The following is a 57,671-nucleotide window of genomic DNA, read 5'->3' as shown; positions in this document are numbered from 1 at the left end:
GCTTACATGGATCAAACGCCATAGTCCACTTCTAGTTAAAATAGGTGGCTATATCATGATTTTTATGGGTATAGCATTATTTTTTGATTGGATGACTAAACTTACATCTTTCTTAGCGAGCTGGTTTGGGTTCCAGGGCTTTTAGTTTAAGGCAGTTACATTAGATTTTTTAAAACTTTTGTATTAATATATTTAGTAAACAAATCGAAAAAGGGGAACACATTTACATGTACAAACCAAATGACCTGATTCTGCGGACAACAACATCACTGATTGCCTTTATATTGCTGGGGTTTGCTATTTATTTGCTGATGGCCGGACATAACTCGCCAGGTGGAGGGTTTGTAGGCGGTTTAATGACTGCTTCGGCTTTTGTATTAATGTATATGTCTTATGGAATAGAAACTGTTAAAAAAATATTGCCTATTAACTTTCGGACATTAATACCAATTGGGTTGCTCATAGCAGTAGGAACGGGTGCAGGTTCGTTTATTTTTGACGTCCCATTTTTATCACATACGTTCGGCTATTTCACATTACCTATCTTTGGTGAAATTGAACTAGCAACTGCAATGCTTTTTGATATTGGTGTATATGTAACAGTTTTGGGTGTAACGATGACGATCATTTTATCCATTGCGAATGATCAGTAACTATTATTGGGGGAAATAATAGAATGGCGAAGATACTTGTAGTCGATGATGCTAAATTCATGAGGGTTACATTAGCTTCAATACTAAAAAGAGAAAACCATGAAATTATTGGGGAAGCAAAAGATGGGGCAGAAGCTGCAGAACTTTATCAACAAGTAAAACCGGATTTAGTAACGATGGATATTACCATGCCAGTCATGAATGGTATTGATGCGATTAAGGAGATTATGAAGTATGATGAAAAAGCGACAATTGTTGTGTGTTCGGCTATGGGACAGCAGAAAGTTGTTGTAGAAGCGATTGAGCTTGGTGCAAAAGATTTTATCGTTAAACCTTTTGATGAAAATCGAGTATTAGAAACAATAAATCGAGTATTACATAAAATAGAACATTCAGGTACAAAGCTTTAGCTTCTTAGAAAGAGTTGATATAGCATGTTTTGGGTAATAGCAAGTACAATTGGTGCTGCTTGTATGGCTATCTTAATGATTTTCGTACGGTTAAAGGCGGCTAAAAAACCCGCAACTGTAAAGAAAATTATATTACCGCCTATATTTATGAGTACTGGTGCACTTATGTTTTTATTTCCGCAGTTCCGTTTAAATGGCCAGGAGATAATCGAGGCATTAGTTGTAGGAGTTGTGTTCTCATTTTTTCTTATTAGAACATCTAAGTTCGAAATAAAAGAGCAAGACATCTATTTAATTCCGTCGAAGTCATTTGTGTTTATCTTATTTGGTTTGTTATTAATAAGAATTCTGATTAAGTTAGCAATTGGTAACACGATTTCCTTAGGTGAAACAAGCGGAATGTTTTTCTTGCTCGCGTTTGGGATGATTGTTACATGGAGAGTTGCGATGTTATTTAAATTTAAAAAGCTAGAGAAGCAATTAACGTAAACTGCTCGAATTTAAAAAAGCAATCACTTTACTGTGATCGCTTTTTTAAATTTCTGTAGGTATCAGGTGAGAGCTCGAATAAGGACTCATATGGCGTTACATCAATTTCCTTTTCACGTAACTTCTTTCTTAAAAACTTGTGATCGCGTTTTGGTGTCGCAATTATATAACCTTCTATCAGTATATCTTGTGTAATCGTCCTTTGTTTTTTATTTAAAGCGACCTCACCTATTTTACTAGCGATTTTTTGTCTCGCCACATCTCTAAACAATTCAGGTACAGGGGATACAAGCTCTTCCAATAATTTTTTTTCATCATCTTTCCACATGTGTCTCGTTTTCTCCATGTAATATTCTTCCCAATCAAGTGTTGACTTTCCATCTTCCTTGGGCAAGCGTTTTAGAAACTTGCGAAACATAAAGAATCCGCCAATTGACATTAAACTAATTAGCAAAATTCCCCATAATACGATTAAGTAATCGACAATTGCTGACATATAATCACCTTTTTCCCTAATGAAACGATTAAAATTGATAGAATATTTCATGTAAACAGTACAAAAGATTTATTTTTATCGTCGTTTATAGTAACATTACAAATAATTGGATAAGATTTATTAATTATTTTCACGATAATACAATTATAATGGGAGCTATTGTTAGATACAAGCGTCATATTATACTAACTTAGTGCATATAAGTATTAAAAGCAATATTTAAGCAATGTTTTTGTTGTTTTTTGCGATAGGGGGCAATGTGATGAAGCGTGAATTAAACGAGATTGACAGTAAAAAAGTTGGTACAAAAGATAAGAAAATCACAGAACAGTTTTTCGAAAACGTTACAGGGTTACCGAAGTTCATGCTTGATTGGATTGAAAAGAACAGCAATGATTTAATCACAGTATGGGATGAAAATGGAAAAGTTTGTTTTATTTCAAAGTCAATTGAACGATTGTTTGGATACAGTACTACTGATTTACGTGGGTCTTTATGGTATGAAAAAATATCACCTGATGATGTCTCCTACATAAAGTCACATTTTGATAATCATACAAGTATAGGTCAAACATTCAACATAAACATCCGTAATAAAAGTGGAAAGTACATATGGACAGAGTGTATTATCGCTAAAATAAAAGATGAAAATAGTGATGACAGTTATTTTATCTCGACGATAAAAGATATCTCAGATAAAAAAGAGGCAGAAGAAATGATGATTAGATCTGAAAAGATGTCGATTGCAGGTCAGTTGGCGGCAGGTATTGCACATGAGATACGCAATCCATTAACATCCATTAAAGGTTTTTTGCAGTTATTACAAGCTGGAGTTAATAGAAAAGAAGAATATTATAAGATTATGATTGACGAGATTGAAAAAATGGAAACCATTACATCTGAATTGCTGTTTGTCTCGAAACCTATGACAGATAATAAACGAGTTGAGCGAGTAGACGATATGATTCATGATGTAATTGCTTTATTAAACCCACAAGCAAGACTCAAGAATATAGACATCGAATGGAAACAGAAGGTCTATCCATCCATATATTGCGATCGTTCGCAAATAAAACAGGTTTTTATTAATTTGTTAAAAAATGCAACAGAAGCAATGGATGAGGGGGGAAAGATTGAATTAAAAGTGCACCAAAATGCTGCACAAGTAATCATTGATTTCATTGATGAAGGCCCAGGTATACCAGAGGAGATAATACATAAGCTTGGCGAACCTTTCTTTACAACAAAACAAAATGGAACTGGGTTGGGGCTTATGATCACGAATCAAATCTTGGAGAAACATGAAGCAAAGCTTGAAATCATCAAAAACGAAATCAAGGGAAGTACCTTTAGAATAAGAGTTAAGGAACATACGGAATAATAATCTTTATAATATTTTATTTTATATTCTTGATAGATTCAAAGGATTTCAGGGCACTGACCATAGATAAATAAATATGGAGTGTCCTTTTTGTTTTATGCCGGGATCAGGACCCTATGCTTGGGTTATTCTATGTATAACCTCCATTTTTTTGATTTGGTTTTATGTATAAGTAATAGTTATCGCTTTAAATAAGTTTTTAATATAGGTTGACAGGTCCTTAAATAATTGTTTTATAGATTGATTTCCTTTAAGATAAATAGGTAAAGGGAAATTTTATGTCTAAATTTCGAACTTTTTGGGAAGGTCGAAGTATAGACCATATCAGTATGACTGAAAGGGGTAAGACTTACATGGCAACTAATACGTTTGATGCGAAAAAGCAATTTGAACTAAATGGCAAGACGTATAATTATTATCAATTAAAAAAGCTTGAAGAAAATGGCCAGGGCAATGTATCGCGTTTACCATTTTCCATCCGTGTTTTGCTTGAATCACTAATTCGCCAACACGATGGTCGAGTAATTAAAGATGAACATGTAAAAGGATTGACGAACTGGGGAACAAAAGACGGTGAAGGTGTAGACGTACCTTTTAAGCCTTCTCGCGTAATTTTGCAAGATTTCACAGGTGTTCCTGCAGTTGTTGACCTGGCTTCATTACGGAAGGCTATGGTTGATATGGGAGGAGAACCAGACAAAATCAATCCTGAAGTTCCAGTTGACCTAGTAATAGACCACTCTGTTCAGGTTGATCAATATGGAAGTCCAAACGCGCTTAAAGCAAATATGGAACTGGAATTTGAAAGAAATGCGGAGCGTTATGAATTTCTTAATTGGGCGCAAAAAGCATTTGAAAATTACCGTGCAGTTCCACCTGCAACTGGTATCGTTCACCAGGTAAACTTAGAATACATTGCAAACGTTGTTCACGGTTTAGAAAATGAAGACGGAAGCTATGATGCATTCCCGGACACATTAGTAGGTACTGACTCACATACAACGATGATTAATGGTCTAGGTGTACTTGGATGGGGCGTTGGTGGTATTGAAGCTGAGGCAGGAATGCTAGGACAGCCATCATATTTCCCTGCACCAGAAGTAATCGGTGTTAAATTTACTGGAAGCTTTCCACAAGGAACTACCGCTACAGATTTAGCATTAAAGGTTACACAAGTTCTTCGTGAACAAAACGTGGTTGGTAAATTTGTTGAGTACTTCGGTCCAGGGCTAAAAGATATGCCACTTGCGGATCGTGCGACAATATCAAACATGGCTCCAGAATATGGTGCAACATGTGGGTTCTTCCCAGTAGATAATGAATCACTTAACTACTTGCGTCTAACTGGACGCAGTGAAGATCATATTGCTTTAGTAGAAAAATATTGTAAAGAGAATGATCTATGGTATTCATCAGATCAAGCGGATCCTGAATATACACAGTTAGTTGAAATTAATCTTTCAGAATTGGAACCAAACCTATCAGGTCCTAAGCGTCCACAAGATTTAATTGCTTTATCAAATATGAAAAAAGAGTTTAATAAAGCTGTTACAGCACCAGCAGGAAACCAAGGTTTAGGATTGGATAAATCTGAGTTTAATAAAGAAGTTACTATTGAACATACAAATGGTAAAACCTCTGTAATGAAGACAGGTGCACTTGCAATTGCGGCAATTACATCTTGTACAAATACATCAAACCCATACGTAATGCTTGGTGCAGGATTAGTTGCTAAAAAAGCTGTTGAAAAAGGATTGGTAGTACCTGAGTATGTTAAGACATCATTAGCGCCAGGTTCTAAAGTTGTAACACGTTATCTAAGCGATTCCGGATTACAGCAATACCTTGATCAATTAGGCTTCAATTTAGTTGGCTATGGTTGTACAACATGTATCGGTAACTCTGGTCCATTACGTGAAGAAATAGAAGAAGCAATATCCAAAAATGATTTAACTGTTTCTTCCGTTCTATCTGGTAACCGTAACTTTGAAGGTCGTATTCACCCACTTGTTAAGGCTAACTATCTAGCATCTCCACCATTGGTTGTTGCATATGCGTTAGCAGGAACAGTAGATATCGACTTAACGACTGAGGCTCTTGGTAAAGATAAAGACGGAAATGCGATTTATATGAAAGATATCTGGCCAACAATGGATGAAATTAAAGAACAAGTACAACGTGTTGTTACTCCAGAAATTTTCCGTAAAGAGTATGAAAATGTATTTAACTCAAATGAAAAATGGAACGAAATCGATACAACAGATGAACCACTATTTAAATGGGATGATGAATCGACTTATATTCAAAATCCTCCATTCTTTGAAGGATTATCTAAAGAAGCAGGCACTGTAACACCATTAAATAACCTGCGTGCAATCGGTAAATTTGGTGATTCTGTTACGACCGACCATATTTCTCCAGCTGGAGCAATAGCAAAAGATATGCCGGCAGGACAATATTTACAGGCTAAAAATGTGTCACCGAGAAACTTCAACTCATATGGTTCACGTCGTGGTAACCATGAAGTGATGATGCGTGGTACTTTTGCAAACATTCGTATCCGTAACCTTCTAGCACCTGGAACAGAAGGTGGCTATACAACTTACTGGCCAACTGATGAAGTTATGCCAATCTATGATGCAGCAATGAAATATCAGCAAGATGGTACTGGTTTAATTGTTATGGGTGGTAAAGATTACGGAATGGGTTCTTCTCGTGACTGGGCCGCTAAAGGTACAAACCTGCTAGGAATTAAAACAGTTATTGCTGAAAGCTTTGAACGTATTCACCGTTCTAATTTAGTAATGATGGGTGTTTTACCATTACAATTTGAAAAAGGTGAAAATGCTGAAAAACTTGGATTAACTGGTAAAGAATCGTTTAACATAGAAATTGACGAAAGTGTTAAACCACATGACCTTGTAAAAGTTACAGCTGTAGACGAGGAAGGAAAAACTACAGAATTCAAAGCTATTGCACGTTTTGATAGTGAAGTAGAGATCGATTATTATCGCCATGGTGGTATCTTACAAATGGTATTGCGTAATAAGCTTGAAGCATAATTACATGAAAATCTCTACTTTAAAGACCTTACATTATCTAATGTAAGGTCTTTAATTTTGTTAAAATGACTAATTTTTGAATTTAAACGGATTTACTTTACAAATATTGTGATCATGCATACTATAAAATTAAGCCTAATATCATTTGATTCTCGCTAAATATATGTAATATTATTCTTGTGTAATACATTTTGTTATAAACTGGAATTATTCGTAGCATATTTTTAATAAAATTAATATGAATTAACATGCTGACATAGAATAGTTTGTATTGTCTTTAAATGGACAAGCTAATTTTGCAATATATTTAAAAATAAAACGAATTTTTAATTAAGGAGAGTCACAATGGCTAAAAGAATTCTTGGTATAGCAGTTATTGTTGTTTTGGCAGGGGCTGTTATCATTAACTTAATTGATTTAAATAAGGAAAAATCAGCTGAAGAGGAAGAATCAAAATCGGTAAATGTCAGTGGAGATACTGGTGCTGAAGGTGCTGCTATAGTTCCCCCTGGTAAATCTGGAATTGAACCAGGGAATTTGGCTCCGGATTTTGAGCTTGAAACACTCGCTGGTGATACAGTGAAATTGTCTGATTTACAGGGGAAAAAAGTTATATTGAATTTTTGGGCAACGTGGTGTCCGCCATGTAAAGTTGAAATGCCTGAAATGCAAAGGTTCTATGAAGAATATAAAGATGAAGTTGAAATTCTTGCAGTTAATTTAACGGGATCTGAAAAAAATGAAAAAAATGTTTCAAGTTTTATTGAACAGTACGATTATACGTACCCGATTTTATTAGACAAAGATTCTGAGGTTAGCGATGCGTATGAAATTGCACCTATTCCAACAACATATTTTATAGGCACTAATGGTAAAATACAACAACCTCGGAAAGTTGGGCCAATGACATACGATTATATGGTCGAGATGATGCATTCTTTAAATTAGATTTATAAAATTTAGAAGATATGGTAATACTGCTTTTAAAAAGGAGTGGATTACTATTTCTTTAAAACGCAGGCTTTCATTTGATGAATTAGTTAGGGAAAATCGTAAGCAAATATTGCAGGATCAAACACTATTAGATAAGATTGAGCAAAATTTAGAATCAAAACGAAATCAAACATTAAAAAAGACCAGCAGATAATCTAATGATTTAGGGCTTTTTCGTCTAAATATCGTACGGACGGAAGGGGCTCTTTTTTTGTTTGGCTTACGTATAGGATGTTTACTTCTGTAAAAAATAGTGATGACTAATATAGAAAGGAGTATATATATGACAGAGAATTATCCAAATAAACCAAAACCGGATGACCGAAGTGATAATGTTGAAAAGCTTCAGAACATGGTACAGGACACAGCTCAAAATATAGAAAAGGCACATGATACGATGCAATTTTCTTCCGGTGAAGATAAGGAAAAAATTGAAGCAAAAAACACACGGCGTGAGGAAGCAATTGAAGGTATGCGACAGGAAATTAAAGACGAATCAAATCATAATGGATAAATTATAGTTAATGTTCCGATTGCCTCAAATCCCAAGATTTGAGGCTTTTCGTTATACTTAGGCAAAGTACCTTATAACATATGTCGCTTATGATAAAATAGATACGATAGGTACGTGTTAAGAGGAGGAATACAATTGGATAAGGTTCGTACACCAATAGAAGTAAGATATCAGGAAACAGATCAGATGGGTGTTGTCTATCATGCAAATTATTTAGTGTGGTTTGAGATAGGAAGAACGAAACTCATTGAACATCTTGGTTTCAAATACGCAGACATGGAAAAGTTTGATGTGGTTTCACCGGTTGTTGATGCGCAAATTTCATTTAAAAAGCCAATTCATTATGGAGAAAAAGCATTTGTAGAAACGTGGATAGAAAAGTATGATGGCATACGGACAAACTATGGTTATACGATTACAAATGAAGCAGGGGAAATGGCAGTCAGCGGATCTACACAGCATGTGATTGTAAAAAAGGATAGTTTCCGGCCATTATCATTGCGGCGAACTTTTCCGGATTGGCATGAAGCATATATGAATCAGATTAACGGGGAAGCATAATGGCATTTGGGATAACACGCCAAGAACTAAGGAGATGGAAGCAAGACGTTAATTTAGGAAATATAGCATTTCTTACACATTACTGGATTGATCCGAGATTTCCTGACTGCAATACTGTTACAAAGGTAGGCTGTCAGAACGTTGATAAATTGGCTGCATGGGGCAAACAATATGGCTTAAAAAAAGAATGGATTGATCATTACCCAAACTATCCGCATTACGATTTATTTGGTGAAACTCAGAAACGAATATTGGTAAATGAGCAAAAATGGGATCAAATAAAGCATTTTAAATTATAAAAAAGGCGTTAAAACAACGCCTTTTTTAATGATTAAATATAGGTAAATACGGGTTCATTCAGTTTTTTATCAACTTCTACTTTTAAGTCTTTACCCTCAAAATACCAAGCGTCTTTTGCTTCTACATAAAATGTCATATTTTCGGTTTCGTAAGCAGTATGAATTTCATGTGGCGAATCAAGGGAAACTCCCAATGAAAAGCCAGGTACTAATCCGCCAAAACCGCCGTATCTTACGTAGAAACGTATGTGTGCAGTTTTTTGGATATCCAGTTCTTCTTTGTACCATCTTGCAGCTTCTTCGGTTACATAAATGTTCAAAACATGTCATCTCCTTTTTTCTACCTATGTTTTTTCTCTTTCTTTTCAGGGACTAGGTCGATACCGCCGGGATGAAGCGGGTGACACTTTGCAATACGTTTTATGGTCAAATAAGCTCCCTTAATAGCACCAAAACGTTTGAATGCTTCTAAGCCATATTCCGAACAAGTTGGATAAAACCGGCACATTGGCGGTTTGAAAGGGCTTATTGCTTTACGGTAAAATGTAATAACTGCAATGAACAGATATTTCATACGTATTTTCCTCTTTTAAAGTGTATTATCATTGGTTTTATCATACGTAACAGAAGCTATTGCATCATGCATATGAATGGATTCTTCATTTCGGCATGTCACTTTAAATTTTTCTGCAAAGGGCATTTCATACAAATCAGCTGCAACAAGACGAACCATATCTTCTACAAAACGAGGATTTTCATAGGCTTGTTCAGTTACCATTTTTTCATCGGGACGTTTTAGTACAGGATGAATTCTAGCACTGGCGTTACTCTCAGCAGCTTCCAGTAAAGATTCTTTCCAATCTGCTTTTTCTTCATCAAAATCATCTGTGAGTTTAATTTCCATCGAAACATTTCCACGTTGATTGTGTGCACTATATTCGCTGATTTCTTTTGAACAAGGGCACAGTGTTGTAATTAAAGCAGATAGTGATGCAGTTACGTTATAACCTTTTAATTGATCATAAGAAACTGTGATTGACGCGTCAGCATGATTCATTCCCGCAAGCCCTGATTGTGGACCTCGTCGTTCAAAGAACCAGGGGAATGAAACAGTTAATTTTGCATCCTTTTGTTTTAAGCGATCAGCTAATTCCTTTGTAAATTCTTTAAGTGTTTTAATATCTGCTGTAAAACCTGTTTCGTGATACAAAGTCAATTGCTCCGTAAAACGGCTCATATTTGTGCCTTTGCTTGCTTTCTCAATGCTTGAAGAAAATTGGAATGTACCGATGCTCGTTTGTGTAGCAGGAATCAGGTTGCTTTTAACACTGATTGGGTGTTTTACATTAGCAATTCCAACGGCATCGAGATCGAATAAAAAGTCTTTTCTTGTGTTTTGCAGATCAGCCATTTTACTTTTTTCACTTGGTTTTGTTTTTGGCCCCGGCTCCACTGATCCAAATAATTTATGTCGTTGTGCTTTGTTTGGTAATTGTTTTTTTGGGAATGTTTTAATCTTATCCATAACGGTGTCCCCTCTCTGCTCATGACTACTTCAAAGTATACTGAAATCGGTCTTATTATTCAATTGATTGGTTTTATGATCACAGCAAAAAAACCTAGTAACTAGGTTTTTTGTAATTAATTATATATTATTCGAAAAGGTTATACACGACTATGACTTTAGGGGGTTCTAATTGTAACAATGGGAACTTGGAACACTTTACCCATGTTTATTTGATCTTATTCACCAGAACACCCGCTTCCAATAATGACATTACATCCATTTTATTTTCGGTTCTGTGCCATTTTTAATACGTTTTATGTTTTCTTTATGACGATAGAAAACGAAAATGGTTAATACGGATATAACAATTATAAGGCCGGTATCTTTAAAAAGAATCGCTACAATCGCAGAAACAACACCCGTAATCATAGATGAAAGCGAGACATATTTTGATAGATACAATGATAGGATAAATGTGGCAATCATAATGACAAATAATAATGGATTGACACCTAAAATAATTCCTCCTGAAGTTGCAACAGCTTTGCCGCCTTTAAATTTTGCAAAAAGCGGATATGTATGTCCTAAAACAGCAAATAGACCAATGATTAGCCGATAAACATCTGCGTCAAATAACGAAGGCAGAAGTGTTGCGATAGTTCCTTTTAATATATCTGCCACCGTTACGATAATACCTGCTTTAATTCCTAATACCCGAAACGTGTTTGTTGCACCTAGATTCCCGCTCCCATGTTCGCGAATGTCTATTTTAAAGCCTATTTTTCCAACTATCAGAGCTGATGGTATAGAACCTAGTACATATGCAATAATAGCAAATAAAATATAATCCATTTAATTTCCTTCTTTCCTATTGGGTGTTAAACTTTTGATATATGTATAATCAATTGTATATTTGGTGGCTGGAAAATAGCCCTCTGATTTATTTTATCACGAAGTTCTAGTAGAAAGAACCTAAATATCAATGTTTTTAATTCGCGTTATACGGGTAATTCTATTTATGTTATAACAGGTATACCCATAATTGGGAATCTACTACGAAGGAAGAGGTCAATGATTGAATTTAAGAATGTTCGAAAGGTTTATTCAGATGGAACCGAGGCGTTACATAATTTTTCTCTTAAAATAAATAAGGGAGAACTTGTAACATTAATTGGGCCAAGTGGCTGCGGAAAAACTACCACAATGAAAATGATTAACCGACTAATTGAACCTTCTGAAGGGTCAATATACATAAATAACAAAGACATAAATAGTTTTAATATTCATGAATTGCGTTGGAATATTGGGTATGTATTACAGGAAATAGCGTTATTTCCACACATGACAATTGAAGAAAATATTGCCATTGTACCAGAAATGAAAAAATGGAATCGGAAAAAAATAAGAGAAAGGAGCAATGAATTACTCGATATGGTTGGGCTTGACCCTTCAACATACAAAAAACGAATGCCTAATGAATTATCAGGCGGACAGCAGCAGCGGATTGGAGTCATACGTGCTCTTGCTTCAGATCCTGATTTTATCTTAATGGACGAACCGTTTAGTGCTCTTGATCCAATAAGCAGGGAACAACTTCAACATGATATTCGGTCATTACAAAAGGAGATTAAAAAAACAATCGTCTTTGTAACGCATGATATGGATGAAGCAATGGCAATAGGTGACAGAGTATGCCTAATGAAGGCCGGGGAAATCGTTCAAATTGATTCACCGCAGCAATTAATTCTGCATCCGGCAAACCAATTTGTTAGGGACTTTATTGGTGAAAGAAAATCTCCGTGGCAAACGGCAGTAGACGTAATTGCAAATCAATCGTTTAAAAATATCATTACTAAAAAACAATTCGATCATAACGAGTACCTTGAAACTGAAGTATACGTTGTTAAAGAGGAAAATGATCTTTTTGCAGGCTTTGTAAAAAACGGTGAGCTATATAGTGTCAAAACGCTTCAGAATGATATGCCATTATATAAAGCTACAGAATTAATCCAATCGAGTGACCAAGAAATCTTTCCTGTATTAAAGGACGGAAAACTATTGGGAATACTAACATATAAAGACATTGTTGCCTATTTAAAAAGCAGGACAAAAGTAGAAAACGGGGTGATTCAATGATGGGCGAATTTATCTCCGTTTTTCAAAAACGACAGGATGTATTATTTGAAACGATTTGGGAACATTTACAGGTATCATTAATTTCATTAATTATTGCAATAGTGATTGCTGTCCCATTGGGGATAATTTTAACAAGATATAAGCGAGTTGCGGAACCGATAATTGGACTATCAGCTATTATGCAGACAATTCCAAGTCTTGCGGTATTGGCGTTCCTTATACCATTTTTTGGTATTGGAACTACACCAGCAATAATTGCACTTACCGCTTACGGTTTATTGCCTATTTTAAGAAATACCTATACAAGTATTAAAGAGGTAGATCCGGCACTAAAAGAGGCGGCAACTGGAATGGGAATGAATTCGTTTAAGCGGTTAACAAAAGTTGAATTGCCAATTGCTATGCCAGTAATTATGGCTGGAATACGCACATCGATGGTTTTAATTGTAGGTACGACAACAATAGCCGCTCTCATTGGCGCTGGCGGTTTAGGTGAACTAATTTTATTGGGACTTGACCGTGGTGCGGATTTAAACTTAATTCTGTTAGGAGCGATTCCTGCCGCGTTGCTGGCAATTATTTTGGATATGATTTTACGTGGTTTTGAACGAATTTCCAAGCGTGCTGGATTTAAATCATTTATTGCCATGATGGTCATTGCTGTCCTAATTGTTGCGTCGCCTTTATTATTTAATTCCGATAAAAAAGCTGACTTAGTTATTGGAGCAAAGCTTGGCTCTGAACCAGCAATATTAATTAATATGTACAAGTTATTAATTGAGGAACAAACAGATTTGGAAGTGACATTAAAACCGGGCTTAGGAAAGACTGCGTTTGTATTTTCAGCCCTACAAAATGGCAGTATTGATATTTACCCGGAATTTACCGGAACCGCAATTGTTACGCACATGGAACAAAAGGCACAAAGTAATGATTCTGCCGAGGTATACAAACAGGCAAAAAAAGGAATGCAGGAAAAATATAATATGGCATTTTTATCACCTATGAAATTTAATAACACATACGCTGTTGCTACAACGAAGGAATTTGCGGACAAGTATAAGTTAAAAACTATTAATGACTTAAATAGTGTAGAGGACGCAATAACTGCTGGCTTTACGCTTGAATTCAATGATCGTTATGATGGCTATGTTGGAATGCAGGAAATATATAATTTAGATTTCAAAAATGTTAAAACAATGGAACCGGGAATTCGTCAAGGGGCAATAGCAAATGGCGATGTTGATATCATTGACGCTTATGCTACTGATAGTTATATGATAGAATTAGATTTAGTCACTTTAGACGATCCGAAAAACTTATTTCCTCCTTATCAGGGGGCACCACTAATGAGAGAGGAAACATTGGTAAAGTATCCTGAAATTGAGGATATTTTAAATCAGCTAGGTGGTAAAATAACAGATGATCAAATGAGGTACATGAATTATCAAGTCGATTATAAAGATCAATCACCAGAAAGAGTTGCTAGAGATTATTTAGTTGAACAAGGATTACTCGATAAATAGTGAAGGGGTGTTTAAAATAACTATAGAAAATCCATCAAATAAAACAATAAAAGAAATATTACAAAATGCTAAGTCCATTGCTGTTGTCGGCTTATCAGATGATCCAGAGCGGACATCTTATCAAGTTTCAAAAGCAATGCAAGAAGCTGGATATAAGATTATTCCTGTAAATCCAAAGCTGAAGGGTGAGGTATTGGGAGAGAAGGTCTATGCTTCACTTGCAAATATAAAAGAGAATATTGATATAATCAATATTTTTAGACGTTCAGAATTTTTACCAGGAATTGCACGGGAAGCAGTGGAAATAGATGCGAAGGTCTTCTGGGCTCAGCAAGGTGTAGCAAATCAGGAAGCATTTGAATACCTTAAGGAGCGGGAATTTACTGTGATAATGGATATGTGTATTAAAGTAGCTCATTCAGTGTTAATAGGAAAATAATTTGAAAAAGGGTGGCTATTACAGTCATCCTTTTTCATGGAGTGATTATGGCAAATTAATATGTTGGCTATACAAGCAGAAATTACTTGTAGTATACTAATAATCATGTTAAATGATAAGAGGCAAATTGGTTATTCCAGAGGGCAATATTTTACAAATTCAAACAAGTGTTCTATTATCATAAAAAGAGAATATGTAATGTGAAAGGAGAAGATGGCGGATTGACTAAACAATCGCTGCAATATACCGATGATTCGATTCAAGTTTTAGAAGGCCTTGACGCTGTTAGGAAAAGACCTGGTATGTATATCGGAAGTACTGACTTAAGAGGATTGCACCATTTAGTTTTTGAAATTGTCGATAATGCCGTCGATGAAGCCTTAGCAGGTTATGGCGATTTTATTAAAGTGACAATACATAAAGATAATAGTATCTCCGTTGAAGATAGTGGTCGTGGTTTACCAGCTGGAATGCACAGCACAGGAAGACCAACAATTGAAGTTATTTTTACTGTATTGCACGCTGGTGGAAAATTCGGACAGGGTGGCTATAAAACAAGTGGTGGCCTGCACGGTGTGGGTGCCTCTGTAGTTAATGCATTATCTGAATGGTTAGAAGTAACAACTTTTCGAGATGGGCATACATATTATCAGCGCTTTGAGAATGGCGGAAAGCCTGTTGGAATGCTGGAGAAAAGAGGTTCTACTAGAAAAAGTGGATCGGTCATTCATTTTAAACCAGATGAAACAATCTTTACAGCAACCGTTTTTAATTTCGAAACACTGTCAGAACGTCTGCGCGAGGCAGCATTTCTGCTAAAAGGGTTAAAAATCGAGCTTGTAGATGTACGGGAGAATTTAAAGGAAGTTTATCAATTTCCTGATGGCTTGGAATCATTTGTGTCTTACTTGAATGAAGAAAAGGATACATTGCATCCCGTAGTGTCATTTGAAGGTCAACAACAGAACATTGAGGTTGATTTTGCTTTTCAATTTAATGATGGTTATGCAGAAAGTATGCTCTCGTTCGTTAACCATGTTCGCACACGTGATGGGGGAACCCATGAATCGGGAGCCAGAACAGCAATAACTCGAATAATAAACGAGTATGCACGAAAAACCGCACTTTTAAAAGAAAAAGACAAAAATTTAGAAGGGACAGATATTAGAGAAGGCTTTACGTCAATCGTATCTGTTCGAATACCTGAAGAAATATTACAGTTTGAAGGGCAAACAAAGGGCAAATTAGGTACTTCAGAAGCGAGATCAGCTGTTGATTCAGTTGTCTCCGAAAAGCTTTCATACTTTTTAGAGGAGAACCCTGATATTTCCAGCTTGTTAATTCGGAAAGCAATCAAAGCTAAAGAGGCCAGAGAGGCAGCTAGAAAAGCACGGGAAGATGCAAGGTCCGGCAAGAAAAAACGTCGGAAAGATACGTTATTAAGCGGTAAACTTACACCAGCACAGTCTAAAAACCCGCAGAAGAACGAATTATATTTAGTTGAGGGTGATTCAGCAGGAGGATCAGCTAAGCAAGGCCGTGACCGTAAATTTCAGGCTGTTCTGCCGCTGCGGGGAAAAGTTATTAATACCGAAAAAGCAAAGCTTGAGGATGTATTCAAAAATGAAGAAATTTCAACTATTATTCACACTATTGGCGCTGGAGTTGGTGGTGATTTCGATTTAGATGATGTGCAATACGATAAAATTATTATAATGACGGATGCTGATACAGATGGAGCCCATATTCAAGTGCTTTTACTAACATTCTTCTATCGTTATATGCGTTCGCTAGTTGAAGCAGGTAAAGTTTATATTGCATTGCCTCCTTTATATAAAATCTCTAAGGGAAAAGGGAAAAATGAAAAGATTGTGTATGCTTGGGAAGACAGTGAAATGAAAGAAGCATTGAAAGAATTTAAAAACGGCTATACAATCCAGCGCTATAAAGGTCTTGGTGAAATGAATGCGGATCAGCTGTGGGAAACAACAATGAATCCAGATACAAGAACATTGATTCGTGTAACACTGGAGGATCTTGCTCGTGCAGAGCGACGTGTTACAACGTTAATGGGTGATAAGGTTGAACCAAGAAGAAAATGGATAGAGGGTAATGTCCAGTTCAGTATGGATGATGATGCTAGTATTCTAGAAAATGATAAAATTCATACCTAAGTTCCATAACGGCAGCCACTTTTAATTTGGCTATTGGAATGCTCTCTTTTTTCACGGGATAAAAGAAAGCCCCTCCATGGCATTAGGGCTATCAGAATAGAGTAAAAGTAGTCTATACGCCGCTAGGACATTGGAGAGATGCTACTGAAACAAAATTTGACAGAAAAACAGTTGTATAATAAACCACTATACTAAAAAGGAAATTAAGGGGGGGTTGTTTTGTCACAACCGGAGAAATATTTGGACCTTCCATTAGAAGAAGTAATTGGTGACAGATTTGGAAGGTACAGTAAATATATAATTCAGGATCGTGCATTACCAGATGCAAGGGATGGGCTAAAACCAGTTCAAAGAAGAATTTTATATGCAATGCACGAAGAAAAGAATACACATGACAAAAATTTTCGTAAATCAGCAAAAACAGTGGGTACCGTTATCGGAAACTTTCATCCGCATGGTGATTCGTCTGTATATGAGGCAATGGTACGCCTTAGTCAGGATTGGAAGGTGCGTAACGTATTAGTCGAAATGCACGGTAATAACGGTAGTATTGATGGAGATCCACCTGCTGCTATGCGTTATACGGAAGCAAGATTGTCAAGCATTGCTTCCGAATTGCTTCGAGATATCGATAAACAAACAGTCGATTTTATTCCTAATTTTGATGATACAATTTCTGAACCGGTAGTTTTGCCTGCGAAGTTCCCTAATCTATTGGTCAATGGATCTACCGGTATATCGTCTGGATACGCTACGGACATTCCTCCGCATAACTTAGCCGAGGTTATAGATGCCGTAATTAAGAAAATTGATAAGCCATCTGTTTCGGTGGATGAACTAATGGAGGTTATCAAGGGACCAGATTTTCCTACAGGAGGAATTATACAAGGTGTAGAAGGCATTAAAAAAGCGTATGAGACTGGAAAAGGGAAAGTTATTGTTCGTGGAAAGGCAACCGTTGAATCCGTAAGAGGCAATCGCGAACAAATTGTTATCGACGAAATACCATACGAAGTTAATAAAGCAAATATGGTAAAAAAAATTGATGAATTAAGGCTTGACCGAAAAGTAGAAGGAATTGCCGAAGTCAGAGACGAAACAGATCGAACAGGATTAAGAATTGTAATTGAATTAAAAAAGGATGCCAACAGTGATGGTGTTTTAAACTATTTGTACAAGAATACTGACTTGCAGATAACCTATCATTTTAATATGGTAGCTATTCAAGGCAAAACACCTAAACTTTTATCATTGCCTCAAATGCTTGATGCGTACATCTTACATCAAAAGGATGTTGTAACAAGACAAACTGCTTTTGAATTGAAAAAAGCAAATGAACGAGCACATATTGTTGAAGGTCTAATCAAAGCAATTTCAATTTTAGATGAACTTATTGCCACGATTCGCGCTTCTAAAGATAAACAGGATGCTAAGAGACGTATTATTGCTGCTTATGGTTTTTCAGAGGCACAAGCGGAGGCAATCGTAACGCTTCAACTATATCGGTTAACAAATACGGATATTACCTCATTAGAAAAAGAAGCTGATGCGTTACGAAAGAAAATAAGTGAGTTAGAGGCAATTTTAGCCAGTGAAAAAAAATTGCTGCAATCAATTAAACGTGATCTTAAACATTTGAAAAAAACATATGCAGATAAGCGAAGAACCGTGATAGAAGATAAAATTGAAGAATTGAAAATTAATATTGAGGTTATGGTAGCTAGTGAAGATGTACTAGTTACAGTAACGAGGGATGGTTATCTTAAACGTACCAGCCTTCGTTCATATGCTGCCTCAAATGGAGAAGATTTAGCCATCAAGGAAGAGGATCATCTTGTTGGACAGATAGAATTGAATACAACTGATAAGATGCTCATTTTCACATCTAAGGGAAAATATATCTATATCCCAATTCATGAGATCCCAGATATACGTTGGAAAGATATTGGTCAGCATATATCCAATATTGTCCCGATAGACAAAGATGAACGTATTATCCAATGTGTACCTGTCCGGGAATTCTCTAATGATAACTTTCTTGTGTTTTTCACGAAAAACGGGATGGTAAAACGCAGCGAATTAAAGCTATATGAAGCACAGCGATATTCGAAGGCGCTTGTAGCATTGAACTTAAAAGGCAATGACGAGTTAGTAAATGTTTATCAGACAAATGGCCATTCAGATATTTTCATTGCTACTAATAAAGGGTATGGGCTATGGTATCATGAATCCGAAGTATCCCCGGTTGGTCAGCGGGCTGCAGGAGTTAAAGCAATACAATTAAAAGAAAAAGAGTACGTTGCAAATGGTCAAGTTTTTGATGATTTGTCACAGCCATCACTTGTTTTAGTAACGCAGCGTGGCGCTTGTAAACGAATGAAGTTAAATGAATTTGAGAAAACAACTCGCGCCAAGCGTGGATTGTTAATGCTGCGGGAATTAAAAAGCAAGCCGCATCGTGTTAAGGGGTTTTATGTTGTTAATGAAAATGACACGATTTGTTTTAAGACAGGAAAAGGTGAATTGCATAGTATTTTCCCATTAGAACTATCAACTAGTGATCGCTACAGTAATGGATCATTTGTTATTGATTCCGATAATCAAGGTGAAGTTGCAGAAGTATGGAAAAATGCAAATTATGAGAAGCCATTTAATGACTCGGAATGATCGAAATAAATAAGCACCTGTTTAGGAAGATTCCTAAACAGGTGTTTATTTACTATTTCAATACAAGTAAAATTCCTATACAAACCGAAATGAAAACCCTTTCAAAAATTACTGAAAACCCCTTCATATAATCAGAAATATATGATAAAGTTAAATTAAATTTCAGAAAGGAGGGTTTATAACGGATTTACGGCAAAAAATTATACAGACTTCCTTACTGCTGTTTGAAAAAGATGGGTTTCACGGTGTAACAGTTAATCAAATTGTAGAAAAGGTAGGAACCTCTAAAGGCGGATTTTATCATCACTTTAAATCAAAGGATGAACTTTTATTTGTAATACACGATACGTTTATTTCGTATGTATTGGAAAAAGCAATTATTGCTAATGAAACCTATGATTCTCCTACAATGAAATTACAAGCAATAATTAAAGATTTTGTAAAGGTTTTTGATTTGTACAAACCGCATATTTCAGTATTTTATCAGGAGACCATTTATTTAAAGCCTCAATATGAACAATTAGTAAAGAAGAAGCGTGAAAAATTTAAACTGCTGATCTTAGATTCAATAAGAGAAGGAAAAGCAAGTGGTGAGTTTCGTCAGGACATGTCTGTTGACATTACAGGAATGGCTATTTTAGGAATGGTAAACTGGACATATAAGTGGTATAAGCAGAATGGAGCAAAATCAATTGAAGAAATTGGTGATATCTTCGTTGACTTGATCTTGAGGTCTGTATTAAGTGAAGAAATGCTTCGGAAAGATAGTGTAAGAACATAAATTGTTTCTTCATAAGTAAAATTATTGCATTTTTAGGAAATGAACAGACCAACCAGTCGGTCTTTTCGCTAACTTATAGGGGGATATAACATGGACTTTGAATTATCAAAAGAGCAGGTTATGATTAAAAATATGGTTCAGGATTTTGCAAAAAATGTTATTAGGCCGCGAGCGATTGAAATTGATGCAGAAGCAAAATTTCCTGAAGATATTTTTAAACAGATGGGTGAACTTGGATTAATGGGAATTCCGTTTCCAGAGCAATATGGCGGTTCCGGAGGGGATACACTTTCCTACGCGTTAGCTGTTGAGGAAATCGGCAAAGTATGCGGTAGTACTGGATTAAGCTATGCAGCTACTGTATCATTGGGCGCCAGCCCTATTTATTACTTTGGTACAGAAGAGCAAAAGGAAAAATTTTTAGTGCCAATTGCCCAAGGTAAGACGCTTGGGGCATTTGGATTAACGGAGCCAAATGCAGGATCTGATGCTGGGGGTACTAGAACAACTGCAGTTGAAGATGGAGAAAGCTACATAATCAATGGTGAAAAATGTTTCATCACAAATGCCAATTATTCAAATACAATTACGGTTACAGCCGTTACAGGGAAAGATGATCGCGGTAAAAACAAAATAAGTGCGATCATTGTCCCAACCGATGCTGAAGGTGTAACTATAAATAGTAACTACGATAAAATGGGCGTCCGCGGATCTGACACCTGTGAAATTGTTTTGGATAATGTTCGTGTACCAAAGAAAAATTTACTTGGAGATCCCAATAAAGGCTTCAAACAATTCCTGCATACACTTGATGGCGGACGAATTTCAATTGCTGCATTAGGTTTAGGAATCGCACAAGCATCATTGGATAAAGCGTTAAACTATGCTAAAGAAAGAACACAATTTGGAACTGCTATTTCTAAATTTCAAGCCATTCAATTTAAATTGGCTGATATGGCTATGGAAGTAGAGTTAGCAAGAAACATTGTACACAAAGCTGCATGGCTTAAAGATCAGGGCAAACCATTTACAAAAGAAGCTGCATATGCGAAGCTTTTTGCTACTGAGACTTCATTTCGCTCCGCAAACCAAGCAATCCAAATCCATGGTGGATACGGTTACATGCGTGAGTATGAAGTAGAACGATATTTAAGAGATGCAAAGTTATTGGAGATTGGTGAGGGAACCTCTGAAGTACAGCGTCTTGTAATTGCTAGACAATTAGGATGTTAATTGCAAATATTGGAATCAGTAAGTGATGCCGTAGTTTGTAAAAAATTAGCTAACTATTTTCCAAAGCAATGAATGAGGGGAGAAAATTCATGACTTTATTAAATTTAACCATTGGAGAGTTATTGGAGAAGCAAGTGAATTTACATCCAGATCATGAAGCTGTTGTTTATCCAGAATTGAATTTAAGAAAAACCTACAAAGAATTTGATGACATGGCAAATAAGGCCGCAAAAGGATTCATGTCATTGGGGATTGAAAAAGGGGAACATGTAGCAATTTGGTCTGATAATAAACCAGAGTGGCTAACCTCACAATTTGCAACAGGAAAAATGGGAGCAGTCCTTGTTACAGTAAATACAAATTACCAGGCGAAAGAACTGGAATATCTATTAAAACAATCCGAGGCTACTACATTAATTTTAGCAGAATCGTATAAAGGAACATCTTATATTGATATTTTAAAACAGGTTTGTCCCGAGCTTGAGCAAGCTGATAAAGGTAAGTTAATGTCTGACAATGTTCCGTTTTTAAGAAATATTATTGTCCTAAGCAATGAAAAGTATCCGAATGCATACACTTGGAATGAAATGATTGAAAAAGGTGCTTCAATAGCTGATGAAATGCTCGACGAACGCAAAAGATCTCTGCATCATGATGATGTTATAAATATGCAGTACACATCTGGTACAACAGGTTTTCCGAAAGGGGTTATGCTTTCCCACTACAATATCATAAACAACGGGAACCAGATCGCGGATTGTATGAAGTTAACGTATAAGGATCGACTTTGTATTCCAGTACCTTTTTTTCATTGCTTTGGGTGTGTATTGGGAGTACTTGCTGCCGTTTCAAAGGGTACGACCATGGTTATTCTGGAACAATTTGAAGCGGAGAAAGTTATGAAAGCAGTCTCTGATGAAAAATGTACTGGATTGCATGGTGTGCCAACAATGTTTATCGCAGAATTAAATCATCCAAATTTCTCAAAATATGACTTTTCACATTTAAGAACAGGAATTATGGCTGGGTCAACATGTCCGATTGAAGTTATGAATGATGTGATGAATAAAATGGGTGCGAAGGAAATTACAATTGCATATGGACAAACAGAGTCATCGCCAGTCTTTTTGCAAACGAAAACAGATGATCCTGCCGAATTAAAGGCAAGTACGGTTGGGCAAGTCCATCCAAATGTTGAAGCTAAAATTATTGTACCTGGAACAAACGATGAGCAGGTTCAAGGAGTCCCTGGTGAGTTGTGTACTAGAGGATACCATGTTATGAAAGGGTACTATAATAATCGAGAGGCTACAAACGCAGTCATTGATAGTGAAGGCTGGCTGCACACTGGTGATCTCGCAGAAATGGATGAAAACGGCTATTTTAAAATTACCGGTCGAATGAAAGATATGATCATTCGTGGAGGTGAGAATATCTACCCACGGGAAATTGAGGAATTTCTTTATCAGCACCCAGGGATTTTAGATGTCCAGGTTATAGGAATTCCGGATGCTAAATATGGTGAAGAAGTTATGGCATGGATAATCTTAAAGGATGGTGTGTCACTGACTGAACAAGATATACGGTCATATTGTGAAGGTAATATTTCCTATCACAAAATTCCTAAATACATTCAATTCGTTAATGAATATCCAATGACTGCAAGTGGTAAAATTCAAAAATATAAATTGAGGGAAATCGCAGTTCAACAACTTGAACAATAGGGGAGAGACTATGATCAAAAAAATACTTATCGCAAACCGGGGTGAAATTGCTTCACGGATAATTCGTACATGTAAGCGATTAAATATTCAAACTGTCGCAGTCTATTCTGAAGCGGATCAAAAGGCACCATTTGTATCGATAGCAGATGAAAGCTTTTTACTCGGGCCTCCACGTGTTAATGAAAGTTATTTAAATGTAGATAAAATACTGCAGATTGCTAATGAAGCGAATGCAGATGCAATTCATCCTGGATACGGGTTTTTAAGTGAGAATGCTTCATTTGCAAAAAGATGTCAAAATGCAGGATTGACCTTTATTGGCCCTGCTGGTCACATTATGGAGAAAATGGGCAGTAAGATTGAAGCAAGAGAAACAATGCAAAAAGCTGGTGTGCCGGTAGTGCCTGGTACAAATGGTGCTGTAGCTAATGTTGAGGAAGCAATCCGAATTGCTGCAGAAATTGGTTATCCAATTATGTTAAAAGCATCCGCTGGTGGGGGCGGTATTGGAATGCAGGTTGTTCATTCCGATGACGAATTAACCAAAGCATTTGCAAGTAATTCCAAACGAGCAGAAACGTTCTTTGGTGATGGTGCAATGTTTATGGAGAAAAAACTGGAGAATGCCCATCATATTGAAATTCAGATTTTAGCAGATCAGCATGGAAATGTCGTGCATTTATTTGAACGTGAGTGCTCAATTCAGCGAAGGAATCAAAAGGTAGTTGAAGAAGCACCGTCTCCATTTATTTCAGAGAATACGCGTATGAAAATGGGGGAAACAGCTGTAAAAGCTGCAAAGGCAATTGGGTATACAAATGCTGGAACGATTGAATTTCTGGTAGATGAAAGTGAAAACTTCTACTTTCTTGAGATGAATACCAGAATTCAGGTGGAACATGCAATTACAGAAGAAATTACAGGACTCGATATTGTAGAAGAACAAATACGTATTGCGAATGGTGAACCAATAAACATAAACCAAGATGAATTAACTATAAATGGACATGCGATTGAAGTTCGAATTTATGCTGAAGATCCAGTAACATTCTTTCCGTCACCAGGACATATTCATGAATTGCACGTTCCAGCTGGTGAGAATATACGAAACGAACTTGCTGTAACAGACAATTATGATGTTACACCATTTTATGACCCGATGATTGGCAAACTGATCGTGACGGGTGGAACAAGGAAAGAGGCTATTGCTGCTTTAAAAGATGCTTTAGCAAATTACCATATAAAAGGCATAAAAACGAATGTTTCCATGCTGCAAACAATTGTCGATGATGCCCAATTTAAATCAGGGATTACAACGACAGCATTTGTACAGGATCATTACCTAACCAAATTCCAAACAAATTAAGGAGGAACTAAATATGCAAGAAGTAAAGGCATCAATGGCAGGAAGTGTATGGAAAATTACCGTGAGTGAAGGGGAGAGCGTAGATAGTGGGCAAGATGTTGTAATACTCGAATCTATGAAAATGGAAATTCCGATTGCAGCTGAACAGACAGGGACTGTAAAGGAGCTGAAAGTTGCAGAAGGCGATTTCGTCAATGAAGGTGATGTTATCGCAATTATTGAGTAAAAGGTCTATCAATTACCCTAGTCCCCCACAACTCGGACTAGGGTATACATATTATTCTTTACACCATAACGCTACAAATAATAGTCGGGGAGGGCTATAATGTCAGGGCTAATAAAATTCAGAACCATTCACGACCATATTGCACTCATCACCTTAAACAGACCCGATGCAGCTAACGCGATGTCTAAGGCCCTATTAGATGAGTTAAATGAATGCGTGTACAAAATAAATAATGATTATACCATCCGCTGTACAATTATTACAGCTGCCAATGATAAAGCATTTTGTGCCGGAGCAGATTTAAAGGAAAGAAAAGGAATGAATAACCAGCAAGTAATCGAAGCTGTTAAGTATATTGGTGAAACTGTCACAAATATAGAAAAGATGAAAATGCCTGTAATTGCTGCAATTAACGGGGCAGCATTTGGTGGAGGATTAGAATTGGCATTGGCCTGCGATATCCGAATTTCTGCTGAACATGCTAAATTGGGATTAACGGAAACATCATTGGCTATTATTCCAGGTGCAGGCGGAACACAAAGATTGACAAGATTAATAGGTTTAGGTCAGGCAAAACGATTAATTTTTACAGCAAGTCCAATTACATCATCTGAAGCTATGGAAATTGGGCTAGTTGAGCAGATTAGCATTTCAAGCGAACTCGTAGACAATGCAATTTCGATGGCTGAACAAATTGTTAAAAATGGTCCTATTGCACTGCGTCAGGCCAAAACCGCAATTAATCAGGGCATTCAGACAGATATTACGACCGGATTAAATATTGAACACTTATGTTATAAGGAAACTATTCCGACTCAGGACCGAAATGAAGGATTAATTGCATTTAAGGAGAAGAGAAAGCCAGTTTATAAAGGGAATTAAAAACAGGAGGTCACTTCATGTCATACGTAGAAGACTTACAAACCAGAATCAATCATATAGAAAAAGGCGGACAGGAAAAATATCATAAAAAAAATGAAGAGAAAGGAAAATTGTTTGTTCGCAAACGATTGCAATTGCTATTCGATGAAGGCATAAACATTGAGGATGCCTTTTTTGCTAATTGTATGGATGATTCCTTGCCATCAGATGGGGTCGTTACTGGAATTGGAAAAGTAAATGGCCAAGCTGTTTGTGTTATGGCAAATGATTCAACCGTGAAAGCTGGTTCCTGGGGAAAAAGAACCGTAGAAAAAATTCTTCGTATTCAGGAAACTGCGATGAAATTAGAACTGCCAATGCTTTACTTAGTTGATTCAGCTGGAGCCCGAATTACGGATCAAGTTGAAATGTTTCCAGGTCGCAGGGGAGCTGGACGCATTTTCCACAATCAAATAAAATTATCAGGTAGAGTTCCACAGGTGTGTTTACTGTTTGGTCCATCGGCTGCTGGGGGAGCATATATCCCCGCCTTTTGTGATATTGTAATAATGGTGGACGGGAATGCATCCATGTATTTAGGTTCCCCTCGCATGGCCGAAAAAGTAATAGGCGAAAAGGTTAGTCTTGAGGAAATGGGTGGCGCACAAATGCATTGCTCTGTCTCAGGTGTAGGAGATGTACTGGTGCAATCAGAAGAAGAAGCAATTGCATATACGCGCAATTATTTAGGATATTTTCCTGCTAATTTCAAAGAAAAACCGAGGAAGTTAGAAGCGAAAGATATTAAACCATTTGAAAAATCAATCACTGATTTAATTCCGAAAAACCAAAATGCACCATTTAATATGTATGATTTTATTGATCGGATTATTGATGAAGATAGTTTTTGTGAAATAAAAAAGAAATTTGCACCAGAATTAATTACTGGACTTTCCCGAATTAATGGGAAACCAGTTGGGATTATTGCCAATCAACCAAGAGTAAAAGGAGGAGTGCTATTTCCTGATTCTGCGGACAAGGCAGCAAAGTTCATTCAATTATGTGACGCATTTAATATTTCATTACTATTCCTGATGGATATTCCTGGCTTCATGATCGGTACAAAAGTAGAACGAGCAGGTATTATCCGTCATGGAGCAAAAATGCTTGCATCCATGAGCGAGGCAACAGTACCGAAAATTTCAGTAGTGGTACGTAAAGCATATGGAGCGGGATTATATGCCATGGCAGGTCCAGCATTTGAACCTGACTGCTGTTTAGCCTTGCCTACAGCTCAAATTGCTGTAATGGGACCGGAAGCGGCGGTAAATGCAGTATATGCTAATAAAATAGCAGCATTACCTGAGGATGAAAGACCAGCTTTTATTAAAGAAAAACAGGATGAATACAAGGATAACATTGACATTTACCGGTTAGCATCAGAAATGGTTGTGGATGCCGTTGTGGATCCTGACAAACTGCGGGGAGAATTAGTCAACCGCTTTTCCATGTATGAATCAAAATCAATTACTTTTACAGAAAGAAAGCACGGTGTTTACCCAGTTTAACCATATGATTTTAAGCTGTCTCAAGTGGTGCCGGTAACAGGCACCACTTGAGGCGGCTTATTTTTTATTCCATAACACTTGCAGGTAAGACACATATAGTATTGTAACAGATATTTTCATGCAGATTATTTATATAGATTTCGATAATATTATTATGTTAACTAAAAGCGTCTTAATTCAATTTTACTAGTTTAAATGATATTCTGAATAAGAAGGTAAATGAAGGTGGGGAATTTCAATAATGGATAATCGTTTTTTTCGTGATGCTATGGGGAAATTTGCAACCGGTATCACTGTGGTCAGTTCGAAATACGAGGGTGAAATACTGGGAATGACTGTAAATGCATTCATGTCGGTATCACTTGATCCGAAACTAATAGCAATATCAATAGATGAAAATGCTGGAATGTACAAAAAATTACAGGAAACTAAAAAATTTGGCCTAAGTATTCTAAGTAAAGAACAAAAAGAACTATCCATGATCTTTGCCAAACAAATTGATAATGATCGTGAAATTTCATTTAATATGCAGGATGGCGTGCCAGTAATTGATGAAGCGATTGCCGCATTATCCTGTTACGTAAAAGAAACGGCAAAGGCAGGAGATCATATGATATTTATTGCAGAAGTGACAGAAATAAACTTAGGTGCTGGGGACCCGGTTTTATTTTATGGTGGTCAGTACAGAGCAATGGAAGGCAATAATTAAACTTATATATCATCTTTAAGGTTCACATTTTAAGAAATCAATAGACTTCATTGCTAAAAATTGTATTTCCCAACTTCTTCAAATATACTTAATGTACAAACCTTAAAAGAGGTGTCTAATGATGAAAGTAAAAGAGTTTATGATTACTGATGTGGTAACAGTTACTAAGGAGACGTCCATTAAGCGATTACTAGAAATTCTAGTAACAAATAAAATAGGCGGGGTTCCTGTTGTGGATGCTGAAAATAAGCTGCAAGGCATGATAACTGATGGAGATGTAATTCGGTATTTGCAGCCAAAGGGCAGGACTGTTTATGATATGTTTACTCTTATACTTGTCAGTGAAAAAGAGGATTTACAGCATAAGCTTGAATATGCGATTGATCACCATGTTGATAAAATAATGCGTAAAAAAGAGATATTTACTGTGAATCCTAATGATGACTTAGAAGCTGCTACTTCCATTTTTTCTAAGTACCGTTTTAAAAAAATCCCAGTAGTAGATGACAGTAACAAAGTGTCAGGTGTTATTAGCCGCGGTGATGTAATACGGTATATTTCTACTAAATTAATATCCGATAAATAATGGAATAAAAAAGGACTTTTGAACTTGCAAAGGTTCTTTTTTTTTGAGCATAATGATATTTTCCAATTGTCGAATTTTATCATCTTGACTAAAGATTCTGCAAGTGATAGTTTTAAAGTATTAATTAGGGATTTAGTCCCTATTCTTCGTAGAATTTAGGAACTGGGGTAGAGAAATAATGAAATTTTTATTGCCTGTTATTGGGGTTCTAGTATTAATTTTTGTTTTAGTTGCATTTCCGCTTTCTATTGAAATTATTGGGGGAAAACTTTCGGTAGAATTTGAAGTAATGATAGATTTAACGAAGGAATATTTAGGTGGAATTTTTACCGGTGATTCCTTTCATTATCAAGAGGGGATAGACCGAAACCCCAATTTTTTTTCAGCAATTCCGGATTATTTTATTACCTCCTTTATGTATTTGGCGGTTGCAATTATTCTTGCTATCATGATCGGATTGCTTATTTCTGCGTGGTTTAGCAGATCAAGGAGAGAATGGATGAAAGACCTTATTGGTTTTTTGGGAATGGTTCCAGACTTTATTATGGTTTTATTTCTGCAGCTTGGAACAGTTTATTTTTATCAGGCTACTGGCCATCGTTTAGCACGAATCGCAACACGAGGAGTGGATGAACATGCTATCCTGCTTCCGCTATTAACGTTAACAATCGTTCCAGCAATCTATTTAATCCGTTCATTATCTGAACGAACATATGATGTATTGACTGATGATTATATTTTAACTGCAAAAGCTAAAGGCTTACAACGAATCTACATATTTGTTCAGCATGTAATTAGGAATGTTTTGCCTTTTTTAAAGGCTGATTTACATAAAGTTATAGCTATTCTAATGAGTAATTTATTTATTGTGGAGTATTTATTTAACATTAGCGGATTAGCTGGGTTTCTGTTTAATACTAGTGAATATCAATTTAACCTTACTACTAATATTCTTATTACTTTGGTAGTTTTATATCTTGTATTGTACTGGTTTATACGGTTATTTATCGCTTGCTTAGAGAGGATATTTGCACATGATTAATTGGCGATTAGGTTTAGGGATTATATTAACGGGTTTATTAGTACTTGTAGCTATTTTCGGTCCAATGCTTGCTCCATATGATGAAGACTATATTAATCCTTCTGGGTATTACTATAATAGTAGTGATGATTTTGGTGTTATATCGAACCCTGAACCGCCCTCTGGTAAACATATCTTTGGGACGGACCAATATGGTTACGATATTTTAACGCTTTTACTGTATGGAGCTAAATATACTTTACTGGTTGGAGTACTTGTAGCTTTAGTAAGGGTTGTGATAGGTGGACTATTGGGGTTAATAAATGCTATTCGAACTAAAAATGAAAAGGTTGGAAGCAGCTTTGGCCTTTTGGGAAGTATACCTGCATTTATCATTATATATTTTGTAATGGCGGGAATTGTTGTGAACTCAAGTCTATCCATGATTGAGTTAATACTTCTCCAATCTGTGTTGATGACAATCGTAGGCATCCCTGGTGTTTATGCCGCAGTATTCAGCAAAACGAAAGAGTTAAAGAAAAATTTATATATCACAGCTTCCCATTCACTTGGCGCAAGATCATTTCGTATTGCTTGGAAACACTTATTGCCGCATCTGAAAGCCACATTAATGGTGATGTTTGTAAAAGAGATTATTCTGGTACTTTCGCTGATTGGACAGCTGGGTATTTTTAATATCTTTTTAGGTGGTACAATTTTACGACTGGGCGGAGAAGGTGTATACCTGTCCGTAACCCATGACTGGGCTGGATTAATCGGGCAATGGCGTTCATTTGTATATGATTACCAGTGGGTATTGTTATATCCTTTATTAGCATTTGTACTAATTATATTTTCATTTTATATTCTTTCCAGAGGGATTGAGTTAAAAGATAAACATGGGTTTAAGAAATATCCCCACATTTAACGGGTAGAATTTAAGTGTGAAAACACGTATAATAACCATGTATAATTGTATCAGAAGGGATATGTACATCTTGGAATTAATTAGTACGTTGCCAAATCAGATAACCAAAGATCAGTTTGCGGCCCTCTACCAGGAGATACTGGCAAATGGAGATACTAAAAACGCGGCCAAACTACTGGATTTATACGAAAAAATGAAAAATGACGAATTCGTTGTAAGCTTTGCAGGGCATTTTTCTGCAGGCAAATCATCGATGATAAATAGTTTAGTAGGTGAAGATATATTACCAGAGAGTCCTATCCCAACGAGTGCGAACGTTGTAAAAATCAATTCGGGTAGGGGAACTGCACGTATTTATTTTCACCATGATGCTCCTATGGAATACAAAGAACCTTATGATTTCAACATGATTAAGGAGTATTGTAAAGATAAAGATACTATTAGCAAAATTGAACTTAGTACATCAAAAAAAATCTTGCCTGAACATACTGCGCTATTTGACACTCCAGGTATTGATGCAGCCGATGATGCGGACCGTTTAATTACAGAGGGATCCTTGCATGTTGTTGATGTATTATTTTACGTAATGGATTATAATCATGTCCAATCTGAAGTAAATTTACAATTTTTAAACTCATTAGCTCAAAAAGGTATTCCTTTTTTTGTAATAATTAATCAAATAGATAAACATAATGAGGCTGAAATTTCGTTTGCAAGATTTGAGGAAAGTATTAAACAAACGTTTGATCAATGGAATATTCATCCAGAAATGATTTATTTTTCATCTCTCGTTAAGGAAAACGCTTCACATAACCAGTTTCCACAAATTAAACAAACATTGCACAATCTGATGACAACGGATAGGGATCTGTATTATTCAATTACTAGTTCCGTAAGACAGGTCGTAAATGATCACATCCAGTTACTGTCAAATGAATGCAATGAGAAAATTGCGGAATATGAAGGTATTAATGGAAATCAAGAACAAATTTTCGATCGTATTGCTATGTACGAGGAAAAAATAGCAGCACTAGAAAACTGTGTGAATCAATTTAAAAAGGATTTTCATTCAGAATTACAATCAACTTTAAAAAACGCCTACATCATGCCATATGAAATACGTGACAAGGCACAATCCTTTCTTGAATCACAGCAATCCGATTTTAAAATAGGATTGATTGGATCAAAGAAAAAAACAGAAGATGCAAAAGAAAAACGTTTAGATGATTTCTTAAGTTCATTGCTTGAGAAAGTGGAAGCATTCATACAATGGAAGTTACGTGATAAATTCGTCAGTCTTTTAAAGCGATACTCCATTAATCAAACGGAATTGCATCAGTTAAGCCAACAATTTAGGATTGAGTATAATGCAGAGGACGTATTGTCCAGTATAAAATCTGGCGCCAAGGTAACAGGCGACTATGTATTAAATTATACAAATGAAATCAGCAGCAATATAAAGACAAAGTATAAACAGGAAGCAGTACGGCTATTAACTGGAATTACTGAAGCATTAACGGCAGAAAATGAGAAAAAAATCACGAATTATCAAGATGAACTTACAACATTACGAACAACCATGGATCAAATAAATACTATTGATGCATTACAAAAGTCTTTGATAAATAAACAAAACAATTTAGAGACAATTTTAGCGCAGCCGAACCAGAATGTGAGTTTTTCCCTAGAAGAAATTATAGAAACAAGATACGCAGTTATGGAACAAGGGAATTATAAGCGTAAGCATAAAAAGCCTGCAAGAAATGTAGAACACGGGGCAAACATGCAAAATAATCAAATTGAAGGAAAAACCGGGTCATTGGATAGTGTTTTACAGAGTATAGAGCTTACCATTAACACAGTAACAGGTTTACCAGGATTTCAGTCCATTGCCGATGACTTAAAAGCAAAACAGGAACGTTTAGCAAATCGAACACACACAATAGCTTTATTTGGTGCATTCAGTGCTGGTAAATCATCCTTCGCCAACGCATTAATCGGCAATAATTTACTGCCGGTGTCACCTAACCCTACTACTGCTACAATTAACAGGATATGTCCAACAACAGAAATTTATAAACATGGAACTGTTATTGTAAAAATGAAAAGTTATGATATGTTGTGGAATGATTTAATCTCTATCACAAAGGAATTTTCGCCTTCGTGTGACAATTTTTCAGAATTAATCAGCTGGGTTCAGAGAGAAGCTATTCATATGAGCGATAAGCTGCAGCATATGTATCAAGCATATTTACAAGCGATGGTAACGGGCTATGATAATAACAAAAATAATATTGGCGAACAGCTCACAATAACCCTGCATGAGTTTGCAGAATATGTCAGTGATGAAACAAAGGCATGCTATGTGGAATCTATAGATCTGTACTATGATTGCCCTCTAACTAAACAAGGGATTACACTAGTTGATACACCGGGGGCTGATTCTGTTAATTCACGACATACGAATGTTGCATTTGATTATATCAAATACGCTGATGCAATTTTATATGTAACGTACTACAATCATGCGTTGTCTCGGGCAGATAAGGATTTTCTAATGCAGCTGGGACGAGTGAAGGATACATTTCAGTTAGACAAAATGTTCTTTATTGTCAATGCAGCGGATCTGGCAAAGGATAGTAAGGAACTGGCGTTAGTTACGGATTATGTAGAAAATCAATTAGTTCAGCTAGGTATTCGTTTCCCAAAATTATTTCCAATTTCAAGTAAACAGGCACTTGAAGCGAAACGGGAGAATAAGCCTTTAACAGATCGGATGCAATCATTCGAGAATAAATTTTATCATTTTGTTCGGGATGATCTTGCTGTTCTATCAATCAATGCTGCATTACTGGACATAAAGCGGGCCAGCCAATCTATGACTAATTATATAGATTCCGCGAATTTAAATGAGCAGGAAAAAGAAAACTATCGACTTGATTTATTTGCTAAGAGAGAAAAATTAGAAACAGGCATAAAGGCTGCTGGCATAGAAGTATACACAAAACAAATTAATCAAAAAATAGAAAAGCAGCTTTATTACGTTTTGGAAAGGCTTTCCATACGTTTTCATGATATATTTAAGGAAACATTTAATCCGACAACTATTACTGGTGCTGGTAAACAAGCGCAGGATCAGCTTCGTACCAGTATGAATAATTTACTCGATTATACTGGTTATGAATTAATACAGGAATTAAGAGCCGTTTCACTTCGAATTGAATCTTATATCCATTCAACTGCACAAGATGCTTACGAAATTATTGTTGAAAAAAGTAAACAGATAGACAAAAAGTTAGTATTGCCAAGCTTGTCATCTTTTGATTTGGCAACACCAGAATATAATCAAGGTTTACAAGGGATAGAAAAAAATACATTTCATAAAGCTCTTTCTATTTTTAAAGGAACCAAGTCATTTTTTGAAAAAAACGAAAAAGAAATAATAAAAGAAGCGATTTATGAGAAACTTGAACCATATATAAAGCAATATATTGAAGATAACAAGACGATTATGAAACAGGCTTATATAGTTCAATGGAATAACGTAATGGAAACAATTCAGCGTGAAACAATCAATAATATCGATTCTTACATTGATAGCTGCCTTTCTATGATGGCAGAAACTATCGATATGGAAGTACTTTCTGACAAGCTTCAAATCCTTTATTCTATTATGGAAAACCATGGCGTACAGGAGGTGTAATGTTATGGAGAAACAAAAAATACTATTAGTAGATGGAATGGCATTACTTTTTAGAGGTTTTTTTGCAACAGCATTCCGCGGTAATTTTATGAAGACAAGTAAAGGGTTGCCGACAAATGGGGTATATCAATTTTTACGGTATTTTTTAGATGCCGTTGATACGTTTAAACCCACACACGTTATTTGCTGCTGGGATATGGGAAGCAAAACGTTTCGTACTGAATTATATGCAGGGTATAAGGCAAATCGCGGTGAACCACCGGAAGAATTAATTCCTCAGTTTGATCTAATAAAAGAGGTAACGGAGGCATTCAATATGCCGAATATTGGACTCAAGAATTATGAAGCGGATGATTGCATTGGCACACTGGCTAATCATTATGCAATTAAAAACGATGTGATTATTCTGACTGGTGATCAGGATATTTTACAGCTTGTTAATCACGGGGTCAGTGTTGCCATCATGAAAAAGGGGCAGGGAAACTATGAAGTTTTTCATCAAGAAAACTTTTATGAGAAACGAGGTATTGAACCAAAACAAATAATTGATTTAAAAGGTTTGATGGGTGATACTTCCGATAATTATCCTGGTGTAAAAGGTATTGGTGAAAAAACCGCTCTTAAACTTATTCAGGAGTTTGGTTCGATCGATAACTTACTTGCTAATACGGACAAGTTATCAAAAGGAATTCAAACTAAAATTAACAACAACCTTGATATGCTGCATCTGTCAAAGAGGCTTGCCGAAATAAAATGTGATGTACCAATTAGCTGTGCTTTGGATACAGCGCGCTGGGAATATGATTTAGCTAAAATCAATGAAAAATTCACTGAATTGGAATTTAAAAATTTAGACAAGTTAATTGGATAAATTAAAAAGCGGGTAGCAGGAAGGATACATCCTTACTGCACGCTTTTTGTATTTGTCATGGCTGTAAGATTACCTTTATACAGTCATCCTCCTTGTTGTTAAATATATCATAACCGTGTGCGGCATCTTCTAATGAGAGTTTGTGTGTAATAATAGCGGTGGGATCAACATTTCCATTTACAACTTTTTCATATAGCCCAGCCATATAACTTCTAGCAGGCGCTTGTCCCATTTTTAATGTGATATTTCTAGTGAAGAACGGCCCTAGAGGAAACATATTATAAAGTCCGCCGTACACACCGGTTAACTGAACGGTACCATATTTACGTACTGCCTTAGTAGCAATTTGAATTGGTCCTAAAGTTCCACCTTGCAATTTTAGCTTTTGTTCGATATATTCAAGTGGCGATTTTTTTCCGTCCATGCCTACACAATCAATGACAATATCCGCGCCACCTTTTGTTATTTCCTTTAAAGTTTCTCCCATATCTTCGTCCTTTTTAAAATTAAATATTTCGGTCTTATTCATCTTTTTAGAATGCTGCAGACGATACTCTAAATAATCTACAGCAATTACACGTTCAGCCCCTTTGGTCCAAGCAAACTGTTGTGCCATTAACCCAATTGGCCCACACCCTAGCACAATTACGGTATCACCTTTTTTAACTCCAGCATGTTCAACACTCCAATAAGCAGTAGGTAACACATCGGATAAGAAAAGCAATTGATCATCATCCAGTTCACAGTCTTCAGGAACGAGGAATGGTGTGTAATTGCCGAACGGAACCCGAAGATATTCGGCTTGACCACCTGGATAATTTCCGAATTTTTCCGAATAACCAAAGTATCCTCCTGAATCATAATGTGGGTTTGAATGGTCACACTGACTTTCCTGATGATGTGCACAGTAATAACAGGTACCACAGGCAACAGTAAAAGGAATGACAACTCGATCTCCTTTTTTTACCTTTGTAACGTTTGGACCAACCTCTTCAACGATTCCCATTGGTTCATGTCCAATAATATACCCGATTGGAAGAGGAAAATTGCCTTGATATAAGTGTAAATCAGAACCGCAAATGGCTGTTGAAGTGATTTTCACAATTACATCCTCAGAATCTTGAATTTGGGGATCGTTTACTTCCTTTACACTAATCGATTCCTTTCCTTGATACGTAACAGCTTTCATAGAGATTTAGCCTCCTAATTTGAATTTCCTATTTATAGTCCGCATTGTGACCCATTATTATACTCTGAAATACAACACTAGGTTTTGAATCGAGCCAACAGGGCGTTAAAAACTGCAGAGTTGGCATTTCCAAATTTTTAGAATGGTTAATTTGAAACATTTTGTTATACATTATCTACATGATAGAATTTCAATAAATGAAAGCAAGGTGATGTTATGGTATTAAAACAAAAAGAAATAGACACTTGGCAAGAAAAACTTCCTTTGTTAAAAAGAATCATCGATTTAGATCCTGTGGTATGGCTGAATGACGATAGAAGAAAAATGAGTGTAATGCCTACCATGCCACTAAAGATGCAGGATATAAAGGAAGCAGAGCAATTATGGCATCGGTTTGCGCCATTTTTAATGAAAGCTTTTCCAGAGACAAATGGAGTAATTGAATCACCTGTTCAAAAGGGTCAAAATTTGAAAAGTGAATTGGATAATTATTTTTCATCTGCTGTTGATGGAGAACTTTATTTAAAATGCGATAATGAATTGCCCATTGCAGGGTCTATCAAAGCAAGAGGCGGAATCTATGAGGTATTGCATCATGCAGAATCCTTAGCAATAGATGCAGGCTTAATTACGAAACAAGATAATTATGAGCGATTTGCATCCAATCGATTTAAAGCATTTTTTAAAAACTATTCAATCGGTGTCGGCTCAACAGGTAATTTGGGGTTGAGCATTGGAATAATAAGTGCAGCACTAGGGTTTAGTGTAACTGTTTACATGTCTAGGGATGCAAAACAATGGAAAAAAGACTTGCTCCGAAAAAAGGGTGTAACGGTACAAGAATTTGCTGGGGATTTTAGTGAAGCGATATATGCTGGCAGACTGAAAACGAATGAAAATCCTAAGGGGTATTTTGTTGATGATGAGGATTCCAAACATCTATTCTTAGGATATAGCGTTGCCGCAATACGCTTGCAAAAACAATTAGAGGAGCAAAAAATTCAAATAGATGAAAATCATCCGCTATTTGTTTATCTCCCATGCGGTGTTGGCGGTTCACCAGGGGGAATTACGTTTGGTTTGAAGCAAGTGTTCGGTGATCATGTTCATTGTTTCTTTGTGGAGCCGACCCATTCCCCGTCAGTACTAATTGGCTTACTTACTGGTGAGATGGAGAGGATTAGTGTACAGGACTTTGGTATTGATAATCATACAGAGGCAGATGGATTAGCAGTTGGACGACCGTCACGCTTTGCTACGGGCATTAGTAAACACTTATTAAGTGGAATATATACGGTTCGGGATGAACAGCTATTTAAAATACTCGCATTGCTATATGATAATGAAAAAATTTATGTCGAGCCGTCCGCTGCAGCAGGTATTATTGGACCATGGAATGTTATGCATTCAAACTATTTAAAGCAATCCAATATACACACTGAAAATATAACCCACATCGCATGGTTAACTGGAGGGGGACTAGTGCCAGAAGCAGAAATGAAACAATTTTATGGGAAAGGAAAAAGATTAATAAAAAAGGAAGGTGAATAAAATGAAAGTAGCACAAAACATGACAGAATTAATAGGGAACACACCGGTTGTTCGCTTAAATAAATTAGTTCCTAAAAGTTCTGCAGACGTTTTTGTAAAATTAGAATCATTTAATCCAAGCAAAAGTGTTAAAGATCGTGCAGCATACAATATGATAAGGGCTGCAGAGGAAAAGGGGCTAATTAAGCCTGGGGATACAATAATTGAACCAACGAGTGGAAACACTGGGATTGGCATTGCTATGAACGCTGCGGCGAAAGGGTACAATGCTATATTAGTGATGCCGGATAATAGTACAATGGAAAGAAGAAATATTTTAAAGGCATATGGAGCAAAAGTGGTATTAACCCCTAGTTCAGAAAAGATGCCAGGCGCAATTAAGAAAGCAAAAGAATTAAAAAAAGAAATTCCTGGAAGCTTCATCCCTCAGCAATTTGAAAACGATGCTAATCCCGAGATACATAGAAGAACAACTGCACTTGAAATTATTGAGCAAATGGACGGCAAACTGGATGCATTTGTTTGTACAGCTGGAACTGGCGGTACTGTTACTGGTACCGGGGAGGTTTTAAAGGAAAAAATTCCCGGGCTTTCTATTACAATAGCTGAACCTAAAGGATCACCCGTGTTATCTGGCGGAAAACCAGGTAAACACAAGCTGGTGGGTACGAGTCCAGGTTTTATTCCAGAAATTTTAAATAAAGCTATCTATGATGAAATAATGCTGGTAGAAGATGATAATGCAGTTGAAATGTTTAGGAGAATTCCTAAGGAGGAAGGTATTTTTGTAGGTCTTTCAGGGGCGGCAGCTATTTATACTGCTCTTAAAGTTGCGGAACGTTTAGGCGATGAAAAACGTGTTCTATGTATCGCGCCTGATACTGGAGAACGATATTTGAGTATGCATTTATTAGACTAGATATCCACCTGCTGTAAGTTTTGCACATTTGCATAGGTTAGCTATTCGTAAAAATGGTAATCATTGAGTAATATAGATAGCAATGATTGGAGTTAGTTAACCGATGAATATAGGATATTTAACGATTGAATTAGTAATAGGATTTCTTCTGTTATTTATATTAGTGAAAGTACTCGGCAAGAAAATCATTAATCAAATAACACCATTTACATTTATAGGTGCTATTGTATTAGGGGAATTATTGGGAAATGCGCTTTACGATGAGAAGATTGGCATAGGATACATCATTTATTCCATGATCTTATGGGCAATTTTATTATTAATAGTAGAAATTTTAGGTCAAAAGTTTTTAAAAATGCGGAAATTATTCGAAGGAAAACCGTCTGTATTAATTCGCAATGGTATTATTAATAGGAATCAATTGAAGAAAAATAAAATGAATATTAATCAGCTGCAAAGTCTGTTGAGGCAGTCTGAAACGTTTTCAATTAGGGAGGTCGAATATTGTTATTTAGAGGCAAATGGTTCCATTAGTATTCTAAAAAAATCACCCAAACAGAAAATACAGCAGGAGGATATGAATCTGCCGCCTCAGCCTGTACACGTACCGGTTACTCTTATACGTGATGGTGAACTGCTTGCAGATGAATTAGTTGAAATTGGCCAAAATGAAGAATGGCTAATAAATCAGCTAAGCGCACAGGGAGTGGCCGATTACCGGAATGTCTTTATTGCCGAGTGGCTGCAGGGAGATGGGTTATTTTTGCAGACAATTGATCAAGTTTCTAGATAGGGGGATTATTCATGAACACACCTGAAATGTTTGAATTTCTGCTGGAAGAGTATCGAAATCAGAATTAAGCTGTCTTAGGTGACTAACTAGTATTAAATCATTAAATCAAGGGAGTGTTGTTCAGGTTCTGTAAATTTTGCATACAGAACCCGAACATATATTATGCAGCTTTATTTTTTTCATCAGGATTATTATTCGTTACATACTTACGTTTAGTCTCCCAATAATAAATCTGCGGTAAACCCCAATATATCCAATAATCATGTACAAGCGAAGTACCTACAAACCAAATCATTGTCCAATCCAAATGCTTCATGGCAGCCCTCCTCACTTATTAATAGTTATATTTCAATCTATTCTTGTCTAAGAACCATGTGTACCTTCTTCATTGAAAGATTAATAAGGCTCATGTCACGGGTCAACCTTTCTTAAACATATGTTACTTTAAAAGGTTTTGAATAAGATAGGAGGAAACAAAATGTATTCGAATAACTATTATTACCCTTATGCATATAATCCCTATTATGCCCATCTCCCATATAGTACTTATGATCGGCACTATTCAACATATCCTTATTATGATTATCCGGTCCGCCAACAATCAGTCAGAGGGCAGGCAACATGGACAGAGGGGGGACAGGTAACAAAATGTGGCATACCTTGGTCAAGTAACCAAAATATGACTGTTGCGGTTGGAGAAAATTCACCATACCAGTGTGGTCAGACACTTAAGGTGACAAATTTGTCTACTCCAGCTAGAGACGTTTTAGTAACAGTTGTAGATCAGGTTCCAAACTATCCGGAAAACAAAATTAATCTTCACAGAAAAGCATTTGAAGCACTTGGAGCTAATTTAAATCAAGGTATTATTAACGTTGAAATAAATCCAACTCCAGAGCTGGAACAAGAGAAGTGGGGTAAATATTTATTAGAGGTTGCGCAGACGGCTTATCCGGGCTATAATGTTTCGGAATACAACAAAACAGGGGAAACTCAGTTATCGTCCAATCAAACACGGGAAACGTATGAATATATTCTGCAAGGACCCCAGGAAAGAATTAAAATAAGAGGAACCGTTATCTATAATCCAAACACAGACCGTATTATCTCATTTGATATCAAGGAAATTCCCAGATAGCAGGCAGGCAAAGGACCTATAGTATAAGGTCCTTTTTCTTATGTTAAGCGAATATTTAACATGCTATAATAGATTCAACTTTAATTTGAAGCAGGAGGTTTTGTATGGGAGTTTTAACGTCACGATATAAGCTAATTCTTTTCATTAGTACTGTTTTTATTGTAATTTTTATGGCAGGTTGTGGAACAAACTCGGAAAATGGACAAGCAGGGGAGAAAGACGAGGAAAATTCAGGTAGCGAAACTAGTGAACAAACCGAATATCCAACAGATGTTGACGAAAATCCAATTGTAACTATTACAATGGAAAATAATGATGAAATCAAGATAGAACTTTATCCAGACATTGCACCAAATACAGTGGCCAATTTTGTATCATTAGCAGAAGAAGGATTTTATGACGGTTTAATTTTTCATCGGGTTATTCCTGAATTTATGATACAAGGCGGAGACCCAAAAGGAGATGGTACAGGTGGACCTGACTATTCTATTAAGGGAGAATTTACCTCAAACGGTTTTGAAAATAATTTAAAACATGAACGTGGAGTTATTTCAATGGCAAGGTCTAACGATCCTGATTCGGCTGGATCACAATTTTTCATAATGGTGGCAGATTCATCCCATCTTGATGGCGAGTATGCAGCATTCGGTAAAGTTGTAGAAGGTATGGATGCTGTAGATGCCATTGTGTCCAGTGAACGTAATGCCGCAGATAAACCATTGGAAGATCAACGTATGAAAAGCGTAAAAGTGGATACCAAAGGATACGGCTATCCTGAACCTGAAGTACAAAAATAGGATTATATATACGATAGGAGTCAGCTTTGGAAGCGGGCTCCTTATTTATGATTATCCATTAGAAAAGTTGTTAATTTGACAGATAACAAATATAACTCATTATAATGCAATTAGAAATATAATTAATTTTAATAATTGACGAACGACACAAAAATACTGAAAGTCAAAACCTTGTTAAATCACGGTTTTTTATTTTTGTTTCAGTATAATTGTGTCAACGTTTTGTGACACAATTATACTGAATATCTTATCGAATGACACAAAAGTACTTAAGATGTAAGTGTTAAATTTTAATTGTAGAACTTTTAACTATTGATTTAGAGGTTAATATTCCATATCTCCATAGCTGTTATCTTGTTAACATCAAAACCTAATTCTTTATAAGATAACAAAAAAATAACGGGTAACATGTATATGGCATTTAATATATATGAATTGGCAATATAATTATAAATTATTATGTATATTTATTAAGTTTTTAAATAGCGATGAATGTTTATATATTATATTTTAAAATTGCTTTTTACCGAATAGTATGATGGTGAAAGTTTGGCATCCAAATTCTTTTTTTGTAGAATCAAATTTTCAGAATTTAGTACAATTAGTTAGGAAATAAATGTTAAAATGAATATAGAATTTAGTGAAATAATAAATAATTTAATATAAGGGAGAGTGATGATGTATGTTGCAACAAAGAGTAAACGAGTTGAAGAGTGCTATTTTAAATATTGTGAAGGATAAAGTTCATGTTACAGGTTTCATGCGTGAGGAAATGTTGCTGTTACATTTGAATGAAGGTTCGAAATGCTGGAGTTCACTAGGACTCTATGATTATCAGGAATTAGATTTTTCTAATATTAAAAGCGATGCCTTAATTATTGTTCAAAAGGATGGAAAAGAGATTAATAGATATCTATATAAACGGGTTTATAAAGATACGATTCAATTTAAAGATGAAGATGGCAAAGTTCTTTCACTTACAATTACCATCAGAAAAAGTTCATATAGTAGTCATTATCATTTATTAACTGAAAAAACTTCTTTGTTATTTGATAATAACGATGATTTAAGTCGTTTTCTTTTAGATAAATTTGGTATTGATTTCTCTTATAAAAAATTAGGAGGGGATCTAAATGAAAAATATGATTCTGTTAGATATTGAAACGGGCGATTTTGATGTTGATTCGGGTATTTATGAAGTAGCTTTATTGGTTATAGAGGACGGAAACATTATTGCAAGTGAACATATTGCTGAGGTTGAGGATGAAGCTTCTATCCATTTAGGAATGGGGGAAGGGTATTCTAATATATCTGAAGATCCTTCAAAGATAGAGCAATTTCAAGATATAATTGATAACTATAAATATCCGATTGTTGCGCATAACGTTTCTTTTGATAGAAAATTTCTTGTTCATTATGGTTGGTTAGAGGATGATTATGAATGTTATGATTCCGTACGGGCAATTAAATATGCGAATCCTCATTTGTTTTCATATTCATTAGGATATCTAGTAGCTTTTTATAGTATTAATAAACCGTTAACACATGTTGCTTTGGAAGATGTTAAAGCTCTATATAATGTGATTATGAAAGCGAATCCTACAAGATGGATTCCTTTGTACAAGGTTTCCCCTAAAGCATTCAAAAATTTTGTAGAATCTACGGCAAATGTGGATGGTGAAAGTACAGTTTTTCAGGATAAAAAAATAGTTTTTACCGGTGCAAGTCCTTTTCCGAGAGTATTGATGAAAGAAATTGCGAAAAAATGTGGGGCAATCGTGACCGGAAGTGTATCAAAGAAAACAGATTTTTTGATTTGTGGAGAGAGTCCTGGTAGTAAATTAGATAAAGCAAGAGAGTTAGAAATTGAAATTCAAACAGATGAATGGTTTATTGATGCAGTTTCCAAAGATTTAAATTTAGAAACGGCTACAATTACACGACAAAAGGTGGCTGCCACCAAAGAAATAAATACTTTCCCATATAAAAAGATTACTGAGTTAAAAGGAAAAGTTATCAATATAGCGTTGTTGCCTTTTCGGATTCAAAGTAAACTTGAAGATATCCTTGTAAATCATATGGAAGTAGCAGGAATTAATAAGGGCTCAACTGGATATAAGGTGGATACCATTATTTATTCTGATAATGGCGATTATGTATTATTAAAAAAAGCAGAAGAATTACAAATTAGTACGATCCCTTTGTCTGAATTTAATCGAATGTTATTGGATTAAAGCTAAAATATAGAATTTATTAAGAATGTACTTTAACTTAACCAGCAGCTTAGCAATGAAGTGTCTGATCAACACAGGGGAATAGCCACAGACTATTAAGGATCAATCAACCATGTATAGGGATTTTTATCAGTTAATAAGGTTCTTGTGAGACTAAAAGATGTTTAACTCCAAAATGGACAGCTTACTTATTGAAAAGGAAGTATTGAAACACGGTAGGTATCACTACTTAAAGTGTTAATGATTTAATGAATTGGATTAGTTGGGAACGCCGTATGCGGTGAAAGCAGCAAGTACGGGGGAGCGATAACCCCAAATCCTTACCTATCAGTATTAACATTAACAGTTTCAGGTTCAACTTATAGTAAGCAGATTAGTGGAAGAGCCATTATCTTACTTATAAAAAGAGTTGTTTTTGTTAGGGGGATCATTATGAATAGTAAAATAAAAATTAGAATCTTTATATCGAGTCTTATACTGGTTATAATAGTTCTAATAATTATGCTATTTACCGCTCCTTCTCATGAAAAATTTGATAGTTGGATTTTACAAGAATATAGCATTGAATGTGACAATGAAGGATGTGTTAAAGATAATGAGAGATTGAGTATTAGTTCAGCTCATTTTAGGGATGCAGGTATTTTTGCCTCATATGAATAAAGTTACAAATATGAAAACGGTGAAATACTAACTATTAGGATTCTTGGGATATTCAGTAAGCTATTTCAAATAAAGAATGGGGAGTTATGGGAGGTTCTAAATTAAATTTTCTATTTAAAGTTAACGGGTGCTTTAGTCTAATATCCTAAAGGATTAAAAGACCTTCAATATACAGTTAACTATGCAATTTTTGTATATAAGGTCTTTTTCTTTATGCAATAAAATATACTGCCAATTTATGCATTGCCAAATACAATTTCTCCATACCTGTTGTGTTGTTAACATCAAAACCTATTTCTTTATAAGCTAACAAAAAACTAACGAGTACAACAAATGGCATCCTAATTCTGCAATAGTTCATCCCAAGATTGCAATGTTTATGCATTGTATTAAAAACGCTTATAGATGTTCAAACTTCGTTAAAATTTATTCTAGAGGATGTTAGGCCATTAAAAAGCACCTTCCACATTTCCGCTTTTCCGAATTACTATTACCCCCATTACAGTTGTTAAAAGATTTTTATTAGATTCTTCATTTCACATCAAAATGTATTATGAAATTATAATTAAATCTTTCTGGTAGGACTTTAATAGTAGCAAATGTAAAATCTTCAAATTGTTTTAACAAAAAATGTTTATTTGAATCAATTTCATAATTCTTATCCCTTGTGTATCAAGGGATTAAAAACGTAAAAAAGGAAGTACCTCCCCAAATCTTGTATAATGGTAGTCGACTAAAACACCTGAAAAGACTGGAGGGGTACTCCCTATGACCATTATACGACAAACTAGTTTATTTAGCATCCAAGAATTATATGACATGGAACCTACCCAAAAATATGAGGCCATTATTTCAGCTATCGATATGGATGCGATTTATCGTGCAGTGAATAAGAAATCGCGACTCGGTGCGCCGGAAGAACTAAACTATGCAGCTATGATTATTTCTGTTTTTGTAAGAATTGTTGAACGGATACCGACGATTAAAGATCTGGTCAAACGCCTTGATTCGGATATAGCTTTCAAATTGAATTGCGGATTTTTGGTATCAGATTGCATTCCTTCCGAAGCTTCGTATTCTCGTCTTATAGCAAAGCTAAAGGAGACTAACATCTTACAGAAAGAACAGGAAAACGTTGTATCCCAGGCCATCGATGAAGGTTTTATTACGGATGACACAGTAGCCATTGATGCAACTCATTTTGAAGCACGTGATCAAGCTCCACCAAAAGAAGAAAAGTCAGCCCCTGAACCTAAAAAGCGCGGACGTAAATCGAAAGAAGAACGTGAACAATGGTTAAAGGAGCAAGCTGAAAAAGAAGCCAATCTGCTTCTCTATGAAAAGAAAATTGAAGCTCAATTGGGTGCTTCGCTTCAAGAACTTCGAAGCGAAGTTCCTCAAGATCCCAAATGGGGGATCAAAAAGAACAGTGAAGGGAAAAATGTCTTTTGGTTTGGTTATAAAGGACACTTAGCAGTCGGTACGACAAGTCAATACATTTTACAGTCACTTTTCTCGTCGGGGAATTTAAATGACGGAAAAGCGGCAATTCCACTCTTAAAGGGAATAGATGGGCGTCTGTCCCTTCCGTCTTTGCGCTATGAAACAATGGATGCCGGATATGATTATGATCCAATCTATGAACAGGTACACCGAATGGGACACCAATCTGTGATTGCATATAATAAGCGAAATGAAGGGGAGCCAATTGGCTTTGACAAACACTTTGCCCCTACCTGTTTTCGGGAGCAATCTTATCGATATGACAGTTTTGACGCAAAAAATGAAACGCTAAAATATACAAGTCCCAAAGAGTGTATCGATTGTCCATTAGCTAACGAAGGCATCTGTCAGAAGGTTTATAAGGTAAAAATAACGAAAGACCTTCGAAGATATACAGCGCCAGCTCGTGGATCTAAAGCTTGGAAAACCATTTTTAAACGGCGCACTGCCGTTGAACGTGTTAATGCGTATCTAAAAAAATTCTTTCAACTGAACAATGTCCGTTATCGTACCGGGGCACGCGCAAAGGTTCATTTTGATATCGCAACACTTGTCTACAATGCCTCAAAATTGGCAGCCGATCGGATTAATGCAAAGTTAAACCAGCAACAAGCCGCCTAGTAATTTTTAAACGTGATTCTTATAAATTCTGCAGGTCTTTGTATTTTTAATAAGAGCAATTATGAAATTGATTCAATTAGTAATATTAAAATATTATTGGATGGTATAAGGAAAGAATATTAACTGGTTTTCGTAATGGAAAGTGTATTATTGCGGAGTTAAGTTGGAACATTAGAAGCTTGTTCTGATAAAAATATAAAATGAAAGTGTTACATGTTTGTTTGGAAGATAGAGGGACAATAAACCCGCCCTCGTCCAGTTTATTCTGCTCCACGCATTCGTTTATTCATCAGTCGACCCTCAGCTTCTCTTTAAGAAGAAGTCTTTGCAGTTTTTGCATTGTTCTCCTTTTCTTTATAATATTTAGCCTCTGGGTTATATTATTCGGTTTCGTCAGTGCTGTCAGTTACAGTTTTATTCTTATCTTTTGCCATCTACTATTCACCTCACTTACACCCTCATTAGTTTTTCTAATTAGTCTGCGAGAAAATATTAAAATAATACTTTATAGATTATGAAACAAAAATTCTCCTATTATGAAATGAACTGGTTTCATTCTAAATGAAGATGAACAGAATCCGCTATGGTCTGAAATTTTATTCGGTATTGTTCAAATTTATTCAGAGAATGTAATTCAAAAAAGTAAAATTGGGTATAATACAAACTAATTTCAACACAAAGGTAGGAGGATAATGGGCTGGTTTAGAAAATCAAATGTAAAAAACAAACTGAAAACCAACGACAACCGCTCCAGCGAAAACTTAAGTCAAACTATTAGTAAAACCATTATAAAGAATAAACAAGTATTAAGAAATATCTTTCAAAATTGTTCGGACATTGTGTTTCACGAAATTACGATTCACAGTCAAACCAAGCTTTTATTGATCTACGTGGACGGTATGGTTGATACAGATATCATTATCTCAAACATTCTAAAACCATTAATGTACGATGGGCTGCCTCAAGGTCTTGGGACGATCGATAGTGTCGCCCAAATGTGTGAGGAGGAGCACCTATCTGTTTTAAATACCAAGAAACTTTCCGGTTTTGGAGATATAACGAATCATATTTTAAAGGGAAACCTTGCTATATTGGCTGATAAAGAAACTACAGCCTTACTCGTCGATGTCAAGAAGTTTGAAACCAGAAGTATAGAAGAGCCTGCCAATGAGCCTTCTTTACGTGGATCACGAGAAAGCTTTACAGAGAACATACGAACAAATACTACCATGCTACGCAGAATAATTGCGACACCAAAGTTGAAAATTGAATCCGTAAAAACCGGAAAACTGACACACACCGATATTGCCATTTCCTATATAGAGGGAACTGTTTCAAGGACAGTTTTAAACACTGTTCGTGAACGATTAAATCGTATTCAAACCGATGGAATTCTTGAATCGGGGAATATCGAACAATTCATTGAAGAAACCCATTTTTCTCCCTTTCCACAACTATTAAACAGTGAGCGTCCAGACGTTGTTGCCGCTGGCTTACTTGAGGGGAGGGTAGTGATATTAACAAATGGATCACCAACTGCACTTATCGCTCCCATGACATTTTGGGCAGGGTTACAGGCACCTGATGATTATAGTCAACGTTTTATATTTATAACTCTGGTTCGATGGATTCGCTATGTTTTTACCATCATCTCAGTTCTTTTACCGTCCCTGTATATTGCTTTAACTAACTTTCATCCTGAATTGATTCCCCCGGTACTGATGTTGAATATTGCAATACTGCGAGAAAATGCACCATTTCCAACAGTGATAGAAGTCCTTATGATGGAGATTGTGTTTGAGGGGTTACAGGAAGCAGGAATTCGCTTGCCAAAACAGATAGGTCCTCTCGTAAGCATCGTTGGGGCATTGGTCATTGGGGAAGCAGCTGTTAACGCTGGAATCATTTCCGCACCTGTAGTCATTATCGTGTCGACTGCTGGAATCGCATCGTTTATTATTCCACGGTATAGTTTCGGTTTTCCTATGCGGATGTTACGATTCCCTTTATTATTACTTTCCGGGATATTCGGGATATTCGGTATAGCAATCGGGATCATCATGATTATCATACACCTAATTCATCTTAATCCATTTGGGGCATCCTATTTATACCCTGTGTCTCCGTTTAACAAGCGAGATTTCAAAGACGTCATAATACGATGGCCACGAAAGCTTGTAAAAAAAGGAGGCAATAACGCATGAAAAGAGTAGCCAATCTTTGTTTCGCATTACTTCTTTTAACGGTTACAACAGGCTGCTGGAACCTTAAGGAACCAAATCAACTTTCATTTGTTAAAGGGGCAGGGTTAGGTTTGACAGAGGATGGAAAGCTGGAAGTGAGTTATCTAGTAGTATTACCTGCTGCTCTTGGAGGTGGACAGATCAGCGGCGGAGAAAATATGGAAACCTTCCGTGTCATGAGCGCTACTGGGAAAAACGTTTCCGACGCGATGGTAAACGTGCAGTCAAAGCTTTCACGGAAAGTCTTTTCTGGACACCGCGATATTTTTCTTGTAGGACAGCGGTTAGCCGAGCATGGAATGGGCGAAACTATCGATCCGTTCCTTCGAATTCCTAAATCGGTGATGCGTTCGATGATATATGTTGTGAAAAACGGTCAACCAAAAGACATTTTTTCTATTGTGCCGTTTTTTGATCAATTCATAACAACGTCGCTCTCTGATGAACAAAAGGCCATGGGTTTGAAACCCTACCTCGCCCGAAAATTTGTAGAAGATGTATTAAGTGAGGGAAAGCAGCCCCTAGTCCCAGTAGTAGGTTTAAATCCGTCAGAGCATTATAGTTATGCGGGATCAGCCATTTTTAACAAAGATGAAGATGTGAAATTGGTGGGATTTTTAAATAAGAAAGAAACTTCATATGCGCGTTGGATTACAGGTGGGCTAACCAGGATCACCCTTACTTCTCACGTCCCTAAAGGGGATGGAAGCATTAGTGTAACATTAGATTCCTTAGATCAAAATATCCGTGTCAAGAAAATCCATGAACAAATGCAAATTGCCGTCCATCTCACCGGAAAAGGAACCATTATCGAAAACACTACGAAATTAGATCCGACTAAACAAAAGGATCTCCAGCTTATACAAGAAAAACTTAATCAAAAAAATCAGAAACTTATACTAGAATTAATCAAAAATGTTCAGGAGGAATACAAAATGGATATCTTCGGGTTTGGTGAACAAGTTCATCAACAATACCCACATCAATGGAAAACACTAAAGCAAAATTGGCCCGAACTCTTTTCACAACTAGATGTTTCGGTTAAAGTTGACCTTCAATTTACGAATCTGGGTCAAACAAATACATCTATTTATCCTTAATTCGTTTTGTATATTTTCTAAAAGGAGCTGTAAGAACGCATGAAACTTTCGGGAATACAAGTGGTTTGGATCATTGTAACGACTGTAATCATTGCGATAATCGGGCTAAAAATTACGCCAGTGATCCAAATCGCGAAACAAGATGCGTGGCTTTCCATGTTGGTTGGAGGTGTCGTAAGTGTACCTTTAACCCTTCTTGTTGCTCATTTGAGTATTCTCCATCCCAATCAAACGTTTACTCAATTTAGTCAAACGCTGCTGGGCAAATGGTTAGGGAGGATAATAGTCCTTCCTAATCTCATTGCCTGGTATATACTGCCTGCTATCGTACTTCGTTCATTTGGAGACTTTATCCATCTTATTATTCTTGACCAAACACCTATATGGATAATTATGCTACTCTTAATCGTTGTCATGACTTATTTGACCTATTCCTCAGGTATTACAGGGATTGGTCGATTTTGTGTCCTAGTGGGTCCTATTATTATTTTCACATTGCTTGTCAGCTTCCTATTAAATATACGAAATACAGAATGGCATCATTTACTTCCTATCTATTCTGATACCGGATGGGCAACCATTTTAAAAGGATCGCTTTCCCCTGCTGTTTGGTTTGCTGGTCCGTTCATTTTATTGGTTATTGTCTCTTTTATGGAGAACCCCAAAAAGGCGATCTCAAAATCTATGTTAGGAGTAGGCATTACTGTTTTTATGTTATTCACTTCCACACTTATGGTTCTACTGGTTTTTGGACCGGATTTAGCAGCTAAATTAAGGTTTTCTTTTTTTGTATCCATTAAAACTATTGATATTTTAGATTTCATCCAAAACATCGATATATCGATTGTGTTTATTTGGATTTTCGGTGTAACTGCCCAATTATCCTTATATTCTTTTATCGCAAGCTATGAAACGGCACAATGGCTAAAAGTAAAAGATTGGCGAAAAATAATTTGGTTCAGTGCACCGGTAATTTTTATCATTGCCATTTCGATTCCGAATGAGACGACAATTACATTATTTGATAAATTCTGGACATCTGTTGTATTCCCTATTTGTGGTATCGGTATCCCATTTTTATTGTGGACCATCACGGTTATCAAAAGGAAATCTGTAAAACTGTAAATTCATCTAATACTTAAATGGACCTGTTTTGATTCTATAAAAATTCTTATTTTAGTAGGTGTATTTCTCTTTATTCCATGCTATTGAAAGATGTAAAATCATTGGTGGGTCTATTGAAACCGTAACAATTCGGGGGTCATTTTTTACAACCATTTTAATGAATAGAGAAATGCCTAAATCTAAAGATATTAGCGATTTAATCATTTCTATTTGATTTGTTTCTGGCATGATTTGAGGGTAAAATCCAGCATTACTACACTCTTATATAATAAATTTTCGGTAAAAATACCCATCTTTTAAACAAGATAAAGGAATCATTCCTGAGATCTTCAAATGAAACTTTTCTTTGTTTCGCCAAAGCGTGTCGAAATACGTAACATATTTATTTTGAAAATAGTTATTATTTAAGTTTATACGTTATATCAGTATTTATGAAGTACGTTGAGAATTAATTTAAAAATCAATAAATAATGTGGAAGCTGTTGGAAACATGGGGGTTACCATGAATCCGGCAGCCTCTTTTTGTTGGATAAGATTTAAAGCAACCAACCTTACTTCCATAAACGTCTGCTCACATCTTATTCTTTGAATCTTTTTTGCTGAATGTTTATTTTCTGACTTTAAGAAGCTATTTCTTTTTGTGAACATTAGATGACATTGAAAACAACGTAAGCGTATTCATTAGAAAAACGTGACAAGGATCACAGAATTATATAACTCATTATTGGATAGTTATGGTAGAGGGTTGGGTATTGCAAAGCCTCCTTGTTATTACTTATCTGCAGGTTCATTTCTACTTAGAATACAAATTAGAAAGGGTGATTAGAATGCTAAGAGAAAGTAATAGTTCACTTAATTCCCAAGACAATAAGCCAACAACTACGAATGGGTTGTTAAAAACGATAGCGATTGTTACATTATTACTTAGTTTTACAGCACTTATTGTTGGTGGGTATGGGATCTTTAGAGGCCAAGCACCAACCCCAATGGAAGTAATTACTCCAGATGGTGAAGTTATCATGACAGAAGATACCATTAAAGGGGGGCAGGCAGTCTTTCTAAAATACGGGCTAATGGATTATGGAAACGTGCTTGTAAATGGTTCCTATATGGGACCTGATTATACCGTCGAGGCATTGAAAGTATATACAGAAGGAATGCAGGATTATTTTGCTGAATTAGATTATGGAACAAAATATATAGATTTAGATGAGTCGGAAAAGTCAATTATAAGAGATCAAGTTATTAATGAAATGCGGGAAAATAGGTTTAAAGAAGATGAGAACACCCTCTATGTTACGGAGGCACAAGTATTCGGTATTGAAAGAGTTGAATCATATTATCGTGATATTTTTACAAATGGGGATGGATGGGGATTGGAAGCAGGACTCATTCAGGAATCGCATCTTCCAAAAACTGACCGCACCTATGTTGCTGCAGGAGATCAACTGGAACAAATCTCACATTTCTTTTGGTGGACGGCATGGTTATCGAGTACAGAACGAGTTGGGGATGAAATATCCTATACGAACAACTGGCCATATTATGAAGATGCTGGAAATACAATGTCTTATTCAGCAATACTATGGAGTGCGATAAGTGTAACAGTACTTGCAATCTTAATCGCAGTTATTTTGTATTTCTTCTATAGTTATCATTTTGGGATGCAACCTGCATTTACGAAAGGTAATAAACTGTTTCACAAGCTAAATCCGCTAAGTTTTTCTTGCTGGTTGTAATTATGTTTTTCATACAAGTAATGTTTGGCGCATTACTTGCTCACTATTACACAGATTCGGATACATTTTTTGGAATAGATTGGATTTATGATCTATTACCATTTGGAGTTTCAAAAGGGTATCACTTACAGTTAGCTATTTTTGGATTGCAATCGCATGGCTAGGTTTGGGAATTTATTTAGCTCCGGACGTTGGCGGTATCGAGCCAAAACGCCAAGGATTATTGGTAGATATCCTATTTTGGGCACTGGTTGTAGTTGTTGGTGGTTCCATGATCGGTCAATGGTTAGGTGTCAACGGGTATCTAGAATGGATAAGAGCCAATCGATCATCAAGAAATATTCATTTAAGTGGACATCGTAGAATTTCTTCATCTTTAGCAATTGGTTTTGTATTTTCTGCTGTTTCAGGATTTGTTATTGATGCAGAACAAAGAGATGGAGAAATTTGGGCAACAAACGATTACAGTAATGTGAATACTCCTGATTATCAAATTAATAAAGAACTAAATGAATTTCCTGGCGGTGATGAACTAATTTTAACTATTGGGCTTACTAGAGATAGTATCGCTGATGAGGTTTCGATGCATTTACACAAACAAGATCTTAATAATTTTCCTAAACTACATCTATATTCAGACGCACCTATCACTTCAGCAGCTCAAGCAAACCTAGTAGTAAATAAATTGAAAAAAGAATTAAAATCAGTCCTTGTTAAAACAAAAGTAACTAAGGTTCATTTGTTTTATGCAGGTCCTGGATATTTAGCGCTGCTTTTAGGTCATAGGTGGAATGGACTTCCGATATTACAATGTTATGAATGGGTGAATACGGGACAATACGTTCCAACATGTACGATACGAGGTTATTGAAAATCAAGTATCTACAGGGATATCAAAAATTAAGTGGGGTTTACCAGATAAAACGGACTGGTTTCAAAAATTATTTGAAAAATATTTAATAATCTTCACAACTAAGGTGCTATGTTTAAATAGCGCCTGTTTACTTATCGTAATCATTATTTCTTAAACAAAAACCGCTATAAAATCCTATAATTCCACAAAATGTTTGCGCTTTCATTAGTTTCTGTATATTCTTAAAAATAAATGATAATAATTATTGAAAAAGCACAGTGGTAAATAGTCAAGAGTAAAATCATAAAGAATTGGAAATTATTTTAACCGTGTATCCTCTTAAGCCTAAATAAGGGTACACCAAAGAAACCTCACAACATTTTACAAAAAATGGATGAGGGAATCACAACAGATGAAAGGTGAGTATTGCTTTAAAACTCTCTCCTTTCAGGTGAAATATATAATTGATTGGTTTTTAGTAGCGAAAAAACCAATCGTACTAATTTTCTTGCGGTTAAGACAAGGGCTCTCTTATGTTGATGCTTGGTTACTTCTTGGTATTTCTTTTGGTAAAACGCTTTATAGTCACTGTCGCTTCTACGAATGGAATCAGCAGCCTGGACTAAATAATAGCGTAAATATTTGTTACCTGTTTTCATGCGACTGGTTTCATCTGCTTCATATTCGCCAGATTGATATTGATTCCATACGAGCCCTGCATATTTCGCTAAGGCATGATGATCTTTGAAACGCTTGATATCGCCTATCTCGGCAATTGAGCCAGCCGCATAAACATCCCCTATTCCTTTAACGGAAGTTAGCGTCTGTGGGATCCCTTTCATGAGTTTGGCTATCTCTTTATCTAAGCGTTTGATCTGACTCTCCATGTGTTGGATGGTGCTTATGATAACCGACATCGACAGATTGACAGGGTCTTGTAATGTTTTGTTTAAACGGTAAGAAGAACGGGCGACTTTTTGTAAGTAACTGGCCACTTCTTCTGGATTTTGAAATCGATTTTTCCCTTTTTCCTGGATAAAATCAACCAAGTTCTGTAAGGACATATTGGTAATCGTTTCGGGTTCTAACTCTTGAATCACCGCGAGACTGGTTGCCCCAAAGGTATTCGAAAAAGGATTGTCTTGACGCATTCCACTAAACTTAATGAATAATTGATTTAATAAATATGTTTTATTACGTGCAATTTCTTTCGCTAAATGGAACCGAGTTCTGGTAAGACGCTGCAACGCTTCATAGTGAATGGCATCTTTCATTTCATTAGGCAGTCGTCCAAATCGCAGGTGGTCAGCGATCACCCAGGCATCTATTCGGTCATTTTTAGGCAAGGTATCGTAGCCTTTTTTGAAGCGAGCGACTTTACGTGCATTGAGCACATAAATGGATGTTGATATGTCTTCTTTCTCTGAAGAAAGTTGTTCTTTTAAATAATGTGCGACATGCCAACCGTAGTTACTCGTAGCTTCTAAACCTATCTTTAGTTGACGTATTTGATTTCTTTCCGCCGTTTCTTTCATCTTTTGAATTAGGGTATCGGCCCCAAGTTCGTCATTGGAAACGGAAAAATCAGTAAGAGAAGTACCATCTTCTTTCATGAAATGGACATGATGAGACTTCATACTAACGTCTAAACCGACAAGCAATTGAGACATAGCCATCACCTCCTATGGTGGTATCTAATAATCAAAACTTTTTCAGACCTGGGTGCCCATCGGAATCATCGATGTCTGCCTCGTTATTAGCACTCGATTCAGAGATAGACCATTTATCGCTACATTCCTAAATCTGAACGGCGCATCCAGTGGTTAGACCTTTCGTGATGAACGACGGGTAGCAGGCTTGATAAGCAGTCCAATATGGCCGCAAGGAGGGGAAGCAATCTCCTAAAAAAGTTCTGTCCCAATCATTGTCCTATGGGCAGGTCTGAAAGTCTATTGAAAAACGGAAATCTATTAAAAAATGACGGAGTATTGAAATGAGGGAATCCCCCATCCTCCGCCATTTCACCTATTTAATTTTGGGTATCTTTAATAAGCAGTATGAGTAACCTCATCTGCGTTCTAGTCAAACATTAATCTTTACAACATGGTTGTCACGCTCCCCCATTCACGGGCGAAGCAAAAACAAAAATAGATGTGAATGAGGAAGCAATGACTTTCCCATTAACTTATAAACTAAACACATTTCGCGAAATGCGGAGAGGGCCTTCAAGGGGGATCCGGATCCAACTGGAAATTCCTCTAAGATGAGCTCTTAAACATATTATACGAGGAGGGGCGTAATGTATAACCCGGTTGTTGACCCATCTAAAAAACACTATGGATCAAATTTTTGGGACTGCTATAGCTCCAAGATAGATAGAGACGTGCATTTTTATAGTGAATTGGAATATGATCATTGGATCCATATTGAAACGAATGCTAATATAGTAGAATTTTGTGAAAAACCAAAGAAAATCAAAGGTATTTTAGACAATAAGATTCACGAAACTACTTTTGATATGTGGATTAAATGGAAAGATGGAAAAGAGGAATTTTTAGAGGTTGCCTATAAGAAAAATATTGAAACCTCTAATAGCACTAAGAGACGTATTCAACTCCATCAAGAGTGGTGTAAGAACAACAATTACAATTATCGTATTCTAAATGAAGATGAAATCAGAAAACAACCACTGTTAGATAATCTCAAGGTAATGCTTCCTTATACTAAGAATTTTGATAAAGTAAATGAAATCTTGATTTTCTCCCTATTGAAAAATATTAAACAAAATCCAGTAACATTTCGAGATTTAATGAAAAAAATCACACAAGTAGACACGTATTCTTTTTATTTAAATATCATTTATCTGTATTACCAGGGCGAGATAAATATCGATCTGGAAGAGGAATATTTCAATCATTTATCAAAGGTGTGGAAAAAGAATGAGTAAATACAAAAATTTATTCAACGAACCTGATTTTCCAAAAGAGTTAATTGACAGATCAAATTGGGCCACAGTTTACGAAAATAATCTAGAAGGCGATAAGAAAGAGATATTTTTAAAAAGAAAAAAAGCAGTAGATATGTATATGGACGGTGAAAAAACTATTAAGGAAATATGTTCTATTACTAAAGTGAATCATACCGATTTGTATCGGTTACTGAAACGTTGTGTAGTGCTTGACAGTAATGGACAAGTTTTTGGGTATAAAGCTTTAATCCCTAATTTTAGAATTAAACCGTACACCAGAGAAGTGAACATTGATGGCTTTGGTCAGAATAATGAAGATATAAAACTCACAGGTGCATTTCAGAAGCTCCTTGATAAATTTCCTGACATCAAAGAGGAAATAAAGGAACTTGTTTTCAAAAAGAAGAAAAATGAACCTTCTACCAACATTTCCATGGGGAAAGACCTGCATAGAAAATTTATCAATATATGCAAAAAGCATCCGTTAATTGATTATCAAAAGGGGGATTACCCTTTTAATACGGACGATTTTGCAAAAAGATCATTCTATAGATATATTAAAAATCTAAAGCTAGACAATCCCAATAAAACCGTCAAAGAATATGGAAAGGATTCTGAGGTGCTGTTAAAAAATACTGGAACTGGTACTCAAACCAACAATATTATACGACCTTTTCATCGCGTAGAGTTCGATGGACATAAGATTGATACAACTATTGCTATTAAATATACTACCCCTGAAGGGGATGAAATTGTAGATGTAATGGAACGAATTTGGCTATTAACTATAGTTGATTGTGGGACGAATTGTACGTTAGGGTATACTATTGTCTTAAATAAAGAGTATTCTGCAGCCGATGTCCTTACTTGCGTTAAAACAGCTGTACTTCCGAGATCCCCCATTCAAATAACAATACCTGGAATTAATATTCCTGATTATGGAGGTTTCCCTTCAGATGTCATACCTGAGACAGCATATGCAGTTTGGGATGAACTTCTATTTGACAACGCGATGGCGAATATTGCTAAAAACGTTAAAAGTAAACTAAAAAGAATTGTAGGTTGCCAAGTGAATACTGGTCCTGTGGGCACTCCTACAAAGAGACCACTTGTGGAAAAATTATATCATTTGCTTGAGGAAAACGGATTTCAAAAATTGACCACAACAACAGGAAGCCACCTACGTGACCCCAAAAGACAAAACCCAGAAGTAAAGGCTATTAAATATGAAGTAACACCTGATGAAATTGAACAATTGGCAGAAGTATTAATTGCCAGACGTAACGGGACTCCTCAGAAGAGGATAAATGGACTTTCACCACTAGAGGTAATGCAACAACGAATAAACAGAAAG

The 57,671-nt window shown here is 36.0% G+C and carries 53 protein-coding genes and 2 pseudogenes (2 of these 55 cut by a window edge); 45 read left to right on the top strand and 10 right to left on the bottom strand.

The features are described 5' to 3' along the window. The 4 genes from IEV74_RS12020 to IEV74_RS12005 form a co-directional block, all read left to right on the top strand. Window positions 1-145, top strand: partial view of a cytochrome c biogenesis CcdA family protein gene (locus IEV74_RS12020; RefSeq protein WP_188455613.1) — the end only. Its footprint begins 569 nt before the window's first position; 145 of the gene's 714 nt are visible here — the last part of the coding sequence; its start codon lies beyond the left edge, outside the window; it ends in the stop codon at window positions 143-145. An 82-nt stretch (window positions 146-227) separates the two neighbouring features. After that, window positions 228-653: a Na(+)/H(+) antiporter subunit B gene (locus IEV74_RS12015; RefSeq protein WP_188455612.1), complete on the top strand. Its 426-nt coding sequence runs from the start codon at window positions 228-230 to the stop codon at window positions 651-653. A 23-nt stretch (window positions 654-676) separates the two neighbouring features. Next, window positions 677-1,063 (top strand): response regulator, encoded by a 387-nt coding sequence (locus tag IEV74_RS12010; RefSeq protein ID WP_188455611.1) that lies wholly within the window; start codon window positions 677-679, stop codon window positions 1,061-1,063. Between the two features lie 24 nt (window positions 1,064-1,087). Next, on the top strand, window positions 1,088-1,552 hold the full coding sequence (locus IEV74_RS12005; protein WP_188455610.1) for a CcdC family protein: 465 nt from the start codon (window positions 1,088-1,090) through the stop codon (window positions 1,550-1,552). A 28-nt stretch (window positions 1,553-1,580) separates the two neighbouring features. Here IEV74_RS12005 and IEV74_RS12000 read toward each other — a convergent pair whose 3' ends face one another. Then, the gene (locus IEV74_RS12000; protein WP_188455643.1) at window positions 1,581-2,048 is read right to left on the bottom strand and encodes a DUF2621 domain-containing protein; all 468 of its coding nucleotides are present in this window, start codon (window positions 2,046-2,048) and stop codon (window positions 1,581-1,583) included. A 262-nt stretch (window positions 2,049-2,310) separates the two neighbouring features. Between IEV74_RS12000 and IEV74_RS11995 the strand changes: the two genes are divergently transcribed. From IEV74_RS11995 to IEV74_RS11965, 7 genes are all read left to right on the top strand, one after another. After that, a complete protein-coding gene (locus tag IEV74_RS11995; RefSeq protein ID WP_188455609.1) occupies window positions 2,311-3,429 on the top strand; it encodes an ATP-binding protein in 1,119 nt (372 codons plus the stop codon). A gap of 353 nt (window positions 3,430-3,782) precedes the next feature. Then, window positions 3,783-6,491, top strand: a complete 2,709-nt coding sequence (gene acnA / locus IEV74_RS11990) for an aconitate hydratase AcnA (protein ID WP_188455608.1) — start codon at window positions 3,783-3,785, stop codon at window positions 6,489-6,491. A 345-nt stretch (window positions 6,492-6,836) separates the two neighbouring features. Then, window positions 6,837-7,439 (top strand): redoxin domain-containing protein, encoded by a 603-nt coding sequence (locus IEV74_RS11985; RefSeq protein ID WP_188455607.1) that lies wholly within the window; start codon window positions 6,837-6,839, stop codon window positions 7,437-7,439. Continuing rightward, window positions 7,435-7,638: an FbpB family small basic protein gene (locus IEV74_RS11980; protein WP_308418995.1), complete on the top strand. Its 204-nt coding sequence runs from the start codon at window positions 7,435-7,437 to the stop codon at window positions 7,636-7,638. Before IEV74_RS11985 ends, IEV74_RS11980 begins: the two co-directional genes overlap by 5 nt. A gap of 129 nt (window positions 7,639-7,767) precedes the next feature. Beyond that, window positions 7,768-7,998 carry a small acid-soluble spore protein Tlp gene (gene tlp, locus IEV74_RS11975; protein ID WP_188455606.1) on the top strand — a complete coding sequence of 77 codons (231 nt, stop codon included), beginning with the start codon at window positions 7,768-7,770 and terminating at the stop codon, window positions 7,996-7,998. Window positions 7,999-8,133: 135 nt separating this feature from the next. Then, on the top strand, window positions 8,134-8,559 hold the full coding sequence (locus tag IEV74_RS11970; RefSeq protein WP_188455605.1) for an acyl-CoA thioesterase: 426 nt from the start codon (window positions 8,134-8,136) through the stop codon (window positions 8,557-8,559). Then, a complete protein-coding gene (locus tag IEV74_RS11965) occupies window positions 8,559-8,858 on the top strand; it encodes a hypothetical protein (protein WP_188455604.1) in 300 nt (99 codons plus the stop codon). The genes IEV74_RS11970 and IEV74_RS11965 overlap by 1 nt, the downstream gene beginning before the upstream one ends. A gap of 32 nt (window positions 8,859-8,890) precedes the next feature. On the opposite strand, the gene IEV74_RS11960 is transcribed toward IEV74_RS11965, so the two are convergent. The 4 genes from IEV74_RS11960 to plsY all read right to left on the bottom strand — a co-directional run bounded on the left by IEV74_RS11960 (window position 8,891) and on the right by plsY (window position 11,217). Further along, complete coding sequence (locus tag IEV74_RS11960) at window positions 8,891-9,178, bottom strand: HesB/YadR/YfhF family protein (RefSeq protein WP_188455603.1); 288 nt, start codon at window positions 9,176-9,178, stop codon at window positions 8,891-8,893. Between the two features lie 20 nt (window positions 9,179-9,198). Further along, a complete protein-coding gene (yidD, locus tag IEV74_RS11955) occupies window positions 9,199-9,432 on the bottom strand; it encodes a membrane protein insertion efficiency factor YidD (protein WP_188455602.1) in 234 nt (77 codons plus the stop codon). Window positions 9,433-9,447: 15 nt separating this feature from the next. Continuing rightward, a complete protein-coding gene (gene folE2, locus IEV74_RS11950; protein ID WP_188455601.1) occupies window positions 9,448-10,383 on the bottom strand; it encodes a GTP cyclohydrolase FolE2 in 936 nt (311 codons plus the stop codon). Window positions 10,384-10,635: 252 nt separating this feature from the next. Next, entirely contained in the window at window positions 10,636-11,217 is a 582-nt protein-coding gene (gene plsY / locus IEV74_RS11945) for a glycerol-3-phosphate 1-O-acyltransferase PlsY (protein ID WP_188455600.1), read from the bottom strand. 219 nt (window positions 11,218-11,436) lie between these two features. On the opposite strand from plsY, the gene IEV74_RS11940 reads away from it, so the two are divergent. The 18 genes from IEV74_RS11940 to IEV74_RS11855 all read left to right on the top strand — a co-directional run bounded on the left by IEV74_RS11940 (window position 11,437) and on the right by IEV74_RS11855 (window position 34,884). Continuing rightward, window positions 11,437-12,501 carry an ABC transporter ATP-binding protein gene (locus IEV74_RS11940; protein ID WP_188455599.1) on the top strand — a complete coding sequence of 355 codons (1,065 nt, stop codon included), beginning with the start codon at window positions 11,437-11,439 and terminating at the stop codon, window positions 12,499-12,501. Continuing rightward, a complete protein-coding gene (locus tag IEV74_RS11935) occupies window positions 12,501-14,027 on the top strand; it encodes an ABC transporter permease/substrate-binding protein (RefSeq protein ID WP_188455598.1) in 1,527 nt (508 codons plus the stop codon). The genes IEV74_RS11940 and IEV74_RS11935 overlap by 1 nt, the downstream gene beginning before the upstream one ends. 16 nt (window positions 14,028-14,043) lie before the next feature. Continuing rightward, window positions 14,044-14,466: a CoA-binding protein gene (locus tag IEV74_RS11930; RefSeq protein WP_188455641.1), complete on the top strand. Its 423-nt coding sequence runs from the start codon at window positions 14,044-14,046 to the stop codon at window positions 14,464-14,466. Window positions 14,467-14,666: 200 nt separating this feature from the next. Next, on the top strand, window positions 14,667-16,640 hold the full coding sequence (parE, locus tag IEV74_RS11925; protein WP_373284337.1) for a DNA topoisomerase IV subunit B: 1,974 nt from the start codon (window positions 14,667-14,669) through the stop codon (window positions 16,638-16,640). A 219-nt stretch (window positions 16,641-16,859) separates the two neighbouring features. Next, window positions 16,860-19,307, top strand: coding sequence for a DNA topoisomerase IV subunit A (gene parC / locus IEV74_RS11920; RefSeq protein ID WP_188455597.1), 2,448 nt, complete (start codon window positions 16,860-16,862; stop codon window positions 19,305-19,307). A 178-nt stretch (window positions 19,308-19,485) separates the two neighbouring features. Further along, window positions 19,486-20,088 carry a TetR/AcrR family transcriptional regulator gene (locus IEV74_RS11915; RefSeq protein WP_188455639.1) on the top strand — a complete coding sequence of 201 codons (603 nt, stop codon included), beginning with the start codon at window positions 19,486-19,488 and terminating at the stop codon, window positions 20,086-20,088. A 90-nt stretch (window positions 20,089-20,178) separates the two neighbouring features. Further along, window positions 20,179-21,321: an acyl-CoA dehydrogenase family protein gene (locus IEV74_RS11910; protein WP_188455596.1), complete on the top strand. Its 1,143-nt coding sequence runs from the start codon at window positions 20,179-20,181 to the stop codon at window positions 21,319-21,321. An 89-nt stretch (window positions 21,322-21,410) separates the two neighbouring features. After that, window positions 21,411-23,045 carry an AMP-binding protein gene (locus IEV74_RS11905; RefSeq protein ID WP_188455595.1) on the top strand — a complete coding sequence of 545 codons (1,635 nt, stop codon included), beginning with the start codon at window positions 21,411-21,413 and terminating at the stop codon, window positions 23,043-23,045. A 10-nt stretch (window positions 23,046-23,055) separates the two neighbouring features. Continuing rightward, complete coding sequence (locus tag IEV74_RS11900; protein WP_188455594.1) at window positions 23,056-24,411, top strand: acetyl-CoA carboxylase biotin carboxylase subunit; 1,356 nt, start codon at window positions 23,056-23,058, stop codon at window positions 24,409-24,411. Window positions 24,412-24,424: 13 nt separating this feature from the next. Next, window positions 24,425-24,637: an acetyl-CoA carboxylase biotin carboxyl carrier protein subunit gene (locus IEV74_RS11895; RefSeq protein WP_188455593.1), complete on the top strand. Its 213-nt coding sequence runs from the start codon at window positions 24,425-24,427 to the stop codon at window positions 24,635-24,637. A gap of 99 nt (window positions 24,638-24,736) precedes the next feature. Beyond that, window positions 24,737-25,519, top strand: a complete 783-nt coding sequence (locus IEV74_RS11890; protein ID WP_188455592.1) for an enoyl-CoA hydratase — start codon at window positions 24,737-24,739, stop codon at window positions 25,517-25,519. Between the two features lie 17 nt (window positions 25,520-25,536). Next, complete coding sequence (locus IEV74_RS11885) at window positions 25,537-27,066, top strand: acyl-CoA carboxylase subunit beta (RefSeq protein ID WP_188455591.1); 1,530 nt, start codon at window positions 25,537-25,539, stop codon at window positions 27,064-27,066. 241 nt (window positions 27,067-27,307) lie between these two features. After that, window positions 27,308-27,775 (top strand): flavin reductase family protein, encoded by a 468-nt coding sequence (locus IEV74_RS11880; protein ID WP_188455590.1) that lies wholly within the window; start codon window positions 27,308-27,310, stop codon window positions 27,773-27,775. 118 nt (window positions 27,776-27,893) lie between these two features. Next, window positions 27,894-28,361 (top strand): CBS domain-containing protein, encoded by a 468-nt coding sequence (locus IEV74_RS11875; RefSeq protein ID WP_229683154.1) that lies wholly within the window; start codon window positions 27,894-27,896, stop codon window positions 28,359-28,361. Between the two features lie 178 nt (window positions 28,362-28,539). Further along, window positions 28,540-29,403, top strand: a complete 864-nt coding sequence (locus IEV74_RS11870) for an ABC transporter permease subunit (RefSeq protein WP_188455589.1) — start codon at window positions 28,540-28,542, stop codon at window positions 29,401-29,403. Then, window positions 29,396-30,310 carry an ABC transporter permease gene (locus IEV74_RS11865; RefSeq protein ID WP_188455588.1) on the top strand — a complete coding sequence of 305 codons (915 nt, stop codon included), beginning with the start codon at window positions 29,396-29,398 and terminating at the stop codon, window positions 30,308-30,310. Before IEV74_RS11870 ends, IEV74_RS11865 begins: the two co-directional genes overlap by 8 nt. Before the next feature lie 61 nt (window positions 30,311-30,371). Continuing rightward, the gene (locus IEV74_RS11860; RefSeq protein WP_188455587.1) at window positions 30,372-34,013 is read left to right on the top strand and encodes a dynamin family protein; all 3,642 of its coding nucleotides are present in this window, start codon (window positions 30,372-30,374) and stop codon (window positions 34,011-34,013) included. Window positions 34,014-34,017: 4 nt separating this feature from the next. After that, the gene (locus tag IEV74_RS11855) at window positions 34,018-34,884 is read left to right on the top strand and encodes a 5'-3' exonuclease (protein ID WP_188455586.1); all 867 of its coding nucleotides are present in this window, start codon (window positions 34,018-34,020) and stop codon (window positions 34,882-34,884) included. Window positions 34,885-34,939: 55 nt separating this feature from the next. Here IEV74_RS11855 and IEV74_RS11850 read toward each other — a convergent pair whose 3' ends face one another. Then, the gene (locus IEV74_RS11850; RefSeq protein ID WP_188455585.1) at window positions 34,940-36,073 is read right to left on the bottom strand and encodes a zinc-dependent alcohol dehydrogenase; all 1,134 of its coding nucleotides are present in this window, start codon (window positions 36,071-36,073) and stop codon (window positions 34,940-34,942) included. 216 nt (window positions 36,074-36,289) lie between these two features. Between IEV74_RS11850 and dsdA the strand changes: the two genes are divergently transcribed. From dsdA to IEV74_RS11835, 3 genes are all read left to right on the top strand, one after another. After that, the gene (gene dsdA, locus IEV74_RS11845) at window positions 36,290-37,624 is read left to right on the top strand and encodes a D-serine ammonia-lyase (RefSeq protein WP_188455584.1); all 1,335 of its coding nucleotides are present in this window, start codon (window positions 36,290-36,292) and stop codon (window positions 37,622-37,624) included. A gap of 1 nt (window position 37,625) precedes the next feature. Next, window positions 37,626-38,543 (top strand): cysteine synthase A, encoded by a 918-nt coding sequence (gene cysK / locus IEV74_RS11840; protein ID WP_188455583.1) that lies wholly within the window; start codon window positions 37,626-37,628, stop codon window positions 38,541-38,543. A gap of 103 nt (window positions 38,544-38,646) precedes the next feature. Further along, a complete protein-coding gene (locus IEV74_RS11835) occupies window positions 38,647-39,336 on the top strand; it encodes a DUF421 domain-containing protein (protein ID WP_188455582.1) in 690 nt (229 codons plus the stop codon). A gap of 160 nt (window positions 39,337-39,496) precedes the next feature. Here IEV74_RS11835 and IEV74_RS11830 read toward each other — a convergent pair whose 3' ends face one another. Further along, window positions 39,497-39,652, bottom strand: a complete 156-nt coding sequence (locus IEV74_RS11830; RefSeq protein WP_188455581.1) for a hypothetical protein — start codon at window positions 39,650-39,652, stop codon at window positions 39,497-39,499. Between the two features lie 162 nt (window positions 39,653-39,814). Here IEV74_RS11830 and IEV74_RS11825 point away from each other — a divergent pair, with 162 nt between their 5' ends. The 5 genes from IEV74_RS11825 to IEV74_RS11805 all read left to right on the top strand — a co-directional run bounded on the left by IEV74_RS11825 (window position 39,815) and on the right by IEV74_RS11805 (window position 44,165). After that, the gene (locus IEV74_RS11825) at window positions 39,815-40,474 is read left to right on the top strand and encodes a DUF3889 domain-containing protein (protein WP_188455580.1); all 660 of its coding nucleotides are present in this window, start codon (window positions 39,815-39,817) and stop codon (window positions 40,472-40,474) included. A 104-nt stretch (window positions 40,475-40,578) separates the two neighbouring features. Continuing rightward, window positions 40,579-41,271 (top strand): peptidylprolyl isomerase, encoded by a 693-nt coding sequence (locus IEV74_RS11820; protein WP_188455579.1) that lies wholly within the window; start codon window positions 40,579-40,581, stop codon window positions 41,269-41,271. Window positions 41,272-41,953: 682 nt separating this feature from the next. Next, window positions 41,954-42,433, top strand: coding sequence for a hypothetical protein (locus tag IEV74_RS11815; RefSeq protein WP_188455578.1), 480 nt, complete (start codon window positions 41,954-41,956; stop codon window positions 42,431-42,433). Further along, window positions 42,405-43,505: a 3'-5' exonuclease gene (locus tag IEV74_RS11810; RefSeq protein WP_188455577.1), complete on the top strand. Its 1,101-nt coding sequence runs from the start codon at window positions 42,405-42,407 to the stop codon at window positions 43,503-43,505. The genes IEV74_RS11815 and IEV74_RS11810 overlap by 29 nt, the downstream gene beginning before the upstream one ends. A gap of 432 nt (window positions 43,506-43,937) precedes the next feature. After that, window positions 43,938-44,165 carry a hypothetical protein gene (locus tag IEV74_RS11805; protein WP_188455576.1) on the top strand — a complete coding sequence of 76 codons (228 nt, stop codon included), beginning with the start codon at window positions 43,938-43,940 and terminating at the stop codon, window positions 44,163-44,165. A 211-nt stretch (window positions 44,166-44,376) separates the two neighbouring features. Here the strand turns inward: IEV74_RS11805 and IEV74_RS19870 are convergent, their stop codons facing one another. Then, complete coding sequence (locus IEV74_RS19870) at window positions 44,377-44,505, bottom strand: hypothetical protein (protein WP_268233836.1); 129 nt, start codon at window positions 44,503-44,505, stop codon at window positions 44,377-44,379. A 428-nt stretch (window positions 44,506-44,933) separates the two neighbouring features. Here IEV74_RS19870 and IEV74_RS11800 point away from each other — a divergent pair, with 428 nt between their 5' ends. From IEV74_RS11800 to IEV74_RS11785, 4 genes are all read left to right on the top strand, one after another. After that, on the top strand, window positions 44,934-46,289 hold the full coding sequence (locus IEV74_RS11800) for an IS1182 family transposase (RefSeq protein WP_188455575.1): 1,356 nt from the start codon (window positions 44,934-44,936) through the stop codon (window positions 46,287-46,289). 692 nt (window positions 46,290-46,981) lie between these two features. After that, a complete protein-coding gene (locus tag IEV74_RS11795; protein ID WP_229683153.1) occupies window positions 46,982-48,493 on the top strand; it encodes a spore germination protein in 1,512 nt (503 codons plus the stop codon). Then, the gene (locus tag IEV74_RS11790) at window positions 48,490-49,632 is read left to right on the top strand and encodes a Ger(x)C family spore germination protein (RefSeq protein ID WP_188455574.1); all 1,143 of its coding nucleotides are present in this window, start codon (window positions 48,490-48,492) and stop codon (window positions 49,630-49,632) included. The genes IEV74_RS11795 and IEV74_RS11790 overlap by 4 nt, the downstream gene beginning before the upstream one ends. 39 nt (window positions 49,633-49,671) lie before the next feature. Next, window positions 49,672-50,757 (top strand): GerAB/ArcD/ProY family transporter, encoded by a 1,086-nt coding sequence (locus IEV74_RS11785; protein ID WP_268233835.1) that lies wholly within the window; start codon window positions 49,672-49,674, stop codon window positions 50,755-50,757. A gap of 51 nt (window positions 50,758-50,808) precedes the next feature. Here IEV74_RS11785 and IEV74_RS20020 read toward each other — a convergent pair. Continuing rightward, a pseudogene (locus IEV74_RS20020) lies at window positions 50,809-51,003 on the bottom strand (LysR family transcriptional regulator substrate-binding protein); the annotation flags it as partial. 581 nt (window positions 51,004-51,584) lie between these two features. On the opposite strand from IEV74_RS20020, the pseudogene IEV74_RS11775 reads away from it, so the two are divergent. Next, window positions 51,585-52,803, top strand: a pseudogene (locus tag IEV74_RS11775) (cbb3-type cytochrome c oxidase subunit I); the annotation flags it as partial. A 6-nt stretch (window positions 52,804-52,809) separates the two neighbouring features. Continuing rightward, window positions 52,810-53,367, top strand: a complete 558-nt coding sequence (locus tag IEV74_RS11765; RefSeq protein WP_229683160.1) for an SAVED domain-containing protein — start codon at window positions 52,810-52,812, stop codon at window positions 53,365-53,367. Between the two features lie 413 nt (window positions 53,368-53,780). On the opposite strand, the gene IEV74_RS11760 is transcribed toward IEV74_RS11765, so the two are convergent. Continuing rightward, the gene (locus IEV74_RS11760) at window positions 53,781-55,019 is read right to left on the bottom strand and encodes an IS110 family RNA-guided transposase (protein WP_188455568.1); all 1,239 of its coding nucleotides are present in this window, start codon (window positions 55,017-55,019) and stop codon (window positions 53,781-53,783) included. A 629-nt stretch (window positions 55,020-55,648) separates the two neighbouring features. Here IEV74_RS11760 and IEV74_RS11755 point away from each other — a divergent pair. Beyond that, window positions 55,649-56,296 (top strand): TnsA endonuclease N-terminal domain-containing protein, encoded by a 648-nt coding sequence (locus IEV74_RS11755; protein ID WP_188455567.1) that lies wholly within the window; start codon window positions 55,649-55,651, stop codon window positions 56,294-56,296. After that, window positions 56,289-57,671 carry the 5' portion of a hypothetical protein gene (locus tag IEV74_RS11750; RefSeq protein ID WP_188455566.1) on the top strand. Its footprint extends 615 nt past the window's final position, so 1,383 of the gene's 1,998 nt are visible here — the first part of the coding sequence; its start codon is at window positions 56,289-56,291; the stop codon falls past the right edge of the window. Before IEV74_RS11755 ends, IEV74_RS11750 begins: the two co-directional genes overlap by 8 nt.

This window comes from Virgibacillus oceani (genome assembly GCF_014638995.1).
Classification (GTDB): Bacteria; Bacillota; Bacilli; order Bacillales; family Amphibacillaceae; genus Virgibacillus_E; species Virgibacillus_E oceani.
Note: the sequence above shows the minus strand (reverse complement) of the source record. Positions and strands in the feature narration are given on the sequence as shown.

What these genes read in the sequence shown, in the direction of transcription:
- IEV74_RS12015 (WP_188455612.1), top strand. Translation starts at nt 228, where the DNA reads ATGTACAAACCAAATGACCTGATTCTGCGGACAACAACATCACTGATT.
- IEV74_RS12010 (WP_188455611.1), top strand. Translation starts at nt 677, where the DNA reads ATGGCGAAGATACTTGTAGTCGATGATGCTAAATTCATGAGGGTTACA.
- IEV74_RS12005 (WP_188455610.1), top strand. Translation starts at nt 1,088, where the DNA reads ATGTTTTGGGTAATAGCAAGTACAATTGGTGCTGCTTGTATGGCTATC.
- IEV74_RS12000 (WP_188455643.1), bottom strand. Translation starts at nt 2,048, where the DNA reads ATGTCAGCAATTGTCGATTACTTAATCGTATTATGGGGAATTTTGCTA.
- IEV74_RS11995 (WP_188455609.1), top strand. Translation starts at nt 2,311, where the DNA reads ATGAAGCGTGAATTAAACGAGATTGACAGTAAAAAAGTTGGTACAAAA.
- acnA (WP_188455608.1), top strand. Translation starts at nt 3,783, where the DNA reads ATGGCAACTAATACGTTTGATGCGAAAAAGCAATTTGAACTAAATGGC.
- IEV74_RS11985 (WP_188455607.1), top strand. Translation starts at nt 6,837, where the DNA reads ATGGCTAAAAGAATTCTTGGTATAGCAGTTATTGTTGTTTTGGCAGGG.
- tlp (WP_188455606.1), top strand. Translation starts at nt 7,768, where the DNA reads ATGACAGAGAATTATCCAAATAAACCAAAACCGGATGACCGAAGTGAT.
- IEV74_RS11965 (WP_188455604.1), top strand. Translation starts at nt 8,559, where the DNA reads ATGGCATTTGGGATAACACGCCAAGAACTAAGGAGATGGAAGCAAGAC.
- yidD (WP_188455602.1), bottom strand. Translation starts at nt 9,432, where the DNA reads ATGAAATATCTGTTCATTGCAGTTATTACATTTTACCGTAAAGCAATA.
- folE2 (WP_188455601.1), bottom strand. Translation starts at nt 10,383, where the DNA reads ATGGATAAGATTAAAACATTCCCAAAAAAACAATTACCAAACAAAGCA.
- plsY (WP_188455600.1), bottom strand. Translation starts at nt 11,217, where the DNA reads ATGGATTATATTTTATTTGCTATTATTGCATATGTACTAGGTTCTATA.
- IEV74_RS11940 (WP_188455599.1), top strand. Translation starts at nt 11,437, where the DNA reads ATGATTGAATTTAAGAATGTTCGAAAGGTTTATTCAGATGGAACCGAG.
- IEV74_RS11935 (WP_188455598.1), top strand. Translation starts at nt 12,501, where the DNA reads ATGGGCGAATTTATCTCCGTTTTTCAAAAACGACAGGATGTATTATTT.
- IEV74_RS11910 (WP_188455596.1), top strand. Translation starts at nt 20,179, where the DNA reads ATGGACTTTGAATTATCAAAAGAGCAGGTTATGATTAAAAATATGGTT.
- IEV74_RS11905 (WP_188455595.1), top strand. Translation starts at nt 21,411, where the DNA reads ATGACTTTATTAAATTTAACCATTGGAGAGTTATTGGAGAAGCAAGTG.
- IEV74_RS11900 (WP_188455594.1), top strand. Translation starts at nt 23,056, where the DNA reads ATGATCAAAAAAATACTTATCGCAAACCGGGGTGAAATTGCTTCACGG.
- IEV74_RS11895 (WP_188455593.1), top strand. Translation starts at nt 24,425, where the DNA reads ATGCAAGAAGTAAAGGCATCAATGGCAGGAAGTGTATGGAAAATTACC.
- IEV74_RS11890 (WP_188455592.1), top strand. Translation starts at nt 24,737, where the DNA reads ATGTCAGGGCTAATAAAATTCAGAACCATTCACGACCATATTGCACTC.
- IEV74_RS11885 (WP_188455591.1), top strand. Translation starts at nt 25,537, where the DNA reads ATGTCATACGTAGAAGACTTACAAACCAGAATCAATCATATAGAAAAA.
- IEV74_RS11880 (WP_188455590.1), top strand. Translation starts at nt 27,308, where the DNA reads ATGGATAATCGTTTTTTTCGTGATGCTATGGGGAAATTTGCAACCGGT.
- IEV74_RS11875 (WP_229683154.1), top strand. Translation starts at nt 27,894, where the DNA reads ATGATGAAAGTAAAAGAGTTTATGATTACTGATGTGGTAACAGTTACT.
- IEV74_RS11870 (WP_188455589.1), top strand. Translation starts at nt 28,540, where the DNA reads ATGAAATTTTTATTGCCTGTTATTGGGGTTCTAGTATTAATTTTTGTT.
- IEV74_RS11865 (WP_188455588.1), top strand. Translation starts at nt 29,396, where the DNA reads ATGATTAATTGGCGATTAGGTTTAGGGATTATATTAACGGGTTTATTA.
- IEV74_RS11860 (WP_188455587.1), top strand. Translation starts at nt 30,372, where the DNA reads ATGTACATCTTGGAATTAATTAGTACGTTGCCAAATCAGATAACCAAA.
- IEV74_RS11855 (WP_188455586.1), top strand. Translation starts at nt 34,018, where the DNA reads ATGGAGAAACAAAAAATACTATTAGTAGATGGAATGGCATTACTTTTT.
- IEV74_RS11850 (WP_188455585.1), bottom strand. Translation starts at nt 36,073, where the DNA reads ATGAAAGCTGTTACGTATCAAGGAAAGGAATCGATTAGTGTAAAGGAA.
- dsdA (WP_188455584.1), top strand. Translation starts at nt 36,290, where the DNA reads ATGGTATTAAAACAAAAAGAAATAGACACTTGGCAAGAAAAACTTCCT.
- cysK (WP_188455583.1), top strand. Translation starts at nt 37,626, where the DNA reads ATGAAAGTAGCACAAAACATGACAGAATTAATAGGGAACACACCGGTT.
- IEV74_RS11835 (WP_188455582.1), top strand. Translation starts at nt 38,647, where the DNA reads ATGAATATAGGATATTTAACGATTGAATTAGTAATAGGATTTCTTCTG.
- IEV74_RS11830 (WP_188455581.1), bottom strand. Translation starts at nt 39,652, where the DNA reads ATGAAGCATTTGGATTGGACAATGATTTGGTTTGTAGGTACTTCGCTT.
- IEV74_RS11825 (WP_188455580.1), top strand. Translation starts at nt 39,815, where the DNA reads ATGTATTCGAATAACTATTATTACCCTTATGCATATAATCCCTATTAT.
- IEV74_RS11820 (WP_188455579.1), top strand. Translation starts at nt 40,579, where the DNA reads ATGGGAGTTTTAACGTCACGATATAAGCTAATTCTTTTCATTAGTACT.
- IEV74_RS11815 (WP_188455578.1), top strand. Translation starts at nt 41,954, where the DNA reads ATGTTGCAACAAAGAGTAAACGAGTTGAAGAGTGCTATTTTAAATATT.
- IEV74_RS11810 (WP_188455577.1), top strand. Translation starts at nt 42,405, where the DNA reads ATGAAAAATATGATTCTGTTAGATATTGAAACGGGCGATTTTGATGTT.
- IEV74_RS11805 (WP_188455576.1), top strand. Translation starts at nt 43,938, where the DNA reads ATGAATAGTAAAATAAAAATTAGAATCTTTATATCGAGTCTTATACTG.
- IEV74_RS19870 (WP_268233836.1), bottom strand. Translation starts at nt 44,505, where the DNA reads ATGCCATTTGTTGTACTCGTTAGTTTTTTGTTAGCTTATAAAGAAATA.
- IEV74_RS11800 (WP_188455575.1), top strand. Translation starts at nt 44,934, where the DNA reads ATGACCATTATACGACAAACTAGTTTATTTAGCATCCAAGAATTATAT.
- IEV74_RS11795 (WP_229683153.1), top strand. Translation starts at nt 46,982, where the DNA reads ATGGGCTGGTTTAGAAAATCAAATGTAAAAAACAAACTGAAAACCAAC.
- IEV74_RS11790 (WP_188455574.1), top strand. Translation starts at nt 48,490, where the DNA reads ATGAAAAGAGTAGCCAATCTTTGTTTCGCATTACTTCTTTTAACGGTT.
- IEV74_RS11785 (WP_268233835.1), top strand. Translation starts at nt 49,672, where the DNA reads ATGAAACTTTCGGGAATACAAGTGGTTTGGATCATTGTAACGACTGTA.
- IEV74_RS11760 (WP_188455568.1), bottom strand. Translation starts at nt 55,019, where the DNA reads ATGTCTCAATTGCTTGTCGGTTTAGACGTTAGTATGAAGTCTCATCAT.
- IEV74_RS11755 (WP_188455567.1), top strand. Translation starts at nt 55,649, where the DNA reads ATGTATAACCCGGTTGTTGACCCATCTAAAAAACACTATGGATCAAAT.